This window comes from Paraflavitalea sp., assembly GCF_059502485.1.
This window is the reverse complement of the sequence record NZ_JCACET010000010.1, coordinates 1,268,776-1,326,446: the sequence shown is the minus strand read 5'-3', so window position 1 is coordinate 1,326,446 and position 57,671 is coordinate 1,268,776. Positions and strand designations below refer to the sequence as shown.

At 48.0% G+C, this 57,671-nt stretch carries 38 protein-coding genes and 1 tRNA gene (2 of these 39 only partly in view); 14 read left to right on the top strand and 25 right to left on the bottom strand.

The window, feature by feature from the left end; translation table 11 throughout:
• Together AC5JBY_RS22475 and AC5JBY_RS22470 are read right to left on the bottom strand one after the other, a co-directional pair.
• Positions 1-1,663, bottom strand: partial view of a M56 family metallopeptidase gene (locus AC5JBY_RS22475; RefSeq protein ID WP_495906905.1) — the 5' portion only. It extends 212 nt beyond the left edge of the window; 1,663 of the gene's 1,875 nt are visible here — the first part of the coding sequence; the start codon lies at positions 1,661-1,663; its stop codon lies beyond the left edge, outside the window.
• Positions 1,664-1,666: 3 nt separating this feature from the next.
• Positions 1,667-2,050 carry a BlaI/MecI/CopY family transcriptional regulator gene (locus AC5JBY_RS22470; protein ID WP_495906904.1) on the bottom strand — a complete coding sequence of 128 codons (384 nt, stop codon included), beginning with the start codon at positions 2,048-2,050 and terminating at the stop codon, positions 1,667-1,669.
• Between the two features lie 256 nt (positions 2,051-2,306).
• On the opposite strand from AC5JBY_RS22470, the gene AC5JBY_RS22465 reads away from it, so the two are divergent.
• Entirely contained in the window at positions 2,307-4,259 is a 1,953-nt protein-coding gene (locus AC5JBY_RS22465; RefSeq protein WP_495906903.1) for a sensor histidine kinase, read from the top strand.
• 164 nt (positions 4,260-4,423) lie between these two features.
• On the opposite strand, the gene AC5JBY_RS22460 is transcribed toward AC5JBY_RS22465, so the two are convergent.
• Positions 4,424-6,631, bottom strand: a complete 2,208-nt coding sequence (locus tag AC5JBY_RS22460) for a sodium-translocating pyrophosphatase (protein ID WP_495906902.1) — start codon at positions 6,629-6,631, stop codon at positions 4,424-4,426.
• A gap of 583 nt (positions 6,632-7,214) precedes the next feature.
• Between AC5JBY_RS22460 and AC5JBY_RS22455 the strand changes: the two genes are divergently transcribed.
• Positions 7,215-8,678, top strand: coding sequence for a metallophosphoesterase family protein (locus AC5JBY_RS22455; RefSeq protein WP_495906901.1), 1,464 nt, complete (start codon positions 7,215-7,217; stop codon positions 8,676-8,678).
• Positions 8,679-8,755: 77 nt separating this feature from the next.
• Here AC5JBY_RS22455 and AC5JBY_RS22450 read toward each other — a convergent pair whose 3' ends face one another.
• Complete coding sequence (locus AC5JBY_RS22450) at positions 8,756-11,839, bottom strand: hypothetical protein (protein ID WP_495906900.1); 3,084 nt, start codon at positions 11,837-11,839, stop codon at positions 8,756-8,758.
• A gap of 74 nt (positions 11,840-11,913) precedes the next feature.
• On the opposite strand from AC5JBY_RS22450, the gene AC5JBY_RS22445 reads away from it, so the two are divergent.
• From AC5JBY_RS22445 to AC5JBY_RS22425, 5 genes are all read left to right on the top strand, one after another.
• Positions 11,914-12,519: a TrmH family RNA methyltransferase gene (locus AC5JBY_RS22445; RefSeq protein WP_495906899.1), complete on the top strand. Its 606-nt coding sequence runs from the start codon at positions 11,914-11,916 to the stop codon at positions 12,517-12,519.
• Positions 12,520-12,578: 59 nt separating this feature from the next.
• A complete protein-coding gene (locus AC5JBY_RS22440; protein ID WP_495906898.1) occupies positions 12,579-13,064 on the top strand; it encodes a TlpA disulfide reductase family protein in 486 nt (161 codons plus the stop codon).
• 106 nt (positions 13,065-13,170) lie between these two features.
• Positions 13,171-13,950: a hypothetical protein gene (locus tag AC5JBY_RS22435; RefSeq protein ID WP_495906897.1), complete on the top strand. Its 780-nt coding sequence runs from the start codon at positions 13,171-13,173 to the stop codon at positions 13,948-13,950.
• A gap of 297 nt (positions 13,951-14,247) precedes the next feature.
• Complete coding sequence (locus tag AC5JBY_RS22430) at positions 14,248-15,000, top strand: hypothetical protein (protein ID WP_495906896.1); 753 nt, start codon at positions 14,248-14,250, stop codon at positions 14,998-15,000.
• A gap of 10 nt (positions 15,001-15,010) precedes the next feature.
• Complete coding sequence (locus AC5JBY_RS22425; protein WP_495906895.1) at positions 15,011-15,769, top strand: hypothetical protein; 759 nt, start codon at positions 15,011-15,013, stop codon at positions 15,767-15,769.
• A gap of 79 nt (positions 15,770-15,848) precedes the next feature.
• On the opposite strand, the gene AC5JBY_RS22420 is transcribed toward AC5JBY_RS22425, so the two are convergent.
• The 8 genes from AC5JBY_RS22420 to miaB form a co-directional block, all read right to left on the bottom strand.
• Positions 15,849-16,457, bottom strand: a complete 609-nt coding sequence (locus AC5JBY_RS22420; RefSeq protein ID WP_495906894.1) for a redoxin family protein — start codon at positions 16,455-16,457, stop codon at positions 15,849-15,851.
• A gap of 38 nt (positions 16,458-16,495) precedes the next feature.
• Positions 16,496-17,458: a YihY/virulence factor BrkB family protein gene (locus AC5JBY_RS22415; protein ID WP_495906893.1), complete on the bottom strand. Its 963-nt coding sequence runs from the start codon at positions 17,456-17,458 to the stop codon at positions 16,496-16,498.
• A gap of 20 nt (positions 17,459-17,478) precedes the next feature.
• Positions 17,479-18,522 carry an endolytic transglycosylase MltG gene (gene mltG, locus AC5JBY_RS22410; RefSeq protein WP_495906892.1) on the bottom strand — a complete coding sequence of 348 codons (1,044 nt, stop codon included), beginning with the start codon at positions 18,520-18,522 and terminating at the stop codon, positions 17,479-17,481.
• Between the two features lie 114 nt (positions 18,523-18,636).
• Positions 18,637-18,957 (bottom strand): preprotein translocase subunit SecG, encoded by a 321-nt coding sequence (gene secG, locus AC5JBY_RS22405; protein ID WP_495906891.1) that lies wholly within the window; start codon positions 18,955-18,957, stop codon positions 18,637-18,639.
• 1 nt (position 18,958) lies between these two features.
• Positions 18,959-20,050, bottom strand: a complete 1,092-nt coding sequence (locus AC5JBY_RS22400; protein ID WP_495906890.1) for a hypothetical protein — start codon at positions 20,048-20,050, stop codon at positions 18,959-18,961.
• 8 nt (positions 20,051-20,058) lie between these two features.
• On the bottom strand, positions 20,059-20,643 hold the full coding sequence (gene lptE, locus AC5JBY_RS22395; protein ID WP_495906889.1) for an LPS assembly lipoprotein LptE: 585 nt from the start codon (positions 20,641-20,643) through the stop codon (positions 20,059-20,061).
• Positions 20,627-21,877 carry a sigma-54 interaction domain-containing protein gene (locus AC5JBY_RS22390; RefSeq protein WP_495906888.1) on the bottom strand — a complete coding sequence of 417 codons (1,251 nt, stop codon included), beginning with the start codon at positions 21,875-21,877 and terminating at the stop codon, positions 20,627-20,629. Before AC5JBY_RS22390 ends, lptE begins: the two co-directional genes overlap by 17 nt.
• A gap of 72 nt (positions 21,878-21,949) precedes the next feature.
• Positions 21,950-23,362 (bottom strand): tRNA (N6-isopentenyl adenosine(37)-C2)-methylthiotransferase MiaB, encoded by a 1,413-nt coding sequence (gene miaB, locus AC5JBY_RS22385; protein ID WP_495906887.1) that lies wholly within the window; start codon positions 23,360-23,362, stop codon positions 21,950-21,952.
• Positions 23,363-23,587: 225 nt separating this feature from the next.
• Here miaB and AC5JBY_RS22380 point away from each other — a divergent pair, with 225 nt between their 5' ends.
• A complete protein-coding gene (locus AC5JBY_RS22380; protein ID WP_495906886.1) occupies positions 23,588-26,047 on the top strand; it encodes an outer membrane beta-barrel protein in 2,460 nt (819 codons plus the stop codon).
• 3 nt (positions 26,048-26,050) lie between these two features.
• Here the strand turns inward: AC5JBY_RS22380 and AC5JBY_RS22375 are convergent, their stop codons facing one another.
• On the bottom strand, positions 26,051-28,453 hold the full coding sequence (locus AC5JBY_RS22375) for an ABC transporter permease (protein WP_495906885.1): 2,403 nt from the start codon (positions 28,451-28,453) through the stop codon (positions 26,051-26,053).
• Positions 28,454-28,704: 251 nt separating this feature from the next.
• Between AC5JBY_RS22375 and AC5JBY_RS22370 the strand changes: the two genes are divergently transcribed.
• Positions 28,705-29,787, top strand: a complete 1,083-nt coding sequence (locus AC5JBY_RS22370) for a patatin-like phospholipase family protein (protein WP_495906884.1) — start codon at positions 28,705-28,707, stop codon at positions 29,785-29,787.
• 45 nt (positions 29,788-29,832) lie between these two features.
• Complete coding sequence (locus AC5JBY_RS22365; protein WP_495906883.1) at positions 29,833-30,300, top strand: hypothetical protein; 468 nt, start codon at positions 29,833-29,835, stop codon at positions 30,298-30,300.
• Here AC5JBY_RS22365 and AC5JBY_RS22360 read toward each other — a convergent pair whose 3' ends face one another.
• The 3 genes from AC5JBY_RS22360 to AC5JBY_RS22350 all read right to left on the bottom strand — a co-directional run bounded on the left by AC5JBY_RS22360 (position 30,301) and on the right by AC5JBY_RS22350 (position 31,125).
• A complete protein-coding gene (locus AC5JBY_RS22360; RefSeq protein ID WP_495906882.1) occupies positions 30,301-30,555 on the bottom strand; it encodes a HigA family addiction module antitoxin in 255 nt (84 codons plus the stop codon).
• Between the two features lie 114 nt (positions 30,556-30,669).
• Positions 30,670-31,020, bottom strand: a complete 351-nt coding sequence (locus tag AC5JBY_RS22355; protein WP_495906881.1) for a hypothetical protein — start codon at positions 31,018-31,020, stop codon at positions 30,670-30,672.
• A gap of 32 nt (positions 31,021-31,052) precedes the next feature.
• Positions 31,053-31,125 (bottom strand) — tRNA-Gly (locus AC5JBY_RS22350).
• 335 nt (positions 31,126-31,460) lie between these two features.
• On the opposite strand from AC5JBY_RS22350, the gene AC5JBY_RS22345 reads away from it, so the two are divergent.
• Genes AC5JBY_RS22345 through AC5JBY_RS22335 form a run of 3 tightly spaced genes read left to right on the top strand, consistent with a single transcriptional unit; the run spans position 31,461 to position 42,999 of the window.
• Complete coding sequence (locus tag AC5JBY_RS22345) at positions 31,461-37,313, top strand: CARDB domain-containing protein (RefSeq protein ID WP_495906880.1); 5,853 nt, start codon at positions 31,461-31,463, stop codon at positions 37,311-37,313.
• Positions 37,314-37,346: 33 nt separating this feature from the next.
• Positions 37,347-38,375 (top strand): hypothetical protein, encoded by a 1,029-nt coding sequence (locus AC5JBY_RS22340; protein WP_495906879.1) that lies wholly within the window; start codon positions 37,347-37,349, stop codon positions 38,373-38,375.
• Positions 38,376-38,394: 19 nt separating this feature from the next.
• Positions 38,395-42,999 carry a MopE-related protein gene (locus tag AC5JBY_RS22335; protein WP_495906878.1) on the top strand — a complete coding sequence of 1,535 codons (4,605 nt, stop codon included), beginning with the start codon at positions 38,395-38,397 and terminating at the stop codon, positions 42,997-42,999.
• Positions 43,000-43,081: 82 nt separating this feature from the next.
• Here AC5JBY_RS22335 and AC5JBY_RS22330 read toward each other — a convergent pair whose 3' ends face one another.
• The 4 genes from AC5JBY_RS22330 to AC5JBY_RS22315 form a co-directional block, all read right to left on the bottom strand.
• Positions 43,082-45,436 carry an ABC transporter permease gene (locus AC5JBY_RS22330; RefSeq protein ID WP_495906877.1) on the bottom strand — a complete coding sequence of 785 codons (2,355 nt, stop codon included), beginning with the start codon at positions 45,434-45,436 and terminating at the stop codon, positions 43,082-43,084.
• Positions 45,437-45,534: 98 nt separating this feature from the next.
• Positions 45,535-46,875 carry a TolC family protein gene (locus AC5JBY_RS22325; RefSeq protein ID WP_495906876.1) on the bottom strand — a complete coding sequence of 447 codons (1,341 nt, stop codon included), beginning with the start codon at positions 46,873-46,875 and terminating at the stop codon, positions 45,535-45,537.
• A 29-nt stretch (positions 46,876-46,904) separates the two neighbouring features.
• Positions 46,905-47,570, bottom strand: a complete 666-nt coding sequence (locus AC5JBY_RS22320; RefSeq protein ID WP_495906875.1) for an ABC transporter ATP-binding protein — start codon at positions 47,568-47,570, stop codon at positions 46,905-46,907.
• Positions 47,571-47,599: 29 nt separating this feature from the next.
• Positions 47,600-49,993, bottom strand: coding sequence for an ABC transporter permease (locus AC5JBY_RS22315; RefSeq protein ID WP_495906874.1), 2,394 nt, complete (start codon positions 49,991-49,993; stop codon positions 47,600-47,602).
• A gap of 513 nt (positions 49,994-50,506) precedes the next feature.
• Here AC5JBY_RS22315 and AC5JBY_RS22310 point away from each other — a divergent pair.
• A complete protein-coding gene (locus AC5JBY_RS22310; protein WP_495906873.1) occupies positions 50,507-51,853 on the top strand; it encodes a family 43 glycosylhydrolase in 1,347 nt (448 codons plus the stop codon).
• A 90-nt stretch (positions 51,854-51,943) separates the two neighbouring features.
• Here the strand turns inward: AC5JBY_RS22310 and AC5JBY_RS22305 are convergent, their stop codons facing one another.
• The 5 genes from AC5JBY_RS22305 to AC5JBY_RS22285 all read right to left on the bottom strand — a co-directional run.
• The gene (locus AC5JBY_RS22305) at positions 51,944-53,044 is read right to left on the bottom strand and encodes a Gfo/Idh/MocA family protein (RefSeq protein WP_495906872.1); all 1,101 of its coding nucleotides are present in this window, start codon (positions 53,042-53,044) and stop codon (positions 51,944-51,946) included.
• A gap of 173 nt (positions 53,045-53,217) precedes the next feature.
• Positions 53,218-54,051, bottom strand: a complete 834-nt coding sequence (locus AC5JBY_RS22300) for a hypothetical protein (RefSeq protein WP_495906871.1) — start codon at positions 54,049-54,051, stop codon at positions 53,218-53,220.
• 421 nt (positions 54,052-54,472) lie between these two features.
• Positions 54,473-55,171 (bottom strand): DUF4198 domain-containing protein, encoded by a 699-nt coding sequence (locus AC5JBY_RS22295; RefSeq protein WP_495906870.1) that lies wholly within the window; start codon positions 55,169-55,171, stop codon positions 54,473-54,475.
• 136 nt (positions 55,172-55,307) lie between these two features.
• Positions 55,308-56,558, bottom strand: a complete 1,251-nt coding sequence (locus tag AC5JBY_RS22290; RefSeq protein WP_495906869.1) for a DUF4374 domain-containing protein — start codon at positions 56,556-56,558, stop codon at positions 55,308-55,310.
• A 26-nt stretch (positions 56,559-56,584) separates the two neighbouring features.
• Positions 56,585-57,671 carry the end of a TonB-dependent receptor gene (locus tag AC5JBY_RS22285; RefSeq protein WP_495906868.1) on the bottom strand. Its footprint extends 1,301 nt past the window's final position, so only the last 1,087 of its 2,388 coding nucleotides appear in the window; its start codon lies beyond the right edge, outside the window — the gene reads right to left on this strand; its stop codon occupies positions 56,585-56,587.

The following is a 57,671-nucleotide window of genomic DNA, read 5'->3' as shown; positions in this document are numbered from 1 at the left end:
GGGCTTCAGCAATGGCTGCTTCTGTTTCTTTGTTTACTTTTTTCCAGTCTACTTCTTTCAGTGCTTTCTTGATCTCGTTTTGCAGTTTTTCGATGTCTACCGTGTTTTCACCTGTGGCAGTTAATCCTTTTTCGAGTTTTTGCCAATCGATCTGTTTCAAGGCCATCAGGGCTTTGTCCAATGATTCCCTGGCTTCTTTTTCGGCCTGTGTCATCGTGTATTTCTTGGGCAACAGGGTATCTTCCAGTATCTGTACGATGAAGCTATTACCGGGCACAAAAGGGTGTGTGTTGATAGAGCCTACTGAAGCCAGTGCTTCTTTGGCTGCCTGCATGGAGTAGTCGCGCATTTCCTTTGTTTGTACAAAGGATACCATGTTTTGCACTATCGGGCTTTGTTGGGATGCGAACTGTACCAGTTCGTGGCGCAGGTTGCTATGGTCATCTGCATCCATTTCGTCGAGGTCGGCTAATGGAGCCAGGTCTATATCTTCTTCCTGGTTGTCATTATCCGGTACTGCTGCAAAATCATCTGCGAGGGCTTGTGCTTCAGGCGCAGCCTTTGGCGATGCCGGTGCTGGTAATGCCGGTGTGCTGATATCGGCAGCAAACTCAACGACAGGGTTTTCAGGCGCTGTTACGACCGTTTCTTTGATGGTGGTTACAATGGCTCTGCCGGGGTTGTACCAGCCAATAAAGCCTATCAGGAAGGCTGATAGCAGCCAGGCTACCAGTTTCTGGTTGAGTGCGATGGTAACGGGCTCTTTGGTGAGCATGCGTTTTACGCGGTTCAGCAATAAGGTATTGTTGCCGGTAGCGGCTACTGCCAGTGCCGGCGACCCGACAGCTCTGTTCTGCTCGAGGGTCAATAAGGCTCTTGCGTATTGTGATGCGTCGTAGCGGAACTGCAATACCATGTCATCGCAACTGTGTTCGCGTTCGCGGCGTATGACGCCAGAAAAGAGTTGTGCGAATGGGTTGAAGAATAAAATGATATCGGTGCAGGCAATGAGCAGGTTCACCAGGTAATCATTGCGCCTGATGTGGTTCAGCTCATGGAGTATGATCGCTTCTGTCTGTTCGATGGAGAGGTTATTCACTGCAGCTATGGGCAGCAGGATAATGGGTTTCCAGAATCCGATGGTGAGTGGCGTATCGACGAGGGAAGACAGCCAGATGTTTACTTTCCGGTGGATGCTCATGTGCTGTACTGCCTGTTGCAGGAATACGCGCAACTCAGGGTTGGCTTTTTGCAAGCCCTGGTGAAACAACCGGCGTGTGGAGCGGTACTGGTGGTAGAACCGGAAAAACAGGCCAGCGGTAATGAGCAGGTAGGCTACTGACAGGAAGGGGAGTACCGGTTCCAGCCAGGTGGCCATATCGCCTTTTACGGCGGGCAGGCTTTCGCCTGCATTCACTACGAGGGTAATCACTTCGGGGGCTGCTGCGGCCTTATAAAAGTTGATGATCAATGTTGTCAGGAACCAGAGTGAACCTCCGGCCAGCGACAACAGGGCCAGCGTATGACGTTGGCGTGCATTGAATCTTCTTCCATTGGCAGTCAGCAATACATAGATCAGCCACAAAGCTCCCATTTGCCACAAGCTGTCTAATAATGACCATCCCAATGCTTTTAGAAAAGCGGATTGGTTGACCAGATTCATCGGCTACTGTTTTTTTAGATTGTCTAACATTTTCTGGATCGCTTCCAGTTCATCTGCAGATGCCTTATGATTACCCAATGCCTGGATGACCAGTTCGGTAGGTGAGCCACCGAATAAGGAGTCGATCATTTTTCCCAGCAAATGTTTCTGTGTCTTTTCCCGGCTAACAGCGGCCTGGTAGATGTGCGTTTTGATGGAATCATCGCGCTTTACCAATCCCTTCTCGTACATGATCTGCATCAGTTTCAGGGTGGTGGTGTATCCAGCATCCTTGATCTTCAACAGTTCTTCATGTACTTCCCGTACGCTGGCAGTTCCTTTGATCCATAGGACCTGCAGGATCTCCAACTCACTTTCAGTGGGTTTTATACTTTTGGTTGTGGACATAGTGGAACAACGTTTGCCTTAAAAATACGACATATTTCGTAATGAACTGTTAAAGGAAGGTAAAGAACATCGTCTTTTTAATCACAGCTTAATCAATGAATGGGGATAAAAGGTGTGCGGACGGTAGGCCGTGTTTAAAGCCATAATCCGGTCATTTTCGTATATTAATGAGTATCCGTGTTTTGTAATAAGTATATTTACCCCGTTGATAACACCATTACCTACTGTGAAAAAAGGCTTGCTAAATGTTCTGCTCATGCTCCTTGGGACCATGGGGGTGTCTGCTACTCCGGTTATTCCTCTTTCAGACGATGTTTCCTTTCTGCGGATTGCTACTCAATGTGGCTGGTTTGTCGACAGCAGTGCACGCCTTACCATGAGTGATGTGACGAGACCCGACTTTGCCGCCAGGTTTCAGCCTGTCCGGCACGATATAGGCGCCTTTGGTAAAACACATGCGGCCGTGTGGGCCTATGGCAGCTACACGTACGCTGGCACAGATAAAGTATACCTCCTGATCGATTTTGCCAATATCGACAGTATTACGCTTTTTTATTATGATAAAGGGGCATTGAAAACCGTTCAATCCGGTAGTCATACGCTGCTGAAAAACAAGCCTCATAACATTCCAGGTTTTACCCTTGAGCTACCGGCTACCGGCGGGCAGCCAAAGGAGTTCTGGCTGCGCATCCGGACGGGCAATGCGGTGATTGTGCCGCTGGCTATCGCTACGGAGGGTGGCTTGCCTGAATCGTATCCCGGCATGTTCCTCGTGGGTATTCTGTACGCCGGCGTGGTGCTGGCCATGTTCCTTTATAACCTCACGCTCGCTATCTGGATCAGGGACCGGGCTGCTTATTTATATTACCTGGGTTATCTTTTCTTTCTCGCTGTTTTTATATTGTTGTACCTGCTCGGTTTTCATGTGTACCTGGGGCAGACGATGTCGTCCTGGATTAACCAATATGGCATAGGGGCAGTGGCCGTGAGCTATATGTTTGCGCTACAATTCTCTATTTCTTTTTTGCATGGTAAGGAATATGCGCCGCGACTTACCCGCGTATTCAATGTCCTTACCTGGCTGTTGCTGATCACAGTTGCCTGCTGTCTGGCCGGCTGGCGGCGTACTACTATTTACCAGCAGGAAGCTATCTGTTTGGCTGCGCCTATCCTGTTTATAGGTATGGCTATCAAAGCCTGGCAGATCAATTATAAGCCTGCTATCGTGTTTATCATTGCCTGGGGGGCACTCATTGTGAGCATCGTTTTGTTTGCGCTCACCAATATGGGTGTGCTGCCTTATGGCAGGTGGACTTTCCATTTGTTGCCTATTGGCTCTGCCATCGAGGTGGTGATGCTGTCCAAAGCGTTGTGGTACCGGTATGCGTTGAAGGAAAAAGCGAAGCGCGCGAAGCAGGAAATACAGATCCAGTCAGCTGCTGAGCAGAATACTTTGCTGGAGCAAAAAGTGAGTGAACGTACACAGGAGCTGCAAAAGGCTTTGGAACAACTGGAGGAGCATAATCAGGCGAAGGATAAGATGCTGAATATTATTGCGCATGATATTCGTAGTCCGCTCAATAATCTTTCGGGTTTCCTGGAGCTGGCCGAAAAGAAGGTAGTGGAGGCCGGACAGATCCAGCAGTTTGTACATGTGTTGCGACGCAATATCAGCCAGATCGGTAAAACCATGAACAACCTGCTCAACTGGTCGCTGGTGCATAAGAACCTTATTGAAACGGTTCCCTCCGAAGTAATGCTGTCGCCCGTGACCCGCCAGATCATGGATACTTACCGGTTTTCGGCAGAGGACAAGGGCGTGTGCCTGAAAAAGAATATGCCGGAAGAGCTGGTAGTGATAGCCGATAGCCATCAATTGGAGTTGGTGCTTCGCAACCTGCTCGACAATGCCATCAAGTTCACGCCCCGGGCTGGAACTATCACCATCGGATGCCGGCCTAAAAACGGACATGTAGTTATTTACGTGAGCGACACGGGCCATGGCATGTTGCAGGAAGAGGCGGAGAAATTGCTGCACAGAAGCAGTTTCCATACTACCGGGAGTTCATCTAACGGGAAGGGTACTGGCCTGGGGCTTCAGCTGTGTAAGGAATTTGTGGCCAGCAATGGCGGTGTGCTACAAGTGAAAAGCGTTCCGGGAGAAGGGACTGAATTTTATTTTAGCCTGCCTGGCAAATTACAGTTATAAGAGAAAGATTATCTATTTAAAAGACTGGGACCTTATAAAATGTAAAGACCCCATGTGGAAACATGGGGACTTTGGTATTTGGTATGATATAGTGCCTTTAGTTATGAGTAGCAAATATAAATGCTCTGAAGGAATAAATAAGGGTTTCCCTGTAAAATATTTCCTTAGAATTTTGCTACTGTGATATTACCGGTATTCTCATTCGTTACTACCACTTGCTCACTCTTTTGTGTTGCCGGTTTAAATACTTCTGGCTCAGGAAAATAAATTTGCTTCAGAGACGGAGCGATTACCAGTGACACAATGGACATCAATTTGATCAGGATGTTCATAGATGGACCGGAAGTATCTTTAAAAGGATCGCCTACTGTATCACCTGTTACAGATGCTTTGTGCGGCTCTGATTTTTTGTAATATGTCTGTCCGTTGATCTCTACGCCTTTTTCGAAAGACTTCTTGGCATTGTCCCATGCGCCACCGGCATTGTTCTGGAACATACCCATGAGTACACCGCTAACGGTAGCACCTGCGAGGAACCCACCGAGTGCTTCGGGGCCAAACGCAAATCCGATGATCAGGGGAGAGATGATGGCGATAGCGCCGGGCAGCATCATTTTTTTAATGGAGGCTCCGGTTGAGATAGCTACGCACTTGTCGTACTCAGGTTTGCCGGTACCTTCCATGATGCCGGGTATGCTGCGGAACTGACGACGTACTTCTTCTACCATGGCCATGGCTGCTTCTCCTACGGCGCGTATAGCGAGTGAGGAGAATATGAAGGGGATCATGGCTCCTACAAACAGGCATGACAGCACATCTGCGTGGTAGATGTCGATACCTGAAATGCCAGCTACACCTACAAACGCAGCAAACAGTGCCAGCGCTGTGAGGGCGGCAGAAGCGATCGCAAAGCCTTTACCGGTAGCTGCGGTAGTGTTACCTACGGCATCCAGTACATCGGTCTTTTCGCGTACATCTTTAGGCAGTTCGCTCATTTCAGCGATACCACCGGCGTTGTCGGCAATAGGGCCGAAGGCATCGATAGCCAACTGCATGGCTGTAGTTGCCATCATACCGGCGGCAGCGATAGCCACACCATAAAGACCCGCGAACCAGAATGAACCATAGATACCTGCTGCCAGTACGATGATTGGCAGGAAGGTAGATTCCATACCTACTGCCAGACCGCCGATCACGTTGGTGGCATGTCCGGTAGAAGATTGGCGAATAATACTCTTAACAGGTCCTTTGCCCATGGCAGTGTAGTATTCGGTGATGATGCTCATAAGTGTTCCCACTGCGAGGCCTACACCGATGGCGCCGAGTACTTCCCATTGGGTAAAGCTGCGTCCGCGTAGTTCCATAGTCTCGGGAAGAATATAGTACACCAATGCTACTGAAGCAGCGGCGGTAAGAATGATAGAACCCCAGTTGCCCATGTTCAGTGCTTTTTGTACTACGCTGGTGCTGATACCAGCTGAGTCGCTGATGCGAACAAAGAGGGTGGCAATGATGGAGAAGATGATACCTACGCCGGCAATGAGCATCGGCAACAGGATGGGAGCAAAGCCGCCAAACTGGTCAACGGAAGTAGTTTCCTGACCCAGTACCATGGTGGCGAGTACGGTAGCTACATAAGAACCGAACAGGTCGGCGCCCATACCGGCTACGTCGCCTACGTTGTCGCCTACGTTGTCGGCGATGGTAGCGGGGTTGCGGGGATCATCTTCTGGGATACCGGCTTCTACTTTACCTACGAGGTCGGCGCCTACGTCGGCAGCCTTGGTGTAGATACCACCACCTACGCGGGCAAAGAGGGCGATAGACTCAGCGCCCAGTGAAAAACCGGTAAGTACTTCTATGGTTTTCAGCATTTCTGCAGAAGAAACTTCTGTAGCGCCGAAGTAAGATTTTAAGAGGATGAACAGTCCGCCGAGACCTAATACTGCGAGACCGGATACGCCCAATCCCATTACGGCACCGCCGGTAAAGGATACGTTGAGGGCTTTACTTAAACTGGTACGGGCTGCCTGTGCAGTACGTACGTTGGCTTTGGTGGCCACTTTCATGCCGATGTAACCGGCAGTGGCGCTGAATACGGCTCCAATAGCAAAGGCAATCGCGATGGACCAGTGTGAATGAGGATTGGCTTGTGCCATAACGCCGAGCAGGATACCCACGATCACCACAAAATAGCCGAGTATCTTCCATTCCGCTTTCAGGAAAGCCATAGCACCTTCTGCGATGTACGTGCTGATCTCCTTCATACGGTCTGTGCCGGCATCTTGCTTGGATACCCAGTTGAATTTCACCAGGGTGTACAGCAGGCCAATAACTCCCATCACAGGGACGAGATAGAGCAATTTGTCCATAAGTAGTTGATTCTGATTCTAGTTGTGTTTTTAAGGAGGGCAAAAATAGGGCAAAATGCCTCAAAATCAATATGGGAGCGCGTTTTTTTGAGAAAGCTCTGTGTGGATTAAAACACGAATCAGAGCGAATTACACGAATTGCGGCTGGTTGGAAGGTTAACAGGTTGAAAAGTTGATAAGGGAGGGTAGCAACTGGTAGTGGAGTGGTAGGGGAATGCTCGGGGTATTGCCTGGGAATGGTCTAAGAGTGGTCAGGGAATGGTACTGAATGCCTGTATTCCTGTAGGGATTCCAGAGGAGTCGCAGAGGAACTACAGGCAAGTATGCTACCACTCAACTACGACTCCTCTACAATACAACTCCCATTTTGCCTGATAACATGGCCGGTTGATGTAAACGATGGAATCTTGTTGCGATGCGGGTCAATTGTCAGTAGTTACTTTCAGAAAACAAGGTACATATACGCTTCTGCTGATTTTGAGACGTCGTTACCTTAGTTAAAGGCTGTGTGATTAATAAATCGGTTGTTGGTTGTTGTTACACATGCTGTCACGTCTTTTTAAAACCTCAAATCTTATCAATTATGGAAATCGATCAACAGCGGGTCGATGAGCTAAAACAGCTTATCTACCGCAATGCTATCACACTTTCTATTTTACAGGAAATATTGGATTTTCTTCCGAACTGTGAGGCTCAGCTGATCAGTTTTATGGAGCAAGAAGGGGTGTGGCAAGGTTCCCAACCGCAGTTGCCGGCCGACTATAGTGACGGCACCATCGAGCTGGGTCTGATCTTATACTGGTTGAATAATCCCGGGCAAATAGACCTGAGTCAGTTCTCTTTCAAAGAAGCGTTGGCGCTCCTCGCATTGGTCTTTGCTTTGGATAAGCTGCTGGTCCCTTCTCAAATGACGGCTGAAAATGCTGCTTATTTCAATAATAATGAATTGATCTACACCGATGGTAGTGTACTCAGTACTAAAAAATATGCTACTTACGATCAGGGATGGTTGTTTGCTTTTCTCAACCTGATAGAATCTTTGACACGTGGTCTTTGGTACAATGGCGGCGTATTTCCAACGGCTGCGCCTCCAACGATACCATTGGCAGGTGCTGCGACTAATACTGTGAGTATAGCGATCCTGGGTGATTGGGGTACGGGTGATGCAACGGCGCAGGCTGTTATGAATGCTGCCACCGCATTAAAGCCCGATTATATTGTTCACGTGGGTGATGTGTATTATGCCGGCACTCCCTTACCCAGCAGTCCCAATGGTTCTTATTATTGGGCTACGGGGGAAGAAACCGGTAACCTGCTTAATCTATGGCCACCATCGTATGCAGGCAAATCTTTCACGCTCAATTCCAACCATGAAATGTATAGTGGCGCCAATGGATATTTTTATGAGGCGCTTAGTGCTGCAACTGGTGGTGCAGGCTCTTTCTTCAGTGCACAAAAAGGTTCCAGTTGTTTTGCACTGCAATATGGCGACTGGACTATTTTAGGTTTGGATACTGCGTTTATGAGTTCTGTTATCGACGCCTTTATGACAGGTAGTATTGGTGGCAGCAGTGGTACGCAAGGTAAATGGATACAGAGCCTGGGACTGGACCCGGCTAAAACTATTGTGCTGTCGCATCATAATGGGTTTGCTCCTGATTGCAGCTCCACCTCTTCTTTGTGGTGGGAAATACGTGATGCATTGAACGGTGATCCTTTTGCCTGGTATTGGGGGCACGTGCATAATGGCATTGTATATAACGCACCGATCTCCATACCTGCCACGCTCCAGGAGCCAGCATTAACTACCAATACGCTTGCGCGTTGTTTGGGACATGCGGCATTGCCTTATGGGCTTGCGACATTAAATCAAAAGCTTGTTGCCTGGAACGAGACCAATCAACAACCTAATTCCGAGGAACTGTATAACGGGTTTGCCGTTCTTACACTTACCTTAAATAATGCGAATCAGGTAGTGGGAATCACTGAAAACTGGTATGACGTGAGTCCAAATAAGCAGCCTGTATTTACTAAAACATTATTGTAAAAGGCGCGTAATAAAAAGCAAATGGCCAGTGGGGAGTGTTGCCCGCCACTGGCCATTTGTTATTCGTTGTGCACTACTTACTGCTTCGTAGTATCAGTATCTTTCTTCTTTTTCTTAAGGATGTTATTGATCAGTCCCTTGCCGGTTTCTTCCAATCCTTTCTTCACGTCTTTGGTGCCACCGGTGGTACCAGTACTGTCTTTGCTGCCGGAGATCTGTTTGATGAGCTCGTCTTTCACACCTTTTACTACCTGGTTCTTTGCAGAGGCAATAGAGTCTTTTGTTGCCTGCTTGGCGGCTGCTACCGCGCTGTCGGCGGCGGCTTTCTTGGCTTCTACAAACTGGTTGGCTTGTGCCTTGATATCCTGCGCCAGGCTGCTGCCGGCATCTTTCAGGTCCGTTTTGATGGATGGGCTGGTAATGCTGCCCCCGATGTTTACTTTCAGGTTGATGATATCACTCAGCTTCACCGGTATGCCTTTGCTGCCGGCTTGTGAAGCAAGGTTGTTGACGACCTGGTTGGCTTTTTCACCCAGCTTGGCGCGGGGCACTTTCAGGTTCATCACATAATCCAGTGATTGATCAAGGCCATGCATGCCACCTATTTCCATATCCATATCCTTCACTTTTACGTTGAAGGGCTTCACCAATACTTTGCCGTTGGCAAACTCAAAGTAGTTCTTGATATCCTTGATGGAAATAGCCTGCAGCTCGTTGATGTTGAGCGTAGAGGCCAGTTTCTCCAATGGCTGGAACTTGCTGAGGAAACCTTCCAGCAGGAACAGCGTGCCATCACCGGTCAATGAGCTCATATCGGGCATCATGTCTTCTCCCAGTTTTCCTTTCAGGGTCATCTTGGAAGTGAGTTTGCCAGCTATGAACTTACCAATCGGCATCAGCTTTTGTACGGTATTGAAAGCGTTGAATGTTTTCTGTACGTCCAGGTTCTGCACATCATAATTGAGTGTGATATCTGGTTTTGTTTTGCTGACCCGGGTAGAGTAGGAGCCTCCAAGTGCAATGCTACCATCGAGGGCATTCATCTTTACATCTTTCAGCGCTACGGTTTCATCTTTCAGCTGTAGTGTGCCGTTGATGTTATTATAATCCACTTTGTCGTACTTCAGGTTATCAACCTTGGTATTCAGTGTTAGTTGTATATTCCTGGGAACGGCAAACGGTGCTGTGCTTGCAGCGGCTGTGGCTGCAGTGTCCGGTGCATCGCTGGTGGCGCCCATTAGCTTGTTGAGGTCTACCTTGTCGGCAGACACATTGAGGGTACCCGTTAATGGTTCGTCCTTCATGGCATAGCCGATCAGGTTGTCGAAGCTGCCGTTGGCATTGAAGTTTGTTTCCATGAACTTGCCTGCCAGGTTGTTCAGGGTTACGTTCTTTGGTGTGAATGTCAGCATCGTGTTGCTGATGTTTACACCGTCGGGGTAGTCTTTTGATTTGTAGGATACGTTGGAGGCCTTGATGGTGCCACCTGTCTGGAAAGCCTCATACTGACTTTTATCGATGTATGATTTCTTCCCTTTGAAGGCTACGTCGGCATTGAGCAGGCCGGCCAGTGAAGTACCTGGCTCGAACGTATAGAACTGGGCAATGTTGGCCAGGTTCAGTGAACCTTTTACGGTGCCGTCGAAATAAGGATCGGAGGCGGGTGTTTTCAACAGCAGTGTAATGTCGGCTGCATCTTTACCTACTTCCACGTGGGCTGCCGGTATCTGTACGGTAGTATGATCGGGCACACCGTCGGGGTTCTCGATATTGATCTTGGCGCTCGTGTTCTGTATTGGTTGCGGGAAATCTTTGGATGCGTAATACAGGTTGGCGATATCGATAAAGCCTTTGGCACTAAACTCACCGGGCTTTTGCTGGCTGATCACTGAAACGTTTCCTTTTGCTTCCACATCGGCGCTTACCTGTCCGGCCAGTTTGGTATCGGGCAGCTTTACAAACTGTGTGATGCTGGCTAGGTTCAGTTTGCCTTTGGCAGCAGCATCGATGTATTGATCGGTAACAGGCTTCTTCAGCACCAGGCGGAAGTCGAATGGATCATTACCGAACTCTATATGTGCTTTGGGAATATTAACTACGGTATTATCGGTTACACCATCGGGGTTGTTCACCTTTAGGTCGATGTTGATGTTCTTAACAGGCTGTGGCAGGTCTGGATATTGGAAGAATCCATCCTGTATGCCCAGGTTGATGGCATAGGCCGGCATTTGTGTGGCGCTGTAGGTTCCTTTTACAAATCCATCGAACAGGGCTTTACCGCTTGTTTTGATATTGGCAAAGTCCTGCTGGTACACTGCCGGCACCAGCGACAGGATGCTTTTAAATTCAGTGGAAGGTGCTTTGAAAGCGATGTCCATATTGTAGGTGCTGTCGTTCACCAACTGGAAGAATCCTTCTGTGCTCACCTTCAGGTCATTCAATGCGATCTCATCGGTCTTGAAACTGTATTTGCTGTTCTTGTTGTCGATCTGGAAATCGGCATCGATAGAAGTCTTTGTTTTATTGAGATAGGGGATACCACCATAGCTGAAGGTGATGGCATCGGCTGTAGTACCCGTTTGCAGGGTGAACAGGTCGGCCGTGAAGTCGCCGCTACCTTCATGATTGAGGTTGACGATCTCACTGCTCATACCAGCGCTGGCATCCTCGTAGTAGATGTAGCCATTTTTGATTTCATATTTCTTCAGGTTCAGCTTGAAAGGGCTGGCTTCATCTTCGGGTGTAGCAGCGGTAGAAGTATCGGGCTTGGCAATATCCCAGTTGGCTTTGCCTTCCTTGGTCACCAGTGCATGGATGCGGGGCTCATCAACGCTGATGGAATAAACCTTCATGTCTTTGGCGCTGAAAACGCTGAAGAGGTTAACGGCGACGTCGATCTCTTTGGCACTGATGAGGGTATCTTTTGCAAACTCTCCCAACCCGATCACCTGCAGCTCCTCGAGGGCGAGGGACACCTTGGGGAAGTGGCGGAAGAAGGATAAGCTGACGTCTTTGAAATCAGCCTTCGCATTAATGTTTTTGTTGATCTGTTCTTTGGCGATCTTAACGATCTTGCCTTTGAAGATAAAGGGGGCTGTAAAGAGTATCACGATCAATACCAGCAGGGTAATACCGGTGATCTTGAGGACTTTTTTAAGCATAGGTAATTGGGTTTGCTGAAGTTAGAGGTTGCAAAAATAGTTTATTGTACTTTAGCTTTCAATATTTTACAAATATGACGCCAGAAAGAAGGGAAAAGTTGTTATCGGTACTAAATAAACGGCAAAATGATCTTACGATTGTTCTCGAGAATGTATTTGACCCTCATAATATCTCAGCAGTGATGCGTACCTGCGATGCCATCGGCATCCAGGAGCTGTATGTGCTGAACAACCGGATACCCCGCCATAAGAAATGGGGGGCCAGAAGCAGCAGCAGCGCTGCCAAATGGCTTACGATACACCAGTATACGGATGCGGAGGAATGTTTTAAAAAGCTCCGCTCGTCCTATTCCCGCATTTTAACTACCCACCTCAGCGGTGATGCTGTAGATTTGTATAGCATCGATTTCACCGGTTCTGTGGCGCTCGTCTTTGGTAATGAGCACTCAGGTGTAACGGACGAGATCAGGGGGATGGCTGATGGCAACTTCATCATCCCGCAGCAGGGTATTATCCAGTCGCTGAATATTTCGGTGGCCTGTGCAGTGACCTTGTATGAAGCTTACCGGCAGAAGAAGAACGCGGGACACTATGAGCAACGGAAGATACAGGAACCGATGTTGGGCACGTTGTTGGATGAGTGGGGATTTTATGGGGAGGAGAAGGACATCGATAGTTGATAGGTTGGCAAGTTGAAAAGTTGATAGGGAAAACATTTAGTGTATAAAGTATAGTTTTTATGAAGAGGCTTATCCTTTTATATTTACTGGCATTACCGGCTATGTACTCTTTCGCGCAGGTGAAGAAGGTCAAGATCACCGACCTGGAAGAGTACATCAAGAACAGCGATCATCCATTGGTGATCAGTTTCTGGGCTACCTGGTGTGCGCCCTGCGTGGAAGAGATACCCTGGTTGCAGGAAGGGGTGGCTAAGTTCAAGGAGCAAAAAGTGGAACTGGTGCTGGTAAGCCTGGACTTTCCTAAAGACTTTCCAAAGAATATAGATGCCTTCATCAAAAAGAAAAACTTCAGCGCCACTTTTTACTGGCTTGATGAAACGAATGCGGATTACTTCTGTCCTAAAATACATCCCCGGTGGGAGGGTGGCATCCCGGCCAATCTGTTTATAAACAACAAAACCGGTTACCGCCGTTTCTTCGACCGTGCACTAACGGATCGCCAGGTGGTGCCGGAGATCAATGCTGCATTGAAAGCAAAAGAGTAAGGGCTTTCTGCTACTAATTTTCCCCTGTATTCCTGTTCCATCCCCATTTAGGGGGATGTTTTCACCATGGCCTGACATTTGATCCGGATTTCTGTAAACTCCCTGTATGAAAAAAATGTACCCAAACTACCTGCTTACCAGTATTGGTAGTTGCCTTATCTTTTTAGCCGCCTGCAAGAAAGTTGACAAACAACTCGAAATAAAACCACTCGCTACGCTCGATGTCTGTCAGGTAACCTCCATGCAGTATGCTTATTCTTCAGATACGATTGGTGTTGTTATTAGCTATAATAAATCGAATGACCCGGTTCGGATAACACAAACCTCTACAGGCACCGGACATCCTGATGGCATTTTCTGGTACAACAATCAACACCAGCTTACGGATTACATAGGTGTTTATAATGAATCCAGTTTTGAATTCTGGCACCGGTATGTATATGACAATACTGGCCGGGTGATCCAGGATACTACCTATTTCTTTGGTTTTATCGATAATGGCGAGCCTGACGGTTATTATGATGTAGCGATCATCGACTATGAATATGATCTGTCCGGACGTATTGCGCATACTGCACAACATTGGTACAGCGACCCCTCCAGTCAGCTCCATACTTATTACTCCTATGATGGTAGTGGTAATCTTGTTGTTCCCGGGGTCACTTATGATGACAAGGTGGCTATCCATCGCACCCATAACGTATGGATGTTCATCGACAGGAATTACAGTGTAAACAACGGTCGCGCTACTGCCTGGAATACAAATGGGTTGCCGACCCATATGAACCTGAGTGATCAGGGTGGCCGCTTTGCCGGGTTTTATTATGGCACTTTAAGCAACATACAATATCAGTGTTCTGGTAACGGTAATGGTTCACCCTTTTAATAGTACCGAGTTTTCCTGATCTCAAATATTCTTGTTACAGACTTATTGGTCACATGAGCGACAGCCGCAATAGAATTGCGGCTGTTTACATTTAATTTTGTGAATACCACGAAATGGTAATTGTTGTTTCCATTAACTTGAAGTAGCTTTAACTAATCTTTTACATCTCTCCGTATACGGTCGTTCTGTTACCCATTCCCGCTACCCAACTTCCATAGTCCTTCCTTTTATTTCCAGTAAACCTATTGCTGCGTTATAGCGGCCTGGTACCTCTTTTTTTAACCTCAACCTGTTAATATGAAAAGCGTATATCGCTTTGCCCTGATGCTTTGCATTGGCGGCGCCATGATTGCTTTAGCCGGATGTAACAAGATCGTCGAATACCTGGAAGATAACCCAACTGCAGAATATACCGCCTGCAAGATCAAAAAGATGACCTGGGATGGAGACTTTTCTCCGCTGACCTTTACTTATAATGCACATGGGGATCCCGCTACTATTACGCCTGGTCAGATCGTGACCGGCACGCCCAAACATGTTTTCAAATACGATAGCAAACGCCGACTTACCGAGCACAGAAAGCTTTATAATAATGGATACTTTGAATTATGGAGCCGCTATGTATACAATGGCCAGGGCCGCGTGATCCGTGATACCGTTTGGTCGATGGGCACTGTCGCCGGCGAGAATCCTATCAATGAATACAACAAAGGAGTTACGACCTATTCATATGATCCACAAGGAAGGATCAGCCATACGCATTACCAATCCATCACTTTCCCGGAGGCTGTATTGGATATCGATTATGAATACGACAGCAGGGGCAACCTGATAGTGCCAGGCGCTGTGTATGATGATAAGATCAATTACCGCCGTACCAGCCGCGTATTGATGTTTGTGGACCGTGATTATAGTGTGAACAATATAAAACCTGTGGGTACCTATAATGCGCAACACCTGCCAACGACATCGGTACCGAACACCATGACACATAAGTTCCTCCAACTGGATATTGACAAGTTTGTAGAAATTGAATATAAGTGTAATTAAACCCCTTTTTATGAAAAGAAATCAACGTATCGTATTGTTTGCTGGTATTGTAATCAGCATTGTGTTAGCAGGATGTAATAAACTGGAAGAGTATCTGCAAGACGACCCGCTGGCCACTTACGACCAGTGCCGGGTAGAGAAAATGTTCTGGAATTATAGTGGAGATCTGCTTGAAATGAATGTTACTTACAATAAGCATGGAGATCCTGTCAGCGTTATCAATGCGCAGGGAGGCACAGGATCACCCAATATGCTTTTCATGTATGATAACAAGCGGCGGCTTACAGATTACATCATAGCTTATGCCAATGGTGGCTTCGAGCAATGGCACCAGTATGTGTATGACCATAAAGGCCGTGTGATCCGTGATACTGCTTACATGCTGGGATGGAACGACAATGGTGTGCCCACGGATTATTATGATGGCGCGGTGATCTATTACGAATATGACCAGTATGGCCGCATCACGCATACTACGCAGGATTGGAATTCGGGTGGCAGCCCGCTGGAAACTTATTATTCTTACGATGCCCAGGGCAACCAGGTGGTGCCGGGTGCTGTATATGATAATAAGATCAGCATTCACCGTACACACCGGATATGGATGTTCATCGACAGGAACTATAGTTTGAACAATTGCCATTCGACGGCTTACAATGCCAACAACCTACCTACCAACCTGAAGCTTGGCTGGCCCAATCCTTCGGGAACCAAGTTTGCCGGTTATTATGTAGGCACGCTCGACAGTATTGTTTACAAGTGCAAATAAGATAGCAACACTTCCGTACAAAATGAGAGAGGGCCATCGTAATGATGGCCCTCCCTTTTAAGATTTTAAAAACGGGGATCTATGCTTTCCCTCTTTTAATACCACATCCAACAGAGCGGGATTTCTTCACACTTACTTCTTTACCGGTAGTAGCTTCATTAATAGCTTCTTTCAGGTGCTTGCGGCTTACGGAGCCTTCATCGTTGGGGTTGTCATCGATAGCACCGTGGTAGATCAGTTTGCCTGATTTGTCGAACAGGAAGCATTCTGGTGTACGGGTAGCGCCAAAGGCATCTGCCAGCTCATTGTTCTTGTCTTCTGCATAGTACCATTTGAAACTTTGTCCTTCTGCATAAGACTTCATAGCAGCGAGCGACTCTGTAGTGCTGCGATTGCCTTCATTGGAATTGAGCAATACTACACCTACATTTTTATCCTGGGCATATTTACAGATCTCATTGGTACGGGACTGGTTGTTGATCACAACAGGGCAGGTGTTGCAACTGAACATGACCAGCAATCCGTTTTCTTTCATAGCGCTTTTGAGGGTAAGCTCTTTCCCGGAAATGTCCTTCAGCTTATTTTCCGCTTTGGGCATATCGGCGCCAATGGGAAGTGGGTCGTTATTGACGGAGAAGGCCAGTAGTGCTACCGCAGGCAGCAACAGGCAGGTTACAAGCTTTTTCATGCGAAGAAGTTTTTGGTACTTACAAGTTACTAAAAAAATCACTTCACCAGTTCACCGCCTGTCGCGTGTTTCGCCCTTTCTTCCGCCATTGCCTTTAAGGAGTGGATGCTTACGTTCAATTCATAGCCGATCAATAGTACCAGTGAATTGATGTATATCACGATCATTAGCACAATGATGGTGCCAATTGAGCCGTAGAGGGCATTGTATTTGCCAAACATGCTCACGAAAATAGAGAAGCCTACCGTGGAGAGAATGCTGAGAAAAGTAGCCAGTATGGCGCCGGGCGACGTGATCCGCCAGCGCTTTTTTATAGCCGGGGCATATTTGTAAATAAAACCAAATGTGTAAAAGATTAATGTTATTAAGAATACCCAGCGTAATATCTTGATCACTGTTGTTACGAAATCATCTTTGATACCCATCATCCTCAATACGCTGCCCTGCATGGATAGCAGTAGCAGACAGGCGAAGATGAGGCCCATCATCAACAAGGTAAGTCTGATAGCCGCCCAACGGGTTTGCAGGCCTGTCCGGCGCTGGAAGCCAATATAGTTTTTGTTGAATGAGCGCATCAGCCCCATCATGCCATTGGAGGCAAAGAAAATAAGCAGCACAAAACCAAAGGATAGCAAACCGATCCGGCTGTTGGCCCAAAAGCTGTCCACAAATTCGATAATGCCTTTGTTGTATTCCGGCGCCGGTATCATTTCGCGGATCAGTGATCTCAGCTGCCACCGGATGGAGCGTTGACGTATAAATGGTAATTGTGGTATGAGTGTAAAGAGGAACAGGCAGGTAGGAGGGATGGCCATGATAAAGTTGTAGGACACGGCCGAAGCCCTTTCTGTGAGCCCCACTTTGTTCATTTGCTGGATGAAGAAAACACCTACGTCATATAGCGGCACACCGTCGAAGCCGGGCAACACGATGTGCTTGCTTTTCTCCGTTACAAAACGAACGGGTGGTAAGTTCAATAATATACGCTCGATCTTCTTCATGCTATCCTGCAAAGGCGGCTTTATTTGCCTCCTGTATCTTCTTTTGCTTTTCGTTTAGCCCTTTCGTCCATGGACTTGTGAAACTCACGGGCATAAATCATATGGTCTTTATAGTCCTCCGTGAAAATATGCCTGCTAAGGTCGGGACTTACCACGAAATACAGATACTTCGTTTTAGGTGACTGCAATACTTTATCCAATGTAAGGAGCGAAGGTGTGCAAATCGGTCCGGGTGGAAGTCCTTTGTTGCGGTAAGTATTGTAAGGCGATTCTACCAGCAAATGCTTTTCGTAAATGCGTTTGAGTGTAAAATCGCGTAAAGCAAATTTCACAGTAGGGTCGGCCTGCAGGGGCATACCGGCATAGTACCGGTTGAGGTACACGCTGGCCATCGTATCTTTTTCGCTGTTGTTGTTGGTTTCTTCTTCGATGATGGAGGCAACGGTATATGCCTGTACAGGCGTTAAATTCAGCGACTGTGCCTGTTGTATACGTTCCGGCGTCCATACCGTTTTGTATTCGGCAAACAGCTTTTTGAAAATGGCCGATGGGGTAGTGTTCCAGAAGTAAGTATAGGTGTTGGGATATACAGTAGCTATAATAGTATTCGTATCGAAGCCATAATGTTTAAGCGTGTCTTCATTGCGGATGTATTCCATGACGGAGGCAGAGTCGCATTCGAACCTTTTGCCAATCATGGCTGCAAGGCTTTCTTTGGTGCGCAGCTTGGTGATCACTAAGTTGACAGGCGATTGCTGTCCGTTGCGCAGCATGCGTACGATGGCAGAAAGACTCATACCATTTTTGATCTCGTATTTGCCGGGCTTTACCTTTTCCGGCAGGTCGAGCCGGTTGGCCAGGAAATCGAACGAGCCAGGGTTCTTAACGAACTGGCTGTCTTTGATGGTTTGCAATACTTCGTCGTAGGTGGCATGGCCTGTACGGATGTAGAGGTATTTGCTTTTTTCGCTGAAGGCGGTATTGGACATGAAGAACCGCCAGCCGATAAACGCAGCGCCGGCTAAAAGGATAACGAGAAGGGTCAGTATCAACTTCTTCCACATAGGTTATAAGATATAAGATTGACTGTAAAATAGAAAAAGAATCGAGAATCCGGAATACAATAAAAAACCCTGCCGGAAAAGGCAGGGTTGAATATGTTGGAATTAATCAGCTTATTACTTGGGAACAGCAGGTGTTGCGCCTGGATTAGGAGCAGGAGCCTGTTGTTGTGTATTTGGTCTGATGTTGGTGTCCTTTATCTCAGCACCTGAACCAGAGCCGATAAAGAATGCTGAACACAGGCACAGTAAAGCGATCACTATGGCCATTGTCCAGGTACCTTTTTCCAGCACGTCAGTGGTTTGCTTAACGCCCATGAACTGGGTGTTGAAACCGGCAATATTACCAGCAAGACCACCACCTTTAGGGTTTTGGATGAGGATGAACAAGCCCATCGCTACACTTGCTATAATGATCAGGATCACGAAAAGAATCATATCACAATGCTTTTATTTGTTCAATACGAGCTGCAAAATAAGGGCTTTTGGAGGGATTCTGCAAACTTAATTTCTCGTATATCGCTATGGCTTTCTGCTTACTACCCTGTTTTAACCACACTTCGGCCATGGCTTCTGTCACCACGTCTTTTCCTTCCACTGAATGGCCGGCAATTTCCTGGATGGCCTGTTGTGCGGTTTCGTCAAAAGGGTTGTTGGGGATCTCTTCCGACTGGGTGGGGGCGATGCGTTTCATGCTGCGCAGCCACTCGGTAAAGCTCTTCAGTTGCTTGCCCAGTTTGTCTTTCAGGTCTTCCTGGCGCAACTTAATACCCTGGGAAGCAAAGTAATCGATGGTATGATAAGGCTCAAACACCGGTTCCTCGCTTTCGCTGATCACAGGCTTGAAGGCGTCCAGCAGCCCGGTTTTTGGTATTGACAACGTTTCGGATGTTTCTGCTACAGGAGCCGGAGCTTCTATAGGTGTTTCGGGCACTTCAGGTGTGGCGGGCGCTTCAGGTGCTTCGGATAGAATCGCTTCCACTGGCAATTCAGCAGCAACAGCGGGGGCTGGCGTTTCCTCGATCAGGCTCACGGGTTCTGCTACGCCGGGGATAAATATCTCTGTTTCAAGCGGCTCTGTTTCTTCTGCTACCGGCGCTGCGGCAACAACTTCCCCGGGCGTTGGTATTTCCTCCACGATGGGGGCAACGGTTGCTGCTATCGTTTCTGCCTGGGGAAGATCAGTAGGTGTTTCAGGCTCAGGTTGTTGCGGTTCGGGCGTAACGATTGTACGCGCTATTACCGGTTCTTCCTTTGGTTGGGAAGGTATGAGCAATGTTTCTGCTACAGGTTCATGCTCCTGCAAGGTCCAATGCAGCCACAGGGGATTGTTGAACCAGGTGGCGGCGCTGGCCGATTGGGCAGCGGTACGCTCCGGCGCTGTGTCGTGGACTTTTTTGGCCAGCAGCCAGTGACCTACAGATGAGTAGGGATGGTCTTCTGTAAACTGCTGCAGTACTTGTTCCGGCACTTCCTGCAAGGTATCTTTTTGAAAAAAGTGCTTTACAATAGTATGGATATGTTGTTGCATGAAACGGGTTACCAGTTTGAAAATAAGCGGTTGAACACTTCATCCACCATGTTTTTGATGATGGTTTCATTCAATTGTGGCTCGGCTTGTGACAACGATAGATTAGCATCGAAGTCGAAGTTGCGCGACACGCTGGCTTCAAAGTTCGTCTTGGGATCATTCGGATCTACAGAGTTCTTTAAAACAATTTTTATACCAACGGTCAGCCGGCTGATAGAAGCCGTTTGCTGTCCCTGGTTATTGGGTGAAATACCTGAGGTAGAAACGTCATAGGAAGTGATCGTGCCTGATATTTCATAGTGCGCACCTTCCTGCACGGGCGAAAGCCTTGTTTGGTTTACGATCTTTTGCCGTAGCTTATCAGTGATCTGCGGGCTCAATTGTGGATTTACATAACGCGCTGTGTTCCCGATCAGGTCAACCTGGAAGGTTTTGATATTAGGGGGAATGGACACATCCTTGAATGAGTAGCAACCGCTGAACAGCAGGATCAGAGGCAAGACAAAAACAGCTATTAGCTTTTGGCCATTAGCTGTTAGCCTTTGCAGGCTTCTGAATCCGGTATTCTGTATTCTATTACTCTTTAATGTCATATTCTTTTAACTTACGATATAAGGTCCTTTCACTGATGCCCAGGTCGGTAGCGGCATCTTTCCGTTTACCCTTGTGCTTTTTCAGGGCTTTCATGATCAGGTCTTTCTCCATGTCCATGATGTTCAGTGAATCTTCCACTTCCTCATGGTGATGGATGGTATTGTCATCATGGTGCAGCATTACTGGCTGTGCTGTGGTTACAGCAGGTGTTGCCGGCATAATGGACGGCGCCAGGATCTCTTTGCTATTCTTCAGCTCATTGAGTATCGCCTGGTTTTGCGCCATGCCCGGGTTTTGCAATATCTCCACAAACATCTTCTTCAGCTCCGTCACGTCTTTCTTCATATCGAAGAAGAGCTTGTACAATATCTCCCGCTCATTGGCAAACTCATGTCCATTTGTTGCTCCACCGCCCGCTGAATTCACCAACACGGGTAAGCGATTCGATACATCCCTGTCGGGCAGGAACCGTCTCATCTCCTGTGCTGTTACCTGTTTATCGCTTGCCAGCACCGACATCTGCTCTGCAATATTCTTCAATTCACGAATATTGCCCGGCCAGCCATAGTTAATTAACACATCTTTCGCCTCATCGTCCAGCTGGATAGGAGTGGACTTATATTTCTCTGCAAAATCCACCGCGAAGCGCCTGAACAAGAGGGGAACATCTTCTTTACGATCGCGCAGGGCAGGCACCCGGATGGGCACAGTGCTAAGGCGGTAGTAAAGATCTTCCCGGAACTTGCCATTCTGTGTAAACTCCAGCAGGTCTTTATTGGTGGCGGCTATTACCCGCACATCTGTTTTCTGCACCTTGGAGGAACCTACACGGATGAACTCGCCTGTTTCCAGCACGCGTAATAAACGCGCCTGGGTACCAAGCGGCATTTCGCCAATTTCATCGAGAAAGATAGTACCTCCGTTGACAGTTTCAAAATATCCTTTGCGCGAATCTACTGCGCCGGTGAAGGAGCCTTTTTCGTGACCGAACAGTTCGGAATCGATGGTGCCTTCAGGAATGGCGCCGCAGTTGACGGCAATAAAGGGGTTATGCTTTCGGTTGGATAGGGCGTGAATGATCTGCGAGAAGGCTTCTTTACCGGCTCCGCTTTCACCTGTAATCAAAACAGTAAGATCAGTATTGGCAACCTGGCCTGCTACCTGCAGCGCAAAATTCAATGCAGGTGAATTGCCAATGATGCCAAAGCGGTTTTTGATTGATTGGATATCCATAATCACAATTCTTTTAACTCAATTAATCTGGTTTCTCAAATCCTGCCATCATCCTATATATGCAGCCGGTAGTTACTCAACGATCTTGCCCAGCAATGTGCCACCGGTGCAACTGTCTATTGTAACCATCGCATAATCTCCTTTGTTCAGATTATGTCCGGCTTTCGGAAAAACGACTACTTTGTATTGACTCGTGCGTCCCATCCAATCATCTTCACTCTTCTTCGAGTCTCCTTCAATCAGCACTTTAACGGTTTGACCAATATCCTTCATATTACTCTCGTGGCTCAACTTTCGTTGCATGTTGATGATCTCATCGAGCCTTCTTTTTTTCACATCCTCGGGGATATCGTCTTTATACCGGCGTGCAGCCAGCGTGCCCGGCCGCTCACTGTAGAAGAACATATAGCTGTAATCATACCCGCTGTATTGCATAATGCTCAGCGTATCCTGGTGGTCTTCCTCCGTTTCGGTACAGAAGCCGGCAATGATATCGGCGCTGATGCTGCAATCGGGCATGATCGTTTTGATGCGGTCTACCTTGGCCATGTACCACTCGCGCGTATAGGTGCGGTTCATGAGTTGCAGGATCCTGGTCGAGCCACTTTGCACCGGCAGGTGAATGTACTTGCAGATGTTCTCGTATCTCGCCATGGTATGCAACACCTCATCGGTAATATCCTTGGGGTGGGAGGTAGAGAAGCGTACCCGCAGCAACGGGCTTACGAGGGCTACTCTTTCCAGCAATTGTGCAAAGGTTACGGTCTGTTCGCCGTTGGTGCCACTGTTCCAGTAATAGCTGTCTACGTTCTGGCCCAGGAGGGTCACTTCACGATAGCCACGGTTGAAGAGATCCTGGCACTCGCGTATGATAGAATCTGCATCACGGCTTCTTTCGCGTCCGCGGGTGAAAGGCACCACGCAGAAGGAACACATATTATTACAACCCCGCGTGATGCTCACAAAGGCATTGATGCCATTGCTGTTTAAGCGGATGGGGGCAATATCAGCATAGGTTTCTTCCCGACTCAGCAACACATTCACGGCTTTCTGGCCATCGGTAGCTTCTTCAATAAGTCCGGGTAAGGTGCGGTAAGCGTCCGGACCTACGACCATATCCACCAGCTTTTCTTCTTCCAGCAATTTGGATTTCAGGCGCTCGGCCATGCAGCCCAAAACACCGATGAGGGCGCCGGGATTGGTTTCTTTGGCGGCCCGCAGGTATTGCAAACGATGACGCACCGTTTGTTCGGCCTTTTCGCGGATGGAGCAGGTATTAATTAATATCAGGTCGGCCTCTTCGTAATTGCGTGTAGCGCCGAACCCGTTCTCATTCAATATAGAAGCAACGATCTCGCTATCCGAGAAATTCATTGCACAACCATAACTCTCGATGTAAAACTTCTTGCCATAGGCCACAGGGTCATTCACAAACGGGCTGTACGCCTCTCCCTGGCGGTTTTCATCCTGTTTGGTATGGGTCATCAGATCCGGCATCTCTTTATTCAAAATTTGAAAGGGGCAAAGATAGCTAAAATGGGGGAGAAATGATGACAGGATGGCAGCAGCAAACAGGCCCGCAAGGATAAATCCAGAAAAAGCGTCTTATCTGACCGTGGGAAGGTTTGCATGCCCGTTCATACCTGAAATTGGCTTGTTTAGCGAAATAGATTTTAGAGAATTTTCATGAAAAGTTAACTTTATCCCTGCATGACCCTACCATACCGCAGCTTTTTATTGATTTTTTTTACCATATCGACCTTTTCCTTGCAAGCCCAGGAAAGGAATGCCAGTGATGCCCAAGGCATTATCACGGGCAACCTGCTCGACGAAAAACAGAAGGCCATCGGCGATGCCACCGTAGAGCTGCAGCTGCTGGCCGACACCCTCACCAAAAAGAGCACCATCTCCGATAAGAACGGTAATTTCTCCATCTCCCACATCGCTTTTGGCTGGTACCGGCTGAAGGTATCTTACGTTGGTTTTCAAACTCTTACCATCGACAGCCTGAACTTCCGGATGGAAAGGTTCGATTTCAATATGAACGACCTGGTGATGAAATCTGGTACCAACAACCAGCTGGACGAGGTGGTAGTGTATGCCGAGAAACCCCTGATCCAGAGCAAGGATGGAAACATCACGTTCAATGCCGGCGAGTCGGCCCTGAGTGCGGGCGCTACGGCCAGTGAATTGTTGAAGAGCGTTCCCCTGGTAGCCAATGACCCCGATGGTAAAGTGGTGGTGCGTGGTAAAGAACCGAAAATATTGATCGATGATAAGCCCGTTGAGTTGAATGCCCAGCAACTGCAGGATTTCCTGGAGTCGTTGCCGGGCAGCATGATCGAGCGCATTGAAGTGATGACCAACCCGCCGCCCCAATATGCCAACGAACAAGGTGGGGTCATCAACATTATCACGCGCAAAGGAAGGGTAGGAGCGGGCGCCCGCGTGGCAGTTTCTGCCGGCACCATGGGTGAAAGAAATATCAGCGGCAACCTCAACTACCGCAAGAAGGGCCTGGCTATTAACCTTAATGTGAATACTGGTGACAACCGGGTGAACGGTTATGGCTACTCCAAGCGGGAGAACCTTTATAAAGATTCTACCAACTTTTTCAATACCACCAACAATTACCGCAACCGCAATACAAGGCCCGGTGCACGGTTGAGCATCGACTACGATATCGACCGCTATAATATCGTGAACGTACTGTTGTTGTTTAACCACAACGATTTCAGGAACCGCAGTGAGAACGAGTATACCAACCTGAACCGTTTTGAAGAGATCTACAGACTCAGCAACCGGTATGTTGAAACGGAGGGCCAGAACGTGAACCCCTCTGTGAACCTTACTTATACCCATCGTGGTAAAAAGCCGGGTGAAACTCTACGCCTTATTGCGGGGGCTAATTATTCTTACAATCAGAATAACCGTACTTTCTTTCAACAGTTCCTGAATCCCGATCGTACGTCTACCGGTGTAGACTCCACCCAGCAGCAGTTGAACGACAGCTGGAACCATGGATACAGCATCCGCATCAACTACGATAAGCTGCTGGACAATAAAACCACTTCTTTTTCTACCGGCGTAGCTACTGTGAGCGATATCAATCGTACAGAGTTGAAGACGCAATACATGAAGAAGCCGGAGAATGAATACGTCATCAGCGATTTGCTGAGCAATGATTTTGGCTTCAAACAGTTTGTACACAACGTCCGTTTTTCCATGAAGCAGTTGATCACTGAAGAGATGAGTATTTCTGCAGGTGTAACGGCCGAGGTCACAGATATTCAGTTTGAGCTGAAGGATAAATCAAAGATTGATAACGACTACACCACCTGGCTGCCCTTTGCCAATTTCAATAAGCGCTGGGAAGATGTATTGAACCTGAGTGTATCTTATCGCAAAACGATCCGCAGGCCGGGCATTGGCAACCTGAACCCCAGCATCGATTACGGTGACCCTAACAATCTCCGTTATGGAAACCCGGATCTGGCTCCTACAACGGCGCACAACTTTGACCTGGTACTGGGCAGGAATGGCGATAACTATTATACCAACCTTGGGTTTGGTTATAATGTAGTACAGAATATCTTCAGCCAGATCAGGAACCTGGTGGCTGATGGAAAAACAGAGACTACCTGGCAAAACATCGACGACCGCCATGAGTATGAAGTAAGCACCTGGAGCGGGTACACAGTATCCAAGCAATTCCGCATGAACTTCAGCGCCAGCTATACCTATAACAAGTACAGCCAGTTCGATAAAGAAAAGAATAGGTACCGCGATGGAGGTTCATTCACCACGAGTTTCAATACCAACTATTCACCCAAAGATGTGTGGAACATCAATGGCAACTTTACGCTCAACCGCTTTGCCAATCCGCAGGGCACGGTGCGTAGTAATATCCGTATGAACCTGGCGCTGCAGCGTAAGCTGTTCAACAAACGCCTGGTGCTCACGCTGAATGCCATTGACCCCATCTTCCAACAGAAGTATACCAGCTTCACCTTTGGTCCCAATTACAATCTTGAATCATTCAGCAATGCCCGCACACGCAGCTACAGGCTGACCATCAGTTATGCTTTTAATAACCTGGTGGGGAACAATAAAAAGAAACCAACTACAGCCAGTCAGGATGTAAAGAAGTTGTTGCCCGTTAAAAAATAATAGCTATTCTGTTCTCAAACTCTTTACGGGGTTCATCAACGCCGCTTTAATGGCATGGAAGCTCACAGTCAGTAAAGTGATTGCGAGTGCCCCTGCACCGGTGGCTGCAAAGATCCACCACGACAGCGTGCTGCGGTATTGATAATTCTCCAGCCAGTTGTGCATCACGTACCAGGCAACCGGCACAGCGATCAGCAGTGCAATGATCACGAGTACCACAAATTCTTTCGACAACAGTTGCCATACGTTCACTACAGAAGCACCCAATACTTTGCGCACACCTATTTCTTTGGTACGTTGCTCAGCAGTGAAAGAAGAGAGACCAAAGAGCCCAAGGCAGCTAATGAAGATGGCCAGTGTAGCAAAGAATGCAGCCAGACTGCCGATGCGCTCTTCTGCTGCGAACTTGGTATTGTATTCTATATCGGCAAATTTGAAATCGAAAGGAACGTCGGGAATGATCTTTTTAAAGGTAGCCTCGATAGCAGGCAGCGCTTTGCTGGCTGCTACGCCCTGTTTCAACCGGATGTTGATCCAGCCAAGCCTGTTTTCCATGCGGAATATGGTGGGCACCACCGGTTCAAAGGGCGATTCCATGACCATATCCTTGATCACACCAATAATTTGATAATGCTGAGCCTTACGCCAAGAGGTTTCCCACTTCACATATTCACCAACCGGGTTCTTCAATCCTATGATCTTCGCAGCCGATTCATTGAGTACTACGGCTGCCGAATCACTGGCCAGCTCTCCTGAGAAATCCCTGCCGTCTACAAACTGCCAGCCTACTGTTGTCCCATATTCATGGCTGACTGCCAGCGTACCAAAATGCGGATCGGAAGAGGGGTTTTTATCTTTCCAGTCAAATCCATTGTTCCACTGCCATACACCGGTAGTCTGTCCGCCCGACTCGGCCATTTCAGTTACTGCGCCTGTTTTCTTCAACTCATCCCTGAGTATTACAGATTTTCCCTTGAAGCCGGCTTTTTTACGAACCATCAGCAGCCCTTCCCGGTCGTAACCAACAGGGCGGTCTTTGGCAAACAGTATTTGCTTATACACGACGATGGTGCAGATCATTAAAGTAACGGAGATGGTAAACTGCATTACCACCAGCGATTTGCGGGGAATGGCGGCAAAGCGGCCAGCCCGGAAAGTGCCTTTCAATACCTTTACAGGATTGAAGGATGATAAATACAAGGCCGGATAACTGCCCGCCAGCAGACCGGTAAAGAATACAAAGCCGGCACACAACAACCAAAAAACGGATGCTGACCAGGGCATGGTCATTTGTTTACCGGACATTTCATTGAACCAGCCAAGGGACACAGCGACGGCGATTATTGCTACGACAAAAGAGATCATAGCGATCAGTAATGACTCACTGAAAAACTGTACCACCAGTTGAAGTTTCATAGAGCCCATGGTTTTGCGGATGCCAACTTCCTTTGCCCGTTTTTCGGAACGGGCCGTACTCAGGTTCATAAAATTGATGCAGGCCAGCAGCAATACAAATACACCAATGATACCTACCAGCCACACAAACCGGATGGCGCCTCCTTCAACCACACCCTCTTTGAAATCACTGTACAAATGCCACTTGCTCATAGGATGCAGAAATACCCTGGGGTTGCGGGCAGCCTGCTCTTTATAATTGTCGAGGTGTTTGACCACGTTCAACTCTGCATCCCTGATGCGGGTCGATATGGTTTCGGGATCCGTACCGGGATTCAACTCTGCATATATGTACAGGAATTGATTATCCCAGCTTTGCTCTTTCACCCAGGGATTCATGATCGTATAGAGATCGAAAGAAGCGAAGAATTTTGCTTCGTGAAAGTGAGTGTTCTGCGGAAGGTCTTCATATACGCCGGTCACTTTTACAGAAGTGTTGTTGTTGAGCTTAACCATTTTGTCTATCGGGTCCGTCTTTCCAAAAAGTGCTTTGGCCAATGAGGCCGACAGCAGGATGGAATGAGGCTCCTGTAAGCACTTGCGGTTGCCCCGAAGCATATCGAGGGTTAGCATGTCAGGCACTCCGGCATCTATGAACTGACCGGTAGTGACCAGTTGTGTTTCGCCTGTTGCAAGGTCCATCTCTTCCGGCTGACGGGCAGTGATTACCTGCTTGAATTCCTGCTTCCAGGTTGTTTTCAGTTCCATGGCCAGCGGATAGGGCAGGTAATAGTTACTCAGAACTTCCCCTTCATGAACCGTATGCCGCATCACCCGGGCAATGCGATCATAGTTGCGGTGATATTTATTGAAAGAAAGCTCGTCCCAGATCCATAGACCAATGAGCAAGGCTACTGACATGCCTGCAGCCAGGCCGGCTATATTGATCAGTGAGTGCGCCTTATTCTTGACAAGATTGCGAAGCGCGATGGTAAAGTAGTTTTTGAGCATAGTGAAAGCTTAAGCAGTTGTAAATTAAGTTGCTCCAATAAAGTGCCACATTATAGTCGGGTTATGCTTCAATATGTTGCATAAAAGGGCTTTTTCGAAAGTGTACGCTTTTGATACGTACGGTGTTCTGTTTTAACCGCGGAGGACTCGTTACTCCCGACAGCTGTCGGGATTGCCTTACAAGGCGGTAAATAAACGTTAAATACGCTGGCGCGCTTGTGAGAAAACGGGTGACTGGATATTTTTAAGGCATGAAGCATCTACTGGTATCGGCAGCGCTCACCATTACCTGTATGGGAACTGCCCTGTCTCAATCGACACAGTATAAAAATCTTGTATTGGAAGGCGGCGGCGTAAGAGGCTTTGCCTACGCCGGCGCTTTTGAAGTGTTGGACAGCCTGCACATTCTTTCGCAGATCGAAAGAGTGGGCGGTACCTCGGCAGGTGCTATACAGGCAGCATTGCTGGCAGTGGGTTACACGCCAAAGGAAATACTGGAGCTTACAGCCTATATCAAACCACAGGAGTTCAATGACGGTTCCTGGTTCATTGGCTCAGGCGTGCATCGCCTGAAGAAGGAGTTTGGCTACTACAAAGGCGCTAAGATCGCTTTGTGGATAGAAGAATTAATTGCCCGTAAAACGGGCAACGGTAATATCACGTTTGCCGAACTGCACCGGCAGCGCACCTCAAAAGGATATAAAGACCTTTACATAACAGGTACCGACCTTACCTACCAGTGCCTCCGTATTTTCTCTTATGAACAATATCCCAACATGCGGGTAAAAGATGCGGTACGTATTTCATTATCAATACCGCTGTATTATAAGCCGGTGTTGATCGACGACCGGGGTAAAGTATATGATAAACCTGTTGCCGGACAGCAGCTGCATATGATGGTAGATGGCGGCGCATTGAGCAACTATCCCTTGTTTATGTTCGATTCATCACGTTATGTAAAAGGCGTATCGTTGCCGCGCAATGTGTACATGGAAAATCCGGAAACACTGGGACTCATGATGGAAATGCCGGAACAGATCGAATACAATAAAAAGCAAACAGGCAAATACCCCATTCCCATTAAGAGCATCAAGGATTATATGAAAGCAGTGTATGTAACGCTAATCGATAAGGCCAGTCCTGAAGCAGAAGGCAACGCACAATGGCACCGTACCGTTACGATCAGTACACTCAATTATTCCGGCCGGGTGCGCAAGCTACCTAAAAAAGTAGTGCTGGATTTACTGGAGAGTGGGAGAGAAGGCACAAGGCGATTCTTTACTGAAGGCGCGGGCCGCACAGCTGCCATTGCTCCTGCTGTAACTAAAAGATAGTTTTTATAGCTGTCTCTGCGTAGCAATTCCCTTAAATGCATGATCATGAAAACCGTACTTGCTGTTATCTTCTTTTCGCTATTGTCTGTCGGAGTGTCGGCACAGCTGACGCCTAAACCGAGAGATCAATACAGCGATCAGTTAAATATTGTTTTCCCCGATTCGCTTTCTGCTGAACAGGTTTATAAACAGTTTGGAGTGGCATTAGTGCAGAACGGATTCAATACCGACTCCCGGGAAGCTTCCTTTGGTTTGTTATTGGCCAGTATCAGAGACCCGGGCGAGGGCATTCTTTCCAATGGGAGAAATCGATTTGAGCTAAGATGTGTAGTTGTGAAAAACGTAGTGTTGATTACCGCTGATATTGTCACCGCACAGCAGACCTATCGATTTGACTTCGGTTCCCGGGGCGACCCTGCCTGGGACAGGAGGGAAAAGTTAATCAAAGTATTGGATGCGCTTCCAGGCGCACGGGTGGAGTTTGCTGTTGTAAATCAGAAGGCTGCTTACTGACTAACTGCTCTGTACTTTCCATAGATCATATTTTGCCTGCATATCCAGCCAGAAACTGGCTTCCACTCCAAAACCTTTTTCGAGGTGTAAAGCCATCTCTGCACTGATTGCAGCAGTTTCGTTGACTATTTCAGAAATCTGTTTACGACTCACCTTTAAATCCTGAGCCGCTTTGGTAATAGTAAGATTCATTTCTTTTAAAATGTCCTCTCGAAGAATTGCTCCGGGATGAACATAAGATATCTTGTGTTTCATAATTTGGAATTACTAAGATACGTATATTTGTACAGGATTGGGGTGTCCCCGGTCGCTAAGGAAGACAGTCTGTTTAACGGGCTGCCTTTTTAGTTTATGGGAATGCCTTTATTCCTACTGTTTCTTCTTCTCTGTCAAAGTCCTGACCTGTTGCTTTAGCTTTCCGATTTCTGTGTTACGCTCTCCTAATTTCTTCTCGAGTTCGTTGTTGTAACCGACCAACGAATCCAGGCGGATAATAGCAGCATCAAACATTAGTTGGTATTCTTTCAAAGTAGAATCCAGTACTACATACTGTGCCCTTAATTCTTTGCAGTCCTGATTGGGCTGAGCACCACCAGTAACGGAAACGGTAGTCAATGGCGAATCTGCTATTGCTTTTGGGTTAACTGTATCCATCTTACTATTGTTACAGGAAAAGATACCAAGGCTAATGGCCAATAAGAATAAAACACTTTTAGTCATACGATACGTTAGGGGTTAAGGAAAACATACTGAGCGGAAGACGGGGCTCGAACCCGCCACCTGCGGCTTGGGAAGCCGCCGCTCTACCAAATGAGCTACTTCCGCTGATCCCTATAAAGATATTGAAAAGCTTCAACTTCTGCACTTCCTGCAAATGGAACCATTTGGATGGCATTATCGCTATCCTGATCATCCGTAAATGGCAATCCGCTTCCCAATTTTAACAATTGGTACACACTTCCATTTTTATCGCTTCATCACTGCCTTAGTTTTATGACCTCTATGTACAGTAGCAGCAGTATCCCCTCACTGCGCGCCACTGTCGTGCTGTACTTTTTAATCCAATGATCTGCGAAGGTGCTACTGATGGCAGGTGGGTGTTGCAACCCGCCCGGGATTTCCATGCTTAAACTAAATACATATTGTACAATTTTTTCACCATGAAGACTACACTGAGGGTTGTAACGTATAGCGTGTTGCTGTTCCTCCTGAGCCACCTCTACGCAGGTGCCCAAACAGGCAAAAAGCTCCCTGATTATAAACCCGGCAGTGCCGACTGGAAAGCACTGATCAGGGAAAAGATGAAAAGCAACGCGCAACAAAAGAAAGCCAGCGGGCGTGTTGCAACTGCAGGCAGCCGGCAAAGTACTTCACTCGCTACGCCGGCTTGTTTTGTTCCGGTAGATGGAACGTTCACGGCGTTGCCGCGAGACAATGATGGCAGCTCCGGACCTATTTTGCTGCCATTCTCGTTCAACCTATATGGAACGCCTTACCGGCAGGTTTACATCAACACCAATGGCGTGTTGTCTTTTGTGGCCCCCGAGGTAGACAACTTCTCTTTCCCACTTCCTTACTATCTACCCATTATTGCTCCTTTCTGGGCCGACATCGATACGCGCAGCCCCGAAAGCGGACGGATCTATTATAAGATTACACCAACTCACCTCATCGTTACGTGGGATCGTGTGGGCTATGCCGATGAGATGGCCAACAAGGTGAACACCTTTCAGGTGATCATTGGTTTACCGGGCGATGAACTGTTAGGCCCCAATGCCAATGTGAAAATGAATTATGGCGACATGCAGTGGGCAACCGCTTATGAATTTGGAGATTTCCCTTCGCTGGTAGGCATCAATGGCGATTACTACCAGAACTACCAACAGATCGGCTGGTTCGATAAACTGGATGATAGCTATGATGGACCCGGTGGCCAAAAAGATGGCATCGGGTATCTCGCCAATAAATGCTTTACCTACGATGTAAGAACGCTGACCAATATTCCTCCTCAGTTTGTTTTTGATAATTTAAGCAGGCTTATAGAACTCAACGTTGGTGATACTATAGAGATCGAACCCTATTTCACATCACCCGAGCCGGGACAAACTGTAACTACCGTGGCCGAATTGGATGGTGATGAAGTATGTAAGCTGAACTATTCGGTTACGAATGGCCCCACTTCCAAAGTGAAGATCAAGCTCATTGGCGATCTGTGCAATGTCGGTGTTCATATCTTATGGCTCACTGCAGTAGATGATGGCAATCCCCAGCAATCCACCACCATTCCTTTGCTCTTTTGGGTGAAGAATGAGAATGTGCCGGTGATCACTTTCCCTGCGCCTGAAGATAAAGACGGTGATGGCCGTTATACGCTCGAGGCCACAGCAAGCAATGGGCAGGCTGTTTATTACGAAGTTATGGGAGGCCCCGGCTATATAGAAGACGATACGCTGATCGCTACTGGTGTTGGTCCTATCGTGGTACGGGCACTTACTGAAGATGACGGCACTACGCCGGTTGTTTTCCTGGATGCGCTGGTATGTGTGCCGGCTAAGAAGCCAGGTCCTATCACCGGAGACTCAAAAGCATGCCTCTATTTCAAATCAACCTACGAAGTACCGGCAGTAGATGGTGCAATATATACCTGGACAGTGGACGGTGGCACGATCGAATTTGAAGATAATAAAGCTACGGTAACCTGGAAAACATTGGGCACACACCAACTGTCGGTGTCTTATGCCACCGGCTGTAGCCCTGTTGGCCCGCCCAGCACATTGACCGTGCAGGTCACTACCGGGCAACTCCCCGGGGCCATTACTAAGATGTTGCCTTCGGATGGAAATGTCAACGTTTCATTCCCGCTCACCTTCTCCTGGTTCCCGGTGGAGAAAGCAACTTCCTATGACATCTATGTATGGCCCGAAGCAGAAGCACAGCCGGAGGATCCTACGATCAGCAATATCACCACCATCAACTATACACTTTATAGCAGCGACAAGCTGGAGTATGGTAAATCTTATAAGTGGCGGGTGGTGGCCCGTGGCGATTGCAGCAGGCTGGAAAGCCCTGTGCAAACGTTCAAGCTGCGCTTCCTGCCCGACCTGGTGCCTTACGATATTCAAATGCCTGCCAACGCCTTCTCTGGTCAGGAGATTACAGTAAGCTGGAAGGTAAGGAATCAAGGACCAGGCTCAACCCTCGACAAGGAATGGATAGACAATATCTACCTGTCGCTGGATGAACTACTGGACGACAACGATGTTCTGGGCACTGCGCGTAACACACCAGGTGCGCTGAACAGTGGCGGCAGCTATTCCAACTCGGCCACCTTTACGCTGCCCAATGGCATCAGCAATCGTTACTACATTTTTGTATTGACCAATAAATACCATCAGGTAATTGAAAAAGATGAGTCGAATAACCTGGGCATCAGCGCTACGAAAGTCAACATTCAACTGACGCCACCGGCCGACTTGCAGGTGAGCACAGTAACACCTCCTAATAACGCATTCTCGGGTCAGCAGATCGAAGTGATCTATACCGTACAAAATGCCGGTACAGGCAAGACCGGCGGCATTGGCTGGAACGATGTGATCTTTCTTTCAAAAGAGGAGGTGTTGAAGCCTGACAGCGCTATCAAGCTAAGAGTATTTTATTATGCTGGAGAACTCAAAGAGGGTGGTTCTTACACGCAAAGGATCACAGCTTCGCTGCCCGATACTATTTCCGGTAACTACTATGTGCACGTGGCTACCGATTGGGCCGATGTAGTATATGAACATGCCACGGAAAATAACAATACAGGCAGGAGTGGCGTGGTGAACATCATTCAGGCGCCGCCTGTAGACCTGGTAGTGACGAATATAACGATCCCCGCTACTGCTCCTACCAGTGGTAGGTTGACAATGAGCTGGCATGTAGAAAATGCTGGCGGTGCAGCTACCTCCAGGAATTACTGGCGCGATGACGTATACCTTTCTCCAACACCCGTGTGGAACAAGGCCACTGCTATTCCCCTGGCAACGATATCGAGAACAGCCGGGCTCAATGCCGGTGAAGGATATACTCCTGAGTGGTCATTCAATTTGCCAAGAAAGATTGCCGGTAACTATTACGTGATCGTGAAGGCGGATGCAGTCAATGACATTTATGAGTACCAGGCAGAAGATAATAATGAAGGACATAGCGCCCAGCCATTGATGATCACAGCGCCCGACCTCATCGTGTCGAACATCACAACACCGGCCACCGGCATATCCGGTCAGGTGGTGAATGTAGAATGGACGGTGAAGAACGATGGCGGCAGTGTGCTGGAGAATACGAAAGTTATCGACCGCATCCTGGTGAGCAAGAGCGCCACCTTCGATGAGGCCAACAGTCAGGTGGTGAAGGTACTGGCTTATCAAACCCGGCGCATCCCGGCTGGTGAAGATACCCTGCAAAAGAGTTCGATTGTTTTACCGGAAGGTATTTCGGGTAACTATTATGTATATGTTCAAACCGATTACACAGACACCGTATTTGAATCCGGTGGCAACAATAATATCCGCCGTAGTGCTGCTCCTGTTGCTGTTATGCTCGGTCCCTGGGCCGATCTGCAGGTGAGTGCCGTACAGGCTCCTGCTACGGCCGCAGCGGCGGAAGCTGCTTCGATTTCCTACACAGTTTTCAATAGAGGTAACCGGGCTACCAACGATAGCAGCTGGACCGACAAAGTATTTGTTTCCCTGAAACCAACATGGGACCCTGCGAGCGCCGTTCTCGTAAGTGAGATCGCGCAAAAAGCCAACATAGGTAAAGACAGCTCTTATACCATTACTGCTTCTCTCATAATGCCTGGCAATATCGGTGGCGCCGATTACTATGTGTATGTGTTGACCAATGCAGGTAAGCGCGTGTACGAACACAGTGATACCGCCAACAATACCGGCAGAAGCAATAAACTATTTATTAAGAAGTATCCACCGGTTGATCTGATTGTTACTGCTGTAACTGCTCCTGCAACGGGTAAATCAGGTACACCGATTACCGTGAAGTGGTCAGTTAAGAATAAGGGCGAAGCGATCACATTGCCCAATCAATGGAATGATGGCGTCTACCTGTCGGCTGATACCGTATGGGATAGTAATGACAAGTTGGTAAAAGCATTTACACACCGTGGTCAGCTCCCTGTAGCTGCTACTTACTCCAACGAGCAGGAAATCACCATTCCCAATGGCGTATCAGGAAAATATTATTTGCTGCTGGCTACTGATAAGGAGAACCTCAACTACGATGTCGATACTACCAACAACGTTGGCCTGGTACGTCCTGCCAGCGGTGGTAATAATGATCCTGTGCCCATCGGCATCGAGCTTACACCGCCTGCCAACCTGGTGGTGACGAAATTCACGGTGCCCGATGAAGGCTTTGCAGGACAACCTATCACGGTAAAATGGATTGTTAAAAACGATGGTTCAGGTATCACCAACAAGAGTAGCTGGACGGAAAGAGTATACCTGTCCAAAGATATCAACTGGGATAAACAGGATAGATCATTAGGCACTTTCATCCGAAGCGCAGCTTTGCCTGCCGGTGCTCAATATGAAGATAGTCTTGAAGTATTTCTTCCAGACAATGACTTGGGCAATCATGTACTGATCTTCCGGTCGGATATCAATGACAATGTGTATGAGCATGGAGCTGAAGAAAATGTCGCTACAGCCCTGATCACCATTGTGAAAGACAACATGTCCGACCTCGTGGTTACAGATGTACAGATACCTACAACAGGCATAGCCGGTAGTGAAGTGACAGTGCGCTGGAAATTGAAGAACGTAGGCGCCAATCCCGCCCGTGGTTTCTTACAACAAAATGTATACCTCTCTACAGATACCACCAAAGATGTATCAGATGGATTGGTGGCCACTGCGCCTATACGCATCAACCTGGCGCCCAATGCGGTGATCGATCAGGCACAACCCATGAGCCTGAAAGGAGTGGCACTACGCGATTATCATGCGCTGGTACATGCCGATGTGTTGAATAATATAGCAGAGAGCAATGATGAAAACAATATGGCAGCCTCTCTGCAACCCCTGAGTGTGACGGTAGAAGAACTGGAGTTGGATAATGAAAAGCAGGGCACACTCCGTCCGGAAGGAACACTGTATTACCGTCTTGAAATTGCGGACTCACTCGCCGGCGAATCGTTACTGATCACCTTGCAGGGAGATACAGCTATAGGCGACAATGCAATATTCGTTCGTGCCAATGGCGTGCCCGATATGGCGGTGCATGATTTTGCGGGCGAAGTACCTTATCAGGCCAACCAGGAGATCATTATCCCTGCGCTGAAACCGGGTACGTATTACCTGATGATCAATGGCCGCATGCGCACGAATACCACGCAGCCTGTGAAGGTGAAAGCGTCGGTGCTTCACTTTGAGATCAGATCGGTAGATGCAACAGAAGGTGGCAACACGGGCGTGGCCACAGTGCTCTTAAAAGGTTCGAAGATGAATGGCGTAACGGCAGTGCGCCTGCGTAATGCCACTGGCGCTATCACAGCAGAAAGAGTACAGATCATCGATCCTACCAGCCTGTATGCCCGCTTCGACCTGAATGGCGCTGCTGTAGGAATATACGATGTGGTGGCGGTGCATGAGAACGGCGATTCTACGGCCCTTGAAGAAGGCTTCACAGTAGTAGCTGGTTCCGCTACCCAGCTAATGACCAATGTGATCAGCCCACCCAATACAAGACCTTCCAACGTGCTGAGCATTCAGGTAGAATTTGCGAATACGGGCAACACAGATATCATCAACCCGGTAGTGCGGCTCACGAGCCTCGGCGGCGCGCCCATTGCGCTAAAGCCAGCCGATCTGGAAAATGCCGGTAAAGAACTGACACTGACGTTGCAGGAAGTTGGCGGACCAGCCGGTCGCCTGCGGCCCGGCGCAAAAGGAATCGTTATCGTGTATGCGAAAGCGACAACCGTGTTGGGCTTTATGCTGGTAGACAACGAAGAATAAATAATCAAAACATCATTCAATAAAAGATCAGTAATGAAAACGATTCTTATAACCAGGGTTATTGTTTGCTGCGCCCTTATGCTGACAGCCATGCTGTCGATGGCCCAGGTAAAGCCGGTGGCGGGTTTCGAGATCATCAGCCGCCAGTCAATAACCAGTGGCGAAGCTGGCAGGATGGCAATCAATGCGGGCAGCAATGTGGTAAGAGTAAAACCTGATACCAGCGCAGGAAAAAGAATATACCGCGTTGAAGGTAAAGGTATGAAAGCAATGGTGCCTGCTTTAAGCAATGTAGATGCGGCAACAACAGGTGGCAGAATATGGGTGTATGGTGATTCTGCATTCAGGCATTCGGCGCCCTTTGCTTATGCAAGTGTTTACAATGCGAACGGAACCCTCATCAAATCGCTGGGCTTGTTGGGTAAAAAGCCTTACGTGGCTGCAGTAGCCAATAATGGTTCGATGGCCTTTGCCGGTAATACGGCTAAAGAAGGACACCCCGTTTTCACCCTTTCGTTATATGACCTGAACGGCAATAAACGTTGGAGCGCCAACCTGCCCGAAGCCTGGCCTACAGAAATATTCATAGCGCCCGATCATCAATACATAGCCGTGTCCATACTCTTCCCGCAAGAATATACCAGTAAATTGCTGGTGTACGATGCTGCGGGAAGACTGTTGCATACACTCCGCAGCAACGCTTCAGGCGTCGCTTTCCTTGCTTCTAAAAAAATGGTCGTTAGCACCAGCAAGACCTGGACCGTATATGATATGAATGCCGGCTTTAAAGAGGTACGGTCAGGTGCATTGCCTGGCGTTACCGTTGGCCGGTTCCCGGTCATCGCCCATCCCTCTGCAGATATATTCCTTACACTTTCACTGGCCCCCTCTAAGCAACAGGTAAGCCTGCAGGCGTATGATGCACGCACAGGAGGCCTGCTATCACAAGGTGAGTTTACCAGCAAAGGATACCTGCAGCCTTACCGGCAGTTGGAGATCGGCAAAGATGGAAACATACAACTCAGCACAGAAAGCGAGGTAGTAACATTAAGGTTGAAATAACACATACAATTCTGAATATATGAAACATATTATACGCCTCCGGTTGATGATCTGCCTGCTGTTCATGAGCGCCATGATGAGCAGTCTGTCGACGCAGGCACAGGATCCACCAAAATTTGAGTTATTGGGTGCGTCGCCGAACATTGGTAAAGCATCGATGGACGTGATATGGACCAACTCGCCTGGCGCTACTGAAACACAGGCGCGGCGCCGGGAAGGGAGCGGACCCTGGGGCCCCTGGGTCAACATAGGAACGTTTGGCCGGGGCACAGATCCTGGCTTGAACGAATCGAAAAAATATTATTACCAGCTTCGGGAAATGGTAGGCGGTGTGTGGAGCGCCCCTTCCGATGAAAAAGGGAACGGATTTACTAAAGTATGGCCTGTAATGAAGCCTGGCAGCACCACCGACGAAAGCCTGGATGTATTGAACGGGTTTGGGGAGGCGATCAAGGCCGGCGGGGATAAATATTTTCACGAAGGGGTCGACATGAATGGAGCGTCCAACTCACATGGCGAAATAGTGAGAGCGCCTGCAGGTGGCCTGGTGGCCAGCAGAGGAGGGCAGGGAAGCGATATTGGTGTTATCATCGTAATATCGATCAATGGCGAATTTCACGCGTATGAATTTAACCACCTGCAATCCATACATCCTGATGTATTAAAAAATCATTCAGTGGAGGTAGGCCAGGAACTGGGTACTATATACAGCGGCGAATGGACCATCATGTCTTCTCATACCCATTTTGGGTATTTCGATGATCTCATCGATCCTTTTGCCGGCACGAAAAACCCTTTTACGTTTTTTAATACACCTGCACACAGAGATCCGCAGATGTCCCCACCATTGGTGCTGGATGTAAATGGTGACGGAAGGGAGATCAGCTTTCTGAAAACACCGGGTGAGATCAAATATTTTGAACCGGAGAAAGTACACAACGGGGTAGATATTGTAGTAGAAGCAGTAGACTTGCAATCATCGGATGCGCCCTATACCAACCCTGGTTATGTGGGGTATTTCATCCAGAAGAATGAGAAAGGGGCCTGGAAACAATCGGTCAAAACAGCTGCAAAACCTTATGTGGTATTTGATTCAAAAACATTTTACAGATCATCTGCCGGTACTAAGAATACGGAATTTGTATCTAAGATCATAGATTTTAGAGACGAAACAGTAAGTAAGAAACCCGACAACACGCCGGAAGGGTACGATTGGGAACAATGGTTCTCTTACATCGTCACAAATACGAAAGGAGAGAAAGGTGAGATCCCTGAGATCGACGATAATGAACATTTTGCAACCGATGCCCGGGAAACAGTGTCGGAAGCCAATGGTTATACCTACGGTTACCTGCTGGCAAGATGCATCGACGAAGCTAAATTTCCCGATGCGAAGTACCGGGTCGGTGTTGTACTGAAAGACCTGCTTAGTCAAGCACCCATCAAGTACAAAGAATTCAGGGTCGATAACTTCCGCCCCTATGCCAAGATCGTACAAATAGAAGGCGGTGCTTTTAAGTACAAAGCTACGTGGAACTGGAACCCCGGTGCCGATCAACTGATCATACAGGAAGAAAAGAACGACAAGAAAGCCTGCGGCGTCATTAAGATCAAGATCACGATGAGTGAAGAAATGAAAGATGTTATCGTGGAAGTGCCAGCGTTGGGTTATAAACAACAATCATCATCAGGAGGTTCCGACGGAAAGACATTTGAATTTGAGATACCGGAAGAGCTAACGAAGGATGGTCCGGAAGGACCACACAAGCTGGAGATCGACGGACATGATATGAACGATAATGCACTACAAGGGTTCACTGATAAAAGCCCCCGGTCGGGCGAACAGGTCGATAAACGACTCCTCGATGGAAGTTGGGTATTGCCCAATGCTGCCAAAAAAGATATTATCCATGAGTTTAAGCTGGTGGACCTTGAAATAGAAGTAGAAACACAACGTCCTTCTTCCTGCGGTAAAAAAGATGGAGTTGCTACGATCCATGTAAGCGGTGAAGAAGGACCATTTACCTACAGTGTGGATGGCTCTCCTTTCCAGCCTTCCAATGTATTCAGGAAGCTGGGTGCTGGCAAGCATACCGCTGTGGTGCGTAAGAAAGATACGGAGTGTGAGTTCCCGAAAGATTTTGAGATGGAAGATGGTGGCCTAAAAGTACAGGTGTCTGGGTTTGGATCCGTACAATTCTGTGAAGATGAGCAGCCGTCGATCACGTTGGTGGCCACGGCCACCGAGGGATCGGGAGACTATGAATACAGTTGGCCCGGTGGCAGATTGGAAGTAAGGGGCTCAGGCTATTATTCCGTTACAGTAACTGATAAAAAGACGGGTTGTAAGAAAAAAAAGGGCGGCCAGGTAACTTTCATCCCCATTGTATGTTCCCGCGATCCCAACGATATTGTTGGCCCCGAAGGATACGGACCGGGCAAGATGATCGCCAAATCAAAAGCACATCCTTACATGGTGCGCTTTGAGAACGATCCGGAGTTTGCTACCGCGCCGGCACAGGTGGTGAAGATCAATCACCCTGTAGACAAGAATGTAAACCTGTACTCACTGCGCCTGGGCGACTTTGGTTTTGCCAATATGACCTTCTCTGTGCCTGCTGATAAGACCTATTATGCTACACGCCTGAACCTGATGGACTCACTGGGCGTGGTAGTAGATGTTACGGCGGGTATCGATGTAAACAAAAAAGAAGTATTCTGGATATTTGAATCGAAAGACCCGGCTACCGGTCTGCCGCCTGCTGATGCTATGTTGGGCTTCCTGCCGATCAATGACTCTACAGGAAAAGGCGAAGGCTTTGTGACCTATACCATCCGGGCTGCCAGTCATACACAGACAGGCGACAGCATTCATGCAAAAGCAAGCATTGTATTCGATGTGAATGAGGCCATCGAAACACCTGTTATTTTCAATACCATCGATGCGCTGCCACCGGTTAGCAAAGTGAAAGCATTACCGGCTACCAGCAAAGTGCCTGACTTTAAGGTGAGCTGGAGTGGCCAGGATGATGCAGGTGGCTCAGGTATCCGCGATTATATATTGTATGTGTCTGAAAATGGTGGTGCTTATAAGGCCGTGCAACAGGCATCTACCGATACGACGATCATTTACTCCGGTGTACAGGGCAGCACTTACAGCTTCTATGTGCTGGCTACGGACAATACCGGCAATGCAGAAGCCATAAAGAAAGGAGCGGAAGCTACTATTAAGATCACCGATGATTGCACAGACGAAGTGTGTGATGGTGTAGACAATGATTGCGATGGCGAAGTGGATGAAGGATTTATCATCACCTATTATAGAGATGCAGACGGTGATGGCTTCGGTGCGTTGAACAATCCGAAACAAGGTACTACCTGCAATGTGCCGGCAGGGTATGTTGTGAACAGTGCAGATTGTAATGATAACAATGCAGCTGTTTATCCCGGTGCTGCTGAAGTGTGTGATGGCGTTGACAATGATTGCGACGGACAGGTAGACGAGGGTTGTGGTACCCAAAGCTACTATATGGACGTGGACAAAGATGGTTATGGACGCCCTGAAGGCTCCAGGTTATCCGATAAGCCAATTCCTGGCTGGGTATTGCTGGGAGGTGATTGTGCAGATTTCGATGCTACTATCTATCCGGGCGCTCCTGAACTGGCCAACGGCCGTGATGACAACTGTAACGGTCAGGTAGATGAAGGACTTCCCATGCAGCGGTATTATATGGACGTAGACCGTGACGGATTTGGCCGCAACGAAAATTCTAAGCTGTCAGCCATTCCATTAACAGGTTATGTACTGGTAAGTGGAGACTGCGCGGACTTCGATGCCACCATTTATCCGGGTGCTCCTGAACTGGCCAATGGCCGTGATGACAACTGCAACGGCGAAGTAGATGAAGGGCTTCCGATGAAGCGTTACTATATGGACGTCGACCGTGACGGGTTTGGCCGCAATGAGAACTCCAGACTATCTGCGATCCCATTAGAAGGATACGTGCTGGTGAATGGCGATTGTGCCGACTTCGATGCCACCATTTATCCGGGTGCTCCTGAACTGGCCAACGGACGTGATGACAACTGTAACGGCCAGGTAGATGAAGGTTTGCCGATGCTCACGTATTATCCGGATGTGGATAGGGACGGTTACGGCCGCAACGAAGGCACGAGGATATCAGCTATTCCCCTGGCAGGTTATGTGTTGGTCGGTGGTGATTGTCACGACTACGATCCGAAGATATACCCCGGCGCGCCGGAAGTGAAGAATGGTCGTGATGATAACTGTAATGGTTTGATCGATGAGCAACTGATCACGATTGTGCAGGATGGCACGGCAACCAATGGCAAGGTACCTGTGGATAGCGCTGCCGGAGAGTTCAACGTAATCGTAGCACCGATACCTACCTACAATGAGTTTACGGTATCACTGCCGCAAACCGAATCGACGGAACGAATACGTCTCCGTGTATTCGACCAGGTGGGTCGGTTGGTAGAAACAAGGGATAACCTGCCTGCCGGTTCGAGGATCACGCTGGGTGGTAATTATCCCAAAGGATACTATACACTCGAAGCAGTGCAGGGTAGGAGACGGAAACTGGTGAAGTTGATTAAGCTGTAAAGGCAAGCTACGAGCATAAAAGAAAATGGTGGGTCGCCTTCCAAAAGGCGGCTCACCATTTTCACTTATATCAGACGTGCTTTTATTCCGCCCTCAAACTCTTCACCGGATTCGCGGTAGCAGCGCGTATAGTTTGAAAAGCAATAGTAAGTAGCGCAATCGCTATGGCCGCCGTTCCTGCAAGCACCAACACCCATACATTCAAAGTAGTTCGGTAAGAGAACTTTTGCAGGAAGGTATTCATGAGCAGCCACGACAGCGGCGAAGCGATAACGATAGCAATGAGGATCAGCCTTACAAAGCTGCTGGCCAGTAGCGCCGTGATGCCAGCCACACTGGCGCCGAGTACTTTGCGGATGCCGATCTCTTTGGTGCGGTTCTCAGCCATATAGGTGGCCAACCCAAGCAGCCCCATGCACGAAACAAAAATGGCAAGGAAAGCAAACGTGTTGATCAGTAAACCAGTGTTGCGTGTCTGCTTGAATTTCGATTGCCAGGCATCATCCGCAAACCGGATATCCGTAATGAAATTGGGATTGTATTTTTTGATGATAGCCTCCGCTTGTTGTGCGGCCAGCAAAGTACCCTTACTGTCACTCAACCGGATGCTCAGTTCGCCGTCACCACGGCCGCCTTTGATCAGCACCTGCTTGCTGGCCTCGCCGGGATCACCAATCAGGAAATCCTTTACAACACCCACGATCTTCCAGCGCTTGTCTTCATCGATAATAACCTGCCCGATGGGCTCTTTAAAGCCAAGCACCTTCAGGCTGGCTTCATTCACCAGGCAGGAGAGCGTGTCGCCCGCATAATGGTCGAGGTCGATATCCCTGCCTGCCAGTAAGGTCAGCCCATTGGTGCGTATAAAATCACCGCCTTCATGTACCAGCACAAAGGCTGTATTCAAATTGGGGTCCATACCTGCCCATTTCAGGCCAGACTCTTCATAGCGGATATTGGTAACAGCTGTGTTGGAGGCACAAATGGAAGTGGCGATTCCCGAGTTGATCAATTCGTTTTTGATGGCCGTATAGTTTTTACGCACGTCATCGGTCATTTGCTGAAACACAAGGTTCTCCTTTACGAAGCCGGTCTCCCGGTTGAGCCCGTGAAGGATTTGTTTTTGAAAGATGACCGTGAAATTGATCAGGATGATGGAAAACACGAATTGCAGCACCACCAGCGCTTTCCTGGGAGTGATGAGCGTATTGGTATTTTTCAGCATACCCTTCAGCACCCGGATGGGTTTGAAGGAGGAGAGATACAGCGCAGGATAACTGCCAGCCAGTAAACCGGTGAATAGTACAAACCCAAGCGCCATAGCCCAGAAAACTGGCGATGAATAAGGGATGCTGAGTTTTGTATTGATCAATGAATTGAACAGCGGTATCGCCATTTCTACCAATACGAAGGCAAGGATGCCCGACAATACAGCCATCATAACCGATTCCCCAATGAATTGTAAGATCAGTGATTGCCGGCCGGCGCCAATCACTTTGCGCACACCTACTTCCTTCGCTCTTTTCTCACTGCGCGCAGTGCTCAGGTTCATAAAATTGATACAGGCAATGAGCAGGATGATACCTGCAAGCGCACCCAGCATGCGATAATTGTCGATATTACCGCCATCAGGTTTACCATTCACAAACCTGCCCCTGAGGTGCTCTTCGGCAAATGAGTATAAAAATATTTGCTGATCTTTCAGCAAGCTGCTGTTGCGGGCGCCAATGCCGGCGATCTTTTTATTCAGGGCATCGATGTTGGCGCCCGGAACTAACTCTACAAAAGTGTTGGAGTTTTGGTTTTTCCAATCGCCCGGATTGCGGCCATTGGCATATAAGTATTGATAAGACAGTAAGTATTCAAATGTAAACCGTGTATTGTCGGGCAGGTCTTTTAGTACGCCGGAAACGATGAAGTTATCACCGGTAGGAGTGGTGACAGTCTTATTAATGGGATCATCGTTGCCAAACAGTTTGGTCGCGAGTTGTTGAGTAAGTACAATATCGTTAGCATCGTGCAATACGGTGGTGGCATTCCCTTGTGCCAGTGGAAAACTAAACATCGACAGGAAGGCAGGGTCTACGAAGTTGCCCTGCGCATCTATTTTCTTGTCGCCGAAGCGCAGCAGCCGGTTGGAACCCATTAATCGCGCAGTATGCTTTATTTCGGGCAGTTCCTGCTGCATAGCAGGCGCCAGGGGAGGAGCGGTTGCATTCCAGCAAATTAATTGACCATTGACGTTACCACGGTTGTAGGTGGTGTACAGGTTGGACTTATCCTCATGAAACTGATCAAAACTAAGCCCATGCCAGATGTTCAGCAACAACAGGATGGCACCAGCCATGCCAAGGGCCAGTCCTGTAATGTTGATCAGAGAATGAACCTTGTTCCTGGTGATGTTTCGCCAGGCGACTTTGACGTAGCTTGAAAACATGATGTTTGCTTTAATAAGTTCAAAAAAAAGGTGTACCGACGTCGATACACCCTCTTGCATTACATGGTAATCTGCATATTACCAATTAGTTTTTATGATTACCAGCTCATCTTACCCTGGTAGTAGTCAAGTATTTTGGTGCGCAGTACATAATCGTACCGTGCAATGATCAGGTTGATATTGGAACGATCGAGGTTGTTTTTGGCAATAAGGTATTCCACCGAGTTGGCAGCACCTTCATTGAACCTTACTTCAGCAGCACGGAAACTTTCCGTATAAGAAGATACCTGGTCCACAAGAGCCTGATACTTGTTGAGAGAAGCTTCCATATTGAAGTGGTCACGCTCGATGCCTTGTTTCAATTGTATCAAGGTTGTTTGTGCTGTGAGCTCAGCTTCCTTTTTGGAGATCTTTGCGAGGCTTACCGCATTCCGTCTTTGCAGGTTATTGAGGATGGGAATATTTACGCCTACGCCAATATTAGTGCCATAGTTGTTTTTGAACACCTGATCGTAATAACCGATCTTGCCACCTGAGCTATCGGTAAAAATGCTATTGTAGTTACTGCCGATACCACCACCGAGGGAGATCCTTGGAAGCATATTACCTCTGACAGCCTGTACGTTCTTCTCACTGCTCTTTACCCGCAATTGCGTGGCCTTTACGATAGCCAACTGTTGTAGCGCTGCCTGGTAAATACTATCAGAAGAAGTCGCATAATCCATAGCAAATTGTTCAGCAGTCATCCTTTCTATTTCAAAATTTTTGGTAGAGGGGATGTTCATGAGTTGCTGCAATGCCAGCTTGGAGCTATTCAGGCTGTTTTCATTGGTGATGATGGCAATCTTATTATCAGCCAGCTGTCCTTTCAGATCAGTATAATCGGATGGCTTAACGGCGCCTTCCTTATTCATGATTTCCAGGCGCTCTACCTGCTTTTGGGAAACAGTATATTGTTTCTTTGACTGGTCCAACAGGTCCATATTGGTAAGTATCTGCAGGTAAGCAAGGATCACATCCAATGTCAGTTGATCCTTCTGTTGCTGCAGCTCCATGCGGCTGGCCTCGTAAGCGTACTGGGTGCTCTTCAGGTTATTCAATAAGCGCAGACCATTGAAGAGCGTTATATCACCAGAGAGGTCCCAGCTGGCGGAAGTATTGGATTCAGTCACAAAGCTGTTGGTGGCAGTATTGATCGTACGGCCCTGGTTGAGGTTGTGACCAACATATCCGTTGATATTAGGCAGGAAATTACCTTTTCCCTGTCTCCAGTTTACAGCTTCACGTTGCATACGCAGGTCGCGTTGTTGCACATCCGCATTATTGGCAATCGCCGTTTCTACGCACTGTTTCAGTGTTATGGGGGTACTTTGCGCGGAACTGTTCAGCGACATATGTACTACCGCATAACAGATCATCAAGGCTTTACCGGTTTTCATGTTTGAGTTTACTTTATTATTCTGTTTTCTTAGTTATTATCGATCCTGCCATCCAATAAATTAATAATACGCGTTCCATACTCGGCATTCTTTTCAGAGTGCGTCACCTGGATGATGGTAACCCCCTCTTTATTCAATTGCTTGAACAACTCCATAATATCTTCGCCTTGCTTGGAGTTCAGGTTACCGGTAGGCTCATCCGCCAGCAGCAATTGCGGTTTGGCAATGAGCGCCCGGGCAATACCTACCAGCTGTTGCTGACCACCGGAAAGCTGGGTAGGGAAGAGGTCCTTCTTACCCACGATCTGGAAGCGGTCGAGGATATCAGCTACCATCGCTTTGCGTTCAGATGATTTGATGTCCTGGTAAATAAGCGGCGTTTCAATGTTCTCATATACCGTCAGCTCGTCGATAAGGTGATAAGCCTGGAACACAAAGCCGATATGTCTTTTATATAATTGCGAACGTTGCTTTTCTTTCATGGTGTGCACAGCCTCTCCATTGAAATAATATTCACCTTCATTGGCATCATCGAGCATACCAATGATGTGCAGCAAGGTAGATTTGCCCGAACCGGAAGGCCCCATGATGGAGACGAACTCACCTGCATTAATGGAAAGGTTGATATCCTTTAGCAGGAAGGTAGGTTTGCCCCCTACATTTACCCATTTGGAGATGTGCTTAAGTTCTAACATTCTATTGTTTTTTGTTTTTATAGTTTAGTTTATTCGCTTCGAAGGCTATTCACCGGGTTAGCCGTAGCCACCTGGTAAATTTGTGTAATAATAGTCATTAATGCGATCAATAACATGCCTGCGAAGCTGATCAGCAATATATCAACCCCGATCGATATCCGGTTGGCAAATATGTTTAAAAAAAAGAAACCCAACAGGTATCCTACAGGTAAAGCAATGCAACCGGCAATGAACAACAGCTTCAGGAAACTTTTGCTCAATAATGACATGATCGTAGCCACGGTGGCGCCCATCACTTTACGAATGCCAATCTCTTTACGGCGGGTTTCAGTGGTATAGATCACCATGCCCAGCAACCCGAGCGCGGAGATCGTGATCGTAATAAAGGTCAGGAAGCCCAGCATGCCTACGGTGCCGGCGGCACTATGGCGCGCTCTCCATTCGTCATCCATCCAGCGGCCCTCGAAAGGTTGAGCAGGATATTGTTTTTTCCAGGTGCTTTCTACCGTTGTCAGGAAGGTGGCCGGCAGGGAAGTAGCGGTGCTTACGATAAGATAATTGTAAGCGCCCGGCTTATTGCGTAATACCAGTGGGATGTACGGAGCGTCCATACCACGGTGAAAGAAATTTTGCAGAACACCGGCTACCTGAACCTGCACACTGTCGTCGATCAGGATCACCTTGCCAATGGCCTCCTGCGGAGAACCGATATGCAGCGGTTGCAGCGCACGCTCATTCAATAACACGTATTGTTCGGCCCGGCTGCTGTCGCCCTGCAGCGGGAAGGTAGTGCCGGCCAGTAAAGGCAGGTTCATAGTAGATAAGATAGTTGCATCGGCATAATAATAATCCATGCCAATATGTTCTGCACCGGGTTTGCTTTTTACGAGCGTGCTACCAGTAGCATCTTTGCCGGGAATAGTGGAAATAGCCGATACACCGGTTACACCACTCAGTTGCTCCAGCTCATGCTTCAACACCTCTTGACCATTCGCATTAACAGGAATGGTAATAACATGGTTTTTCCGGAATCCCGGGTCGGCATTGGCCATATAATCGAACTGACGGAAGAAGGTGAGCGTAAAAATAGTAGCTACCAGGGAGAGCGTGAACTGCACTACGATCAATCCCTTCCGGAAATTATTGCCGAGAAACAGTTTTACGGTCGACAAATTCTTCAACACTTCTACCGGCTTGAAAGACGATAATGCCCAGGCTGGCAATGCTCCTGCCAGCAGGCCTGCAAAGAGTGCAAACACGAAGAACCACAACAACATACTGCCATCGGGCCTGAGATCATCGGTCGATATCAGCTCATGACTGAATGACTGACCGGTGATGATGTTCAGCATAACCCATCCCAGTATCAATGCAAGGAAGGTGGTAATGAGTGATTCTATGATGAACTGCGTGAATACCTGCGAGCGTACAGCGCCGGCTACTTTGCGCACACCCACTTCCTTGCCGCGCTTCAGCGAGCGGGCAACCGAAAGATTGGTATAATTGAAACAGGCTGAAAGCAGGATCACAAAAGCGATCAATATTTCAGCCAGTACCTTCCCGCGGGAACCGGTATTACCCAATGGAGATTGCATCTCTTTGCTCAGAATGATCTTATTGAAAGGTTGTACAGTAAAAGAGAAATGCTCTTTACCCGACAGTGTGGAGTGCTTCAGCAATTCATCGGAAATATTGCGCACGGCATGGGCCAGTTGCCGTTGGTTCACTTGCGGTTTCAGCAACAGGTAAGTATAAGCACTGGTGAGGTCATTCCATTGCTGCAGGTTGGCGGCCAGTTTGCCGGCCTTTTCCAACTGGGCAACGGTGCTCATAGACATATAAGCGTCGCGGTCCAGGTGCGACTTACCTGCGGGCGTATTGAGTACGCCGGTCACCCGGAAGTCGCCCAGGTTGGCAAGCGTGATCACCTGGCCCATAGCATCAGCCTGTCCGAAAAACTTTTCTGCCAGTTGCTTACTGAGCACGATGCTATTAGGAGCTGTCAGTGCGGTGTGGCTATTGCCCGATTGCAGCGTATAACCAAATAACTTAAAAAAATCACCGTCTGCAAATGCCGGATGTACGGGCAGATCCTTCACGCCACTTTGTGCATTCCCATTCCAGGGATAGATGCGCACATAACTTTCTACAAGGTTGAAATCGGTGTTCAGCTTATCCACCAGTGGCAGCGGCGATCCGGCAAAGGTGAAGTTATTCCCTTGCTTGTTGGTCACGTCGGTAATGATGCGGTACATCCTGTCCGGCTGCGGGTGAAACTTGTCGTAACCCAGTTGGTCCTTCACACGGATGATCACCAACAGGCACACCGCCATGCTCAGGCCCAGGCCAAAGATGTTGATGAAGGAAAAAGTCTTATTCCTCACCAGGTTGCGGATCGCTATTTTAATATAGTTCCTGATCATGCGGTTTTTGGTCTTGGCTCAACGATTTAATCTAAAAGGCTCCCATAACGGCTGTTTGTTGCATATGGGAAAATTTTCATGGCTACACTTTCCCATTCATGGCTATGCTTTCCCTTGCCTTTGGAGGCCTGCCGGTAGTATGGCAAACACATGCCAGAACATAGTAGCATGATTAGCAGCCTGCTACGGGGCATTGAGCATACGAAGTAGTTCGTTTCCGATACAAAAACTGTCCGCTTTTGATACAGGTTGAGGAGGTTGATAAGTTAACAAGTTAAAAAGTTGATAGGGGAGGCATGACGGGTAATAAGTATAGTCAGGCCGCTCAAAGCGGCCAGACTGAAAAACAGGTTGCAAAGCTAAAGGGGTATTCCTCCTAATCAACCTGTCAACTTATTAACCTTTCAACCTAAATATTCACATTAATCCCTTGATTAAGCATTTATTAAGCGTTTTCTTAAGGTCGCAGGCTTTTATTTGTGACATTATTAAACGATCAATACAAGCTTGTCTATGATGAGATTAATCTCCTTGCTCTCCCTTGCCCTTTTTATCTGTCAATGCAGCATCGCACAAAACCCTTTTATTACGAGTATCTACACCGCCGACCCTTCGGCACACGTCTGGTCCGACGGCCGCCTGTATGTATACCCTTCCCATGACATCGATCCGGCCCGCGGCTGCGACCTGATGGACAGATACCATGTGTACTCGACCAACGATATGGTCAACTGGCGCGACGAAGGCGAGATCCTCAATGCCAGCCAGGTATCCTGGGGGCGCAAAGAAGGCGGCTTCATGTGGGCGCCCGATTGTGCCTACAAGAACGGCACTTATTACTTTTATTTCCCGCATCCCAGCGGCACAGAGTGGAATAAGACCTGGAAGATCGGCGTGGCCACCAGTAAAAAGCCGGCCAGCGACTTCACGCCGGGCGGTTTCATTGAAGGGCTGAGTGGCAATGCCATGATCGACCCCAGTGTGTTCATCGATACCGATGGCAAAGCCTATTTCTATTACGGCGGTGGCAGCAAGTGCCAGGGTGGAAGGCTAAAAGATAATATGACGGAGATCGATGGCGCCATGCAAAACATGGAAGGGCTCGTCGATTTTCACGAAGCCGCCTGGGTATTCAAAAGAAAGGGCGTTTACTACCTTACCTATGCCGACAATACACCCGGTCAAAACCAGTTGCGGTATGCTACCAGCTCCAGTCCTTTGGGACCTTGGACGCACCACGGCGTATTCCTGGGCAAAACGGGTTGCGATACCAACCACGGCTCTGTTGTTGAGTATAAAGGAAAATGGTATATGTTCTATCATAACCAGTCCCTTTCCAATACAGGTAAAGGAAACCTGAGATCGATCTGTGTAGATGAGCTGCACTTCGATGCCGACGGCTCCATTCAACTGGTGGAGCAAACAAAAACAGGCGTACCTGCTATCACCAATAAAAAAGCTGCTGTACCCAATGGCACGAAGTACGAAGCGGAAAGTGCTGTTACTGGTGGCACAGCTTCTGTTGCCAATGGCGCTACTGCTTCCGGTGGCAAGTATATCTCTAATCTGAAAACAGCCGATGCTTACATTGAATTTGCCAATGTGAACGGCGGTAAAAAGGGTGGTCGTGCAACCATCAATATCCAGCATGCCGGCGCTGCCTATGGCCGGGTAAAATTGCTGGTCAATGGCGTTGATTACTCTTTGCTGAACCTGCTATCCACCGGCAACGCAACAGCATTTACAGGTCGCGCCTCGCTGACGGTAAAACTCAACGCCGGCAAAAGCAATACCATCCGCCTGGTAGGAGTGAATAGCGATGTGCAGGTAGATTATGTAAACGTAAATATGCTCGATTAAGTTACGAATTAGTCTGGCCGCTTTGAGCGGCCTGACTAATCGCTTTCATTTCCGCAGCGTCTTCCTGAAGGAGACGCTGCGGATCTTATTTTATAAGTTTACCTGCTTCCCACTCGCTGCCGACTTGTAAATAGCTTCCACAAGCCGTATATCACGTAGTCCCTCTTCACCAGGCACAGGCATTGGCTTGCCCTGCATGATAGTGAGCGCGTCATCATCCATTTGTTTTGCCTGCTGAAAAGGCACCTGGTAAGGATGGTTGATCTCACCAAGAGGACTGCTGGCTTTTTGCCCGTTATAAGCAGAATAGGGATTTACTTTGATGATGCCCTTTTCGCAGGTCACATCGAGGAAGTTGATATTCTCCCCAAAGCTCGTTTTGATGTCGGCAATTACGCCACCGGGAAATTCCAGTTTGGCAACGACTGTTTCGTCAAGACCGTTCTTGTATATCTCAGGTCGGGTAGTAGAAGTGGTAGCCGATAAGATGGCAATCGGCTCCATCGCTGTGCCGAGGCGGGCTCCCTGTATGGCGTATACGCCCATATCATACAATACGCCGCCGCCCATTTCTTTTTTCTGCTTCCAGTGGTCGGTGCGGTTGTCGCGATAGGCGGCAGCACAATTCACCTGTTTCACTTTACCCAATTGTTTCTGTTGAACGATCTTGCGCCACTCCGTGGTGTTCGGCTCATGTTGCATCCGGTACCCGATGGCGAGCGACCGCTTGTTCTTACGGCAGGCGTCGATCATCTCCTGGCACTCATTCGCAGTGATTGCCATGGGCTTCTCGCACCATACGTGTTTGCCGGCATTCGCCGCCCTTATTACATACTCCTTGTGCATCGAAGGAGGCAGCACTACATACACCACGTCGATGTCGGGGTTGTTGGCAATGCTGTCGAATGTCTGGTAATTGTAAATGTTCTTGTCCGGAATATTATACTTCTTCTTCCATGCCTCCGCTTTGGCAGGCGTACCGGTAACGATCCCTGCGAGGTAGCAATTTTTCGTTTGCTGCAGGGCAGGTGCCAGCAGGTCGGTACTGTAATAACCGAGGCCAACAAGCGCAATACCGAGCTTGTCTTTCTTTTGCTGCTGTGCGGAAAATAAACTGTTGGGCGATAAAAGAATGATACCACTGCCCGTGACAATGGTTTTGATAGCATTTCTGCGCGATTGTGATGCCATAGCAATCAGGTTTAAAATAGTGAGCAATCTGTGTTTGGGAAATTCCTATTCTAAATATAGCTCATTTTGAAATGCTGATCGCATGGCTTGAGTGCTGATCACACGGATTGAAACAGATTGAACAAAATTAAAACCTGATTACGTGGAAGAGATTACACGAATTATTTTTAGATTCAGGACGTGTCACATAACTCATATGCTTTTTCACTCGCTCGCCTTTCCGCCGTCAATGGCGGGATGAGGCTATTTTGGGGCCTCCGGCCCCATCGAAGCAATCGGGTTTTCGCTCTGCGAGGCTTGCAGCCTCGCATCACTATTCCAGGGCCTTTGGCCCTCCGCACCAACAAAGCAGGAACTACTTTGTCTTCCTGCTCCGAAACCTGTTCTGTCATAACAGAGGCTCGTAGCTCGTCACTCGCAACTCGAAGCTGTTCTTCTTCCAATCTCCGATACTTCTCCATCGTCCTTTCATAACACGCTCTATTCATGGCTTTGTGTTGCCGTTTCCTTTCTTCTTCTTCCGGGTCGATAAATTTAGGCTTGCCGTTTTTATCCTTTCGCTTCAGCATTCGTTGTATAGATTCATCACTATATTTCCTCCGCTTCCTGATTTTCTTTGGCTTTGGTTGGAAGATAGGATTATCAGGGTCAATGAGCTTTCGTTGTTCCCAGCACTCGACATAACATTGCCACAACAATTGCTTTACTTCATCATCAGTATAGGGATTGTCTTGTAGTAAGATGAGCGCTTCACCCGTGAAAGAGCGATACATCCAGAATTGCCGCCAGCCGGGTGGGAGAGCATTGTAGACGGTTGCACCGATCTTTGATGCACGCGCCAGGAGATTGGCATGCACCATTGTTCGCCTGAATTCGGGACTTGTTTTTACACGCTTGCCGGTGAGGGTGCTTTTCTTACGGGCGTAATACTCGCCGCATAATTCGTAGAAAACGAGGTCATCGATTGTCTTGACGAGCGGATAGCAGATACCGCCAATTTGTTTCATGGGAACTGGATTTTATATACCTGAATTTACGAAAAACCTGAATCTTGCAGAAAAGTTTTTTGAACGAAAGTCAATACTGGCGTGGTTTGGCTCGTTTGGCGCATATTGGCCTATCCGGTAGTCAGGCCGCTCCAAGCGGCCAGACCAATCAGGATTGTTTGATTTTCGTCAAATGGCTAAGGGTTTGCGTTTTAGTAAAGTGCGCCTTTAGGTGGGGGTATGTATGGAGTATCCATACATCATCCATTAAGTATCCCGGGAGGAGACTCTTTTCAAGTGATATCGGCGACAGTCGGTTAGTCTGGCCACCTGAGCGGCCTGACTGCATAAAAAGTGCTTGTGCTTTCAGGGTAAACAGGTTTATACGAAAAAACGGGCGCGCCGCACCCGGCACACCCGCTTTGATCCACGCAAGGACAATTTATTGTATCTCCACCAGATAAGTGGCACAACGCCAGATACCGGTGTACTCCTTTCCGTGGTGTTCGCCTTTCTCTTCATCAGTTCTGGAAACTTCGATCATGTACTTGCCTTTCCATTCAGGAACAAATTCAGCCATACCGCTGCTGTTTCCTTTAAGTTCTTTCGTCCAGCCTTTGGGAGAAAACACGGTAATATTGATTTTCTCCGAGGGAGCATTCTTAAAAAACGCTTGCAGACTTACCGGTTGGTTGAGCTTCGCCTGCTGCAAAGAGAATTTCAAGGGATTTGAATTGGCTTCTGTCGATAACACTTTCGCAGCGCCTACTGTTACAAAGGCGCTGGTGTTGAACTGGTACAGAGTGGTTTTGCCAAGGTCCTTGGCACTATGGCTGATCAATAAAGTATACTGACCATCCTTGTCAGGCGTAAAGCTGGCGGTATAATAGCTTTCTCCTGCTGTTGCTGACAGCTTTGTTTTTTGTCCATCGGGCGCTACCAGCCACAACGTGAAGTCTTTTACATCCGAATACCAGTCCTTTACTTTTTCAGGTGAAAACTCGGCATACTCTCCGTAAAATACTTTCACTTCCTGCGCCTGTCCTTTGCGGCCGGTGGCATTGGTTTCTATCCACAATGCATGCGCAAATATTTCACAGGAGATGAACAGAAACAGAATACTTACCAGGATATTTTTCATGATGTTCTTTTTATTGATGATGAGAAGATGTTTCTAAAAAGAGGGGGAGGCAGGAATGCATCCCCCTTCAAGGAGTAGATAACCAATGCTACTTTTTATAGGATAGTTTACAGGTTAATGGATAATAAGATTTCGTCTACTTGGCAGGCACCCACTGGATGGCAGTAATGATACCGCCATCGATCTCTGTACCGCGGGTGGCAGTGGCTGTAGTTGCATTGATCTTGTATACGGCGCTCTTGTTGTCTTTGGTGGTGATGCCCATATAAGAAATACCATTTCCTGCAGAGTAGTTGGTCATGGAGAATCTGCTTACAGTAGCTACATCGGGCAAACCGGTAACCCATTGGAATGTTTTATTGGCAGGGTTGACGATGGCCAGCCTGTTGGCAGTCTGCCACTGACTTTTCTGATCTTTGTGGTTAAGGGCCACTACCATGTTGCCATTGCCTGCATGCACCCAGCCATTGATATAGTAACCGCCGGAAGCTGTTTCCACATCATACAGGTAAGTTTGATCAAACTCCGTGGTGCCGGCTTTGATGCGGGTAATGGAAGAAGGCTTGGTAGAATTGAAGAACTGTGTCGTTCCTGTTTTGCCTATTGTGTTGGCAGGTGAGAAGGCATATACGTCACCATTTTCTACTACTGCCAGACCGTTCACAAAATACAGACCGATGGAGCTGGTGCGGTTGTCTTTGATCACCTTTTCCAATGTCATACTGGGGTAGGAATAAACAGCGATCCATGCACTGTCGGGATAGCTGGTAGTCCATCCGCCATCAGTTGTTGCCTTGATGCTGAAATAAGGAGCAAATACTTTGTTGCCTACCGCCTGCAGCCAGCTGAAGTGGGCCAGTTCTCCGTTGTTGGTGAACTCTAATGCGTTGAATTGCCCTTCTTTGTTGATGATGAGGTTTTCGGTTCCTACCTGGTACCAACGTCCGATTGGGCTGGTGTACGTTCTGGCAGCTTTTACCATCAGGATGTCATTACCTACAGGACCAAAAGCATGTACACTCTCTGACTGGAAGTTGGAGAGTTTTTTGAGTTTGCCTTGTGCGTCGAGGTCGTATATAGTCACGGCGCCGGGATTACCTTGTCCATACAGCATACTGAAGAATTTAGTACCGGAAACTGTGTAATACCGGTAGGTGCCATCCTGTTCCAGTCCATTGCCGGCCAGGGAGAGTTTACCGCTGTCCAGCGTTGATGCAGTCAGCAGGTAATCAGCTACGCCGGTGCTGGCGATAGGGCTCACCGCTACTACAAACCTTCCTTTAGCAGGATTATTCGGATCGGGTTCACTCGAATTATTATCTTTTGTACAGGCCGCAAATGCTGCTAAGCACGCGAGTGCCAGTGCGGCATAGTTTACTCTTTTCATTGTGTGGGTTTGATTTATGTATGTATTTATTTGGCAAAGAAGTAACGGAGCTTTCCATAGAAAGCCCTGCCTGGTTTTTGCAGGCTGAAGTTGTCATAAAGCTGATCGTTGGTAATATTCTTACACTCCAGCCCGATATTGTACCGGCCGTTTTTGAGCGTATAGATCACGTTCACATCATGCGCCAGCTGTTGAGGAATACCATATTTATCGCCGCTGGAGCCAAGGCTGGGCCAGTAGAGATAGAAAGCATGCACATACAACAGGTTGTAACCGATGCTTAAATTATTGCCCTGTTGCAGCACATTCTTGAAGTAAACAGCTGCGTCTGCATTGCCAAACAGGAAAGGCAGGTTGGGCATGCGGTCATTGTAAACCGGGCTAACGCCTGTGTAGCCGGGCTCATACTTGCGTTTGTTGATAATGTTTTGGTAGGTCACATTCACACCGGCAGATAACCAGCTTTTATACGAATACCTTACCTCACTTTCAAAACCGGCATTGTTGACGCCGGCGAGGTTGTCGGCCACCAGCATAGACTGGTTGTTGTTCAACCGGAAGTAGATAAAGTCGGTAGCTCTTCTGTAAATACCACTGGCCGATAAGGCAAAGCGATGGTGCTCTTTCAACTTGAAGGAATACTGTACACCAAGGTTTATGTTATCGCTTCTTTCGGGCCTCAAAAAGAAGTTGCTTTCCTGGTTGATGAGGTCACCAAACATCTCTTCGTTCTCCGGCAGGCGGTTGCTTCTTTCATAAGAAGCTTTCAACTGAAAGGACGGCGTAATAAAATAGCTGGAAGCAATGCCATAGCCCATCTTGCTGATATTGTTTTTTTGATCCTTATAGGCAACATCGCCATATGTGCCAGAGGGGTTGTAGGAAACACGGGTAAAGGCATTTTGGGAAAGGTATTTACCAAACGCCATCACACTCCATTTTTCGTTGTAGTCGAATTTATAGCTGAAGCCCAGTATGTTCTTGTTGGTGCGTTGAGGCTGTTGGTATTTAGCTTCATCAGGAAACAGAGGATCATCACCTTTCCGGTCAAAAGAGCTATACACATTGTTCAAGGCTAATGAATGATGATCGTTGAGCTTGTAGGCAAAAGTG

Coding starts and splice junctions, on each gene's coding strand:
- AC5JBY_RS22470 (WP_495906904.1), bottom strand. CDS start 2,050: ATGTCCACAACCAAAAGTATAAAACCCACTGAAAGTGAGTTGGAGATC.
- AC5JBY_RS22465 (WP_495906903.1), top strand. CDS start 2,307: ATGCTCCTTGGGACCATGGGGGTGTCTGCTACTCCGGTTATTCCTCTT.
- AC5JBY_RS22460 (WP_495906902.1), bottom strand. CDS start 6,631: ATGGACAAATTGCTCTATCTCGTCCCTGTGATGGGAGTTATTGGCCTG.
- AC5JBY_RS22455 (WP_495906901.1), top strand. CDS start 7,215: ATGGAAATCGATCAACAGCGGGTCGATGAGCTAAAACAGCTTATCTAC.
- AC5JBY_RS22450 (WP_495906900.1), bottom strand. CDS start 11,839: ATGCTTAAAAAAGTCCTCAAGATCACCGGTATTACCCTGCTGGTATTG.
- AC5JBY_RS22445 (WP_495906899.1), top strand. CDS start 11,914: ATGACGCCAGAAAGAAGGGAAAAGTTGTTATCGGTACTAAATAAACGG.
- AC5JBY_RS22440 (WP_495906898.1), top strand. CDS start 12,579: ATGAAGAGGCTTATCCTTTTATATTTACTGGCATTACCGGCTATGTAC.
- AC5JBY_RS22435 (WP_495906897.1), top strand. CDS start 13,171: ATGAAAAAAATGTACCCAAACTACCTGCTTACCAGTATTGGTAGTTGC.
- AC5JBY_RS22430 (WP_495906896.1), top strand. CDS start 14,248: ATGAAAAGCGTATATCGCTTTGCCCTGATGCTTTGCATTGGCGGCGCC.
- AC5JBY_RS22425 (WP_495906895.1), top strand. CDS start 15,011: ATGAAAAGAAATCAACGTATCGTATTGTTTGCTGGTATTGTAATCAGC.
- AC5JBY_RS22420 (WP_495906894.1), bottom strand. CDS start 16,457: ATGAAAAAGCTTGTAACCTGCCTGTTGCTGCCTGCGGTAGCACTACTG.
- AC5JBY_RS22415 (WP_495906893.1), bottom strand. CDS start 17,458: ATGAAGAAGATCGAGCGTATATTATTGAACTTACCACCCGTTCGTTTT.
- mltG (WP_495906892.1), bottom strand. CDS start 18,522: ATGTGGAAGAAGTTGATACTGACCCTTCTCGTTATCCTTTTAGCCGGC.
- secG (WP_495906891.1), bottom strand. CDS start 18,957: ATGATTCTTTTCGTGATCCTGATCATTATAGCAAGTGTAGCGATGGGC.
- AC5JBY_RS22400 (WP_495906890.1), bottom strand. CDS start 20,050: ATGCAACAACATATCCATACTATTGTAAAGCACTTTTTTCAAAAAGAT.
- lptE (WP_495906889.1), bottom strand. CDS start 20,643: ATGACATTAAAGAGTAATAGAATACAGAATACCGGATTCAGAAGCCTG.
- AC5JBY_RS22390 (WP_495906888.1), bottom strand. CDS start 21,877: ATGGATATCCAATCAATCAAAAACCGCTTTGGCATCATTGGCAATTCA.
- miaB (WP_495906887.1), bottom strand. CDS start 23,362: ATGACCCATACCAAACAGGATGAAAACCGCCAGGGAGAGGCGTACAGC.
- AC5JBY_RS22380 (WP_495906886.1), top strand. CDS start 23,588: ATGACCCTACCATACCGCAGCTTTTTATTGATTTTTTTTACCATATCG.
- AC5JBY_RS22375 (WP_495906885.1), bottom strand. CDS start 28,453: ATGCTCAAAAACTACTTTACCATCGCGCTTCGCAATCTTGTCAAGAAT.
- AC5JBY_RS22370 (WP_495906884.1), top strand. CDS start 28,705: ATGAAGCATCTACTGGTATCGGCAGCGCTCACCATTACCTGTATGGGA.
- AC5JBY_RS22365 (WP_495906883.1), top strand. CDS start 29,833: ATGAAAACCGTACTTGCTGTTATCTTCTTTTCGCTATTGTCTGTCGGA.
- AC5JBY_RS22360 (WP_495906882.1), bottom strand. CDS start 30,555: ATGAAACACAAGATATCTTATGTTCATCCCGGAGCAATTCTTCGAGAG.
- AC5JBY_RS22355 (WP_495906881.1), bottom strand. CDS start 31,020: ATGACTAAAAGTGTTTTATTCTTATTGGCCATTAGCCTTGGTATCTTT.
- AC5JBY_RS22345 (WP_495906880.1), top strand. CDS start 31,461: ATGAAGACTACACTGAGGGTTGTAACGTATAGCGTGTTGCTGTTCCTC.
- AC5JBY_RS22340 (WP_495906879.1), top strand. CDS start 37,347: ATGAAAACGATTCTTATAACCAGGGTTATTGTTTGCTGCGCCCTTATG.
- AC5JBY_RS22335 (WP_495906878.1), top strand. CDS start 38,395: ATGAAACATATTATACGCCTCCGGTTGATGATCTGCCTGCTGTTCATG.
- AC5JBY_RS22330 (WP_495906877.1), bottom strand. CDS start 45,436: ATGTTTTCAAGCTACGTCAAAGTCGCCTGGCGAAACATCACCAGGAAC.
- AC5JBY_RS22325 (WP_495906876.1), bottom strand. CDS start 46,875: ATGAAAACCGGTAAAGCCTTGATGATCTGTTATGCGGTAGTACATATG.
- AC5JBY_RS22320 (WP_495906875.1), bottom strand. CDS start 47,570: ATGTTAGAACTTAAGCACATCTCCAAATGGGTAAATGTAGGGGGCAAA.
- AC5JBY_RS22315 (WP_495906874.1), bottom strand. CDS start 49,993: ATGATCAGGAACTATATTAAAATAGCGATCCGCAACCTGGTGAGGAAT.
- AC5JBY_RS22310 (WP_495906873.1), top strand. CDS start 50,507: ATGATGAGATTAATCTCCTTGCTCTCCCTTGCCCTTTTTATCTGTCAA.
- AC5JBY_RS22305 (WP_495906872.1), bottom strand. CDS start 53,044: ATGGCATCACAATCGCGCAGAAATGCTATCAAAACCATTGTCACGGGC.
- AC5JBY_RS22300 (WP_495906871.1), bottom strand. CDS start 54,051: ATGAAACAAATTGGCGGTATCTGCTATCCGCTCGTCAAGACAATCGAT.
- AC5JBY_RS22295 (WP_495906870.1), bottom strand. CDS start 55,171: ATGAAAAATATCCTGGTAAGTATTCTGTTTCTGTTCATCTCCTGTGAA.
- AC5JBY_RS22290 (WP_495906869.1), bottom strand. CDS start 56,558: ATGAAAAGAGTAAACTATGCCGCACTGGCACTCGCGTGCTTAGCAGCA.